The sequence below is a fragment of the Streptomyces sp. NPDC111802 genome (assembly GCF_055634335.1).
Genome location: NZ_JBVKCZ010000001.1, coordinates 325,521 through 383,191, shown reverse-complemented (window position 1 = coordinate 383,191; position 57,671 = coordinate 325,521). Strand labels below are relative to the sequence as shown.

The window sequence follows — 57,671 nt, the reverse complement described above, 5'->3', positions numbered from 1 at the left end:
CGTGCTCGCGAACGCGGGCCACGCGCGCGTGGTGGCCGACCGGGTACTGGGGCAGGCCGTCGGTCCAGCGGGTGACGCGGGTCTCCAGGGGGGTGGCGTCGAGGCCGGTGGCCTCCTTGAGGTCCCGCCGGGAGGCCTCGACCAGGTGGTCGTCGTCCCGCCCCAGGATCTCCGTCTCGCCGTACCGCCCGACGGAGGTGCGCAGGACGAGCGTGTCCGGGTCCTCGTCGGCGATCCAGCCCCACTTCTGGGAGGCGAACGTCGACGCCTTGATGGTGCGCCCGTCGACCGGCGGCACGAGGAAGCCGCTGCCCGCCGGGAGGTCGGTGTCGGCGCGGCGGTAGGCGAGGGTGATCAGGGCCATGGAGGCGTACTCGATGCCGTCCAGCTCGGCCGCGGCCTCGGGGGTCTCGGCGCGCAGCAGGGCGGCGGCGGCCGGGGCGGGTACGGCGACGACGACCGCGTCGGCGCGCAGCACCCGGTCACCGGCGACCACGCGCCAGCCGCCGGACGTCTCGCGGCGCAGCTCCGTCACCGGCGCCCCGGTCACGATCTCGCCGCCCCGCGCGCGCACCGACTCCGCGACGGCGAGCGGGAGCCCGCCCACGCCGCCCTCGATGCCCATGAACACCGGCCCGGTCTGCTGGTTGGCCGCGGCCTTGGCCTGGATCTCGCGGACCGCCTCGGTGAGGGAGTCGTGGGTCTTCGCCGCCTGGTAGACCTGCGGGACGGCCGAGCGCATCGAGATGCGGTACGCGTCGCCCGCGTAGACACCGCCCAGCAGGGGCTCGACCAGGCGGTCGACGACCTCGCGGCCGAGGCGTGCCGCCACGTACTCGCCGACCGCCACGTCGTCGCCGACCTCGGTGCGGGGCAGGTCGGCGTCGCGCTCGATGCGGGCCAGGCCCTCGTCGGACAGGACGCCGGACAGGGCGGCGGCGGTGCCGGGTACGCCCATGACGTGGCCCTTGGGCATGGGGCGCAGGGCACCGCGGGTCCAGATCGACGCGGTCGCGGTGGCGGGCGGCTGGAGGCGCTCGCCGAGGCCCACCTCGCGGGCGAGGGCGACCGCCTCGGGGCGGCGGGCCAGCATCGACTCGGCGCCGAGGTCCACGCGCACGCCCGCGATCTCGCCGGGCAGCAGCTTGCCGCCGACCCGGTCCGAGGCCTCCAGGACGGTCACCTGCCGGCCGGCGTCCAGCAGGCGATGGGCCGCGGCGAGCCCCGCGATACCGCCCCCGATGACGACGACCTGGCCCGTTTCCGTACGAGTCTCCACTTCGCGCATGTCCACAGCCTCTCAGACCCCACTGACAACCGTCCGCGCCCCGGTGTCCTTCACGAGTCCCGACCGTGACCGCATCGGGACCGTTTCCCGCCAACGTTCCGCGGGACCCCGGCGTCGAAGAAGCGTCAGTCGTCACGACGACCCTCGGGGGGTACGCCCACATGCGCGCACAACGATCCGCACGATCCGTACGACCGGTCCGGGCCCTGGCCGGCATGCTGCTGGCCGCGGCCCTCGCGCTCACCGGCTGCGGCGGCGCCGACGACTCGGCGGCGGACAGCAGCGCCGCCGGGGGCGGGGCCGCCCTGGCGGACTCCAAGGCGGGCACCCAGGAGGGCGCCCCCGGCAGCGACTCCGCCAGCGACTCCGGCGCCAGGGCGACCGCGCCACCCAAGGCCACGGCGAGCCACATCATCCGCACCGCCTCGCTGACCGTGCAGGTCAAGGACGTACCGAAGGCCCTCGACGAGGCCCGCACCACCACCGAGAACGTGGGCGGCTATGTCGGGAACGAGACCACGACCCGCGACGAGGAGGGCCACGAGCACACCCGTGTCGTCCTGCGCGTGCCCGTCGACCGGTACGCCGAAGTTCTCACGGAGCTGGAGGGCGCGGGCAAGCTGATCGAGCGCAGCGCCAAGGCGCAGGACGTCACCGACCAGGTCGTGGACGTGGAGAGCCGGATCAGGACGCAGCGGGCCAGCGTGGCCCGCATCCGCGAACTGATGGACCAGGCGACCAGGCTCAGCGATGTGGTGACCCTGGAGGGCGAGTTGAGCAGCCGGCAGGCGGACCTGGAGGCACTGCTGGCCCAGCAGGCGTCCCTGAAGGACCGCACCAGCCTGGCCACCATCACCCTCGCCCTGTCGGAGACGCCGGCGAAGAAGAAGGCCGCCGAGGATGACGATCCCGGCTTTGTGGACGCGCTCGCGGGTGGCTGGAACGCGTTCGTGACGATGCTGCGCTGGCTCGCCGTGGCGTTCGGCGCCGTGCTGCCCTTCGCCGCGGTGGCGGCGCTCATCCTGCTGCTGTGGCTGAAGGTCCTGCGCCCCCGGCTGCCGCGCCGCCCGGCGACCCCGCCCGCGATCGGCGCACCGGGTCCGCTGCCGACGGCCCGCCCCGCACCGCGTCCCACGCGCGCGGGGGACGACGCGGGGGACGAGCAGGGCGGCGAGCAGGACTGACAGGACTGAAATGCCCTGCCCCCGTAGCGTGTTCACATGAACATGAGTGCTGCGAGCGGTGTGTCGGGTGAGCGAGAGCGGCTGGTCGTGATCGGCGGCGACGCCGCGGGGATGTCCGCGGCGTCGCAGGCACGGCGTCTGAAGGGCGCCGAGGAGCTGGAGATCGTGGCGTTCGAACGCGGCCACTTCACCTCCTTCTCGGCGTGCGGCATCCCGTACTGGGTGGGCGGCGACGTCCCCGACCGCGACCAGCTGATCGCCCGGACGGCCGAGGAGCACCGCGCGCGGGACATCGATCTGCGCATGCGGACGGAGGTCACGGAGATCGACGTGGCCGGCGGCCGGGTACGCGCGCGTGACGTCGATTCCGGAGCCGAGTCCTGGACGTCGTACGACAAGCTCGTGATCGCGACCGGTGCCCGTCCGATCCGACCCGACATGCCGGGCGTCGACGCCTCCGGTGTCCACGGCGTGCAGACCCTCGACGACGGCCAGGCCCTCATCGACACGCTCGAACGCACGCGTGGCCGCCGGGCGGTGGTCGTAGGCGCCGGCTACATCGGCGTCGAGATGGCCGAGGCCCTCATCAACCGCGGCTACGAGGTGACCGTCGTCAACCGCGGCAGCGAGCCCATGTCGACCCTCGACCCCGACATGGGGCGCCTGGTGCACAAGGCCATGGAGGGCCTGGGCATCACCATGGTCGACGACGCCGAGGTCACCAAGATCCTCACGGGCGAGGACGGCCGGGTCCGCGCGGTGGCCACTCAGGACGCGGAGTACCCGGCGGACGTGGTGATCCTGGGCATCGGAGTCCGCCCGGAGACCACGCTCGCGCGAGCCGCCGGCCTCCCTCTCGGCGACCACGGCGGCCTGCTGACCGACCTCGCCATGCGCGTGCGCGGCCACGAGAACATCTGGGCCGGCGGCGACTGCGTCGAGGTCCTCGACCTCGTCTCCGGCCAGGAACGCCACGTCCCGCTCGGCACCCACGCCAACAAGCACGGCCAGGTCATCGGCACGAACGCCGCCGGCGGCTACGCCACGTTCCCCGGCGTCGTCGGGACGGCCGTCAGCAAGGTCTGCGACCTGGAGATCGCCCGCACCGGTCTGCGCGAGAAGGACGCGCGCAGGGCGGGCCTGAAGTACGTGACGGCGACGATCGAGTCGACAAGCCGCGCGGGCTACTACCCCAACGCCTCCCTCATGACGGTCAAGATGCTCGCGGAACGCCGCACGGGCCGCCTGTTGGGCGTGCAGATCGTGGGCAGGGAGGGCGCGGGAAAGAGGGTGGACATCGCGGCGGTGGCACTGACGGCGGGGATGACGGTGGAACAGATGGTGTCCCTGGACCTGGGATACGCCCCACCGTTCTCGCCGGTGTGGGACCCGGTACTGGTGGCGGCCCGCAAGGCGGCAAAGGCGGTGGGGCAGCCGACCTGAAAGGGGCGCGACCAGCCACGACGATCCACCGCGCCCCTACGTCGCCTACGCGCTGCCGTTGATCCTCTCGATCGCCTGCCGGGCCTGCTCAGCGGGCGGCCGAGAAGGCAACGAGGACACGGACGCGCTCACACTCGGCGGCATGGCGGCGGCCGGCTGCTCCCCCGCCGGCTTCGCATGCGCCGCAGCCGGCCGAGCCGACCGCAACCGATGACTGACGGCCTCGTCCAGCGTCACCGGCCGCTGCATCTGCGAAGCCAGCCGCCCCGCCTCCTGGCCCAGCCGGGCCACGTCCTCCCACGGCAGCCGCACCACCAAGGCGATCTCGGCCTCACCGTCGGCCAACGCGTGAATCGGGGGAGTAACTCGGTCGTTCATCGCCTGTTCCTCACGTAGACCCCGCGACCGCCTTCCCCGTGCCGCGAGCGGTTGCCGAGTCATACGCACGCGGCGAGGGCCGCGTTCACCGATTCGCCGCACGGATCCGGGGCACATACTTGTCGTGGTCATCCCCGTCCATGACGTGAACCCCGTGCGCCGCACCCCCTGGGTGACATACGCGCTGATCGCGGCGAACGTGCTCGTCTTCCTGTACACGCCCGGCATAGCCGGCTCCGTGGCCGGTGAGAGCAGCCTGTCCCAGCTGTGCCATCTGCACGCCTTCCTGGACCACTACGCGGCGGTGCCAAGGGAGTTGATCCACGATCAGCTGCCCGGAGTGGTCCCCACGGGCGATGTCGCCGTGGGCCCGAACGGCCCCGGCTGTGTGATCGGCCCGCCGGGCTACGACAAGTCCCCGGCGCTGTCGGTCCTCACCGCGATGTTCCTGCACGGCGGCTGGCTGCACCTGCTGGGCAACATGCTCTTCCTGCTGATCTTCGGCAACAACATCGAGGACCGCATGGGACATGTGCGGTACTTGCTCTTCTACGTCGTCTGCGGCTACGCGGCGTCGTACGGCTTCGCGTTCCTCAACGACGACTCGGCCGAGCCGCTGATCGGGGCGTCCGGGGCCATCGCGGGCGTGCTGGGCGCCTATCTCGTGCTGTATCCGAAGGCCAGGGTCTGGGTCCTGGTGCCGTTCCTGATCTTCCTGCCGCTGCGGCTGCCGGCCTGGCTGGTGCTCGGATTCTGGTTCGTGCTCCAGGCGGTGTACTCGTCCGGCGAGGGCGTCTCCGAGGCGGGCACGGTGGCGTACGCGGCGCACATCGTGGGCTTCCTCGCGGGCATGCTGCTCGCCTGGCCGCTCAAGCCGGGGACACCGCCGCCACCGGAGCCGCGGGGTCTGCTGTTCGGCAGGCGGGCGCGGCCCCGGGAGACGTGGTGAGCGGCCTTATCGAGCCGTCCGCGTGTGGACGTACTCGACGAGCCGGGTCAGCGCGTCCGGGTCGGTGGACGGCATGACGCCGTGGCCGAGGTTGAAGACATGGCCCTCCAGGCCGGCCGCCGCGTCGAGCACCTCGCGGGTCTTGGTCTCGACCGCGTCGGTGGTGGCGAACAGGACGGTCGGGTCGAGGTTGCCCTGGAGCGCCTTGCCGGGGCCGACGCGGCGGGCGGCCTCGTCGAGCGGGACGCGCCAGTCGACGCCGACGACGTCCGCGCCCGCCTCGCCCATGAGCTGCAGCAGTTCGCCGGTGCCGACGCCGAAGTGGATGCGCGGGATTCCGTACCCGGCGACGGCGTCGAAGACCTTCGCCGAGGCGGGCATCACCGAGCGGCGGTAGTCGGCGGGGGCGAGGGCGCCGGCCCAGGAGTCGAAGAGCTGGACCGCGGAGGCGCCGGCCTCGATCTGCACCTTCAGGAAGGCGGCGGTGATGTCGGCGAGACGGTCGAGCAGGTCGGCCCAGAGCTCCGGGTCGCCGTACATCATCGCCTTGGCGTTCTCGTACGTGCGCGACGGACCGCCCTCGACGAGGTAACTCGCGAGGGTGAAAGGCGCTCCGGCGAAACCGATGAGCGGGGTCGAGCCGAGCTCACGGGTGAGCAGGCCGATCGCCTCGGTGACGTAGGAGATGTCCTCGGGGGTGAGGTCGCGCAGCTGGGCCAGGTCGGCTCGGGTGCGGATCGGCCGCTCGACGACCGGGCCGACGCCGGGCTTGATGTCGAGGTCGATGCCGATGGCCTTGAGCGGGACGACGATGTCGCTGAAGTAGATCGCCGCGTCCACGTTGTGCCTGCGCACGGGCTGGAGGGTGATCTCGGTGACCAACTCGGGCCGCATGCAGGACTCGAGCATTCCGATGCCCTCGCGCACCTTGCGGTACTCCGGCAGTGAGCGCCCGGCCTGCCGCATGAACCACACCGGAGTGTGCGGCACGGGCTCGCGCCTGCACGCCTTGAGGAAGGCTGAATTCTTGACTGCGTCGGGCGTGGCCGGCGGCGGCGTCTGGTTGGCACTCACGGGGGCAAGTCTCGCACGGCCGCACAGGGCCCCGTGCCGGGGCCGCCGTGTTGTCCGGGTGTCTCTCCCTGCACGAAGCCCCCGTTCCCCTTAATCTTCCCGGCATGGCTGCGGCTCAGGGAAGACTGTCGGACGGCACTGGCGGAATGGATGACGCGAAGGAGGCCGGGGAGGGGGACCGGCATGCGCACAGTACGGCTCCAGCGGCTTTCCGGGCCGCTGTCGAGGCGCTGCGCGCCGCCCGTCTGCGGCCGCAGATCGAGGTCGAGCAGACCAAGGCGCCCCAGCGGCTGGCTCCGTACGCGTACGCGCTGGAGGCGACGGTCGTCGACGGGGAACAGGATCTGGCCGACGGCCGCCTGGTGCTGCTGCACGACCCGGCGGGCCACGACGCCTGGCGGGGCACCTTCCGGCTGGTGACCCTGGTCCGCGCGGAGCTGGAGCCGGAGATGGCCGCCGATCCGCTGCTGCCCGAGGTGTGCTGGTCCTGGCTGACCGGCGCGTTCCAGGCGCGCGGGCTGTCGTACGGCGAGGTGAGCGGCACCGTCACGCGCGCGAGCTCCCACTACTTCGGCGGCCTGTCCGAGCGCCCGGCGGCCTCGCAGATCGAGATCCGCGCCTCCTGGACCCCGCGTGAGGGGCTGGGCGACGTCCCGGACACCGCGGCCCATCTGGCGTCCTGGTGCGATCTGCTGGCCCAGATCGGGGGGCTGCCCCCGGCGGGCCCGGGGGACGCGTCGGTGGTGACACTGCCGCAGCGCCGGGACCCGCAGTCCCGTTGATCACCACTGACCCCGGACGGCCACCCGCTTGACCGTCACTTTGTCGATACGGCCACTTTCGGTCAGGAACGGCTCTCGATCGAAGCGATTTATTCACCGAACGATCGACCGTGTGTCTGAATTGCCCCGATTGTTACTCACTAAATCGTGATCTTTCCCTAAAGCGCCACGGGTTTGGTGCCGAAGACGACTGTGACCTTGAAGTCCGTCCCCGCACCCCAGGAGGCCCGGTGTCCGTTCTCCTCGAGCAGCCCGCAAGCCTGGTCGCCTACCGCCCGAACAAGCCGACCGCAATGGTGGTCGTGGCCGATCCCCGCGTCCGCTCCACCGTCACCCGCCACTTGTGGGCGCTCGGTGTGCGCGATGTCATCGAGGCCTCGTCCATCGCGGAGGCTCGTCCCCGCATCGGCAACCCCCGCGACATCTGTGTCGCAGACGTCCACCTGCCCGACGGCTCCGGCCTCACCCTTCTGTCGGAGACCCGCGCCGCGGGCTGGCCCAACGGCCTCGCCCTGTCCGCGGCCGACGACATCGGCGCCGTGCGCAACGCCCTCGCCGGCGGCGTGAAGGGCTACGTCGTCACCGGCACCCGCACCAACGTCGGGCTCCCCACCCGGCCCGGTGCCGCCCCCATCGGCGCCGCCGCCGCCCGTATGCACCGTCGCCACCCGGGTGCCCCGAGCCACCCGGGCGGCTACCGCGAACTGTCCGGTCGCGAGGTCGAGGTGCTCCGGCTGGTGGCGGAGGGCCAGTCGAACAAGGCCATCGGCGTCTCGATGGGCCTGTCCGCGCTGACCGTCAAGAGCCACCTCGCCCGCATCGCCCGCAAGCTCGGCACCGGTGACCGCGCCGGTATGGTCGCCGTGGCCCTGCGGACCGGCATCATCCACTGAGTCCCGCCCCTACCGATTTTCACAACTTGATCATTCACTGACGTGAACGGGATCGGCCGCTGGTCCCGCCCTCGTCCCGCACCCGCCGTGAGCCGGATCCTTCCCTTGACTGACTGGTTTACGACCCTCTGGCGCCCGCCGACGGAACGTTCCATCGGCGGGCGCTGTCCATACACAGATACCCTTGACAGGTGACCGACGCCCAAGAAACCGCAGCAGACAGTTCACTGCGAACCACCGGAGGCGCCCCTCCGGAAGACGACGGATCTTCTGTTACGGAGGCGCCGATCCCCTTGCTTGAGCCCCGCGAGGGCATTCCGCCCGTGATCGCCGACGATGCCGCCCTCGCCGACGTGATCGCCGCGTTCGCCGCGGGCTCCGGCCCCGTCGCCGTCGACGCCGAACGCGCATCCGGCTACCGCTACGGCCAGCGTGCCTATCTGGTGCAGCTGCGCCGCGTCGGCGCGGGCTCCGCGCTGATCGACCCCGTGGCCTGCCCCGACCTGACCGGCCTCGGCGAGGCGCTGTCCGGCGTGGAGTGGGTGCTGCACGCGGCCACTCAGGATCTGCCCTGTCTGCGTGAGATAGGCATGGTGCCGACCCGGCTCTTCGACACCGAGCTGGCCGGGCGGCTCGCCGGGTTCCCCAGGGTCGGCCTCGGCGCGATGGTCGAGAACGTCCTCGGGTACGTCCTGGAGAAGGGCCACTCGGCCGTGGACTGGTCGACCCGGCCGCTGCCCGAGCCCTGGCTGCGGTACGCCGCGCTGGACGTCGAGCTGCTCGTGGATCTGCGCGACGCGCTGGAGAAGGAGCTGGACCGGCAGGGGAAGCTCGAGTGGGCGCGGCAGGAGTTCGACGCGATCGCGGCCGCGCCGCCGGCCGAGCCGCGCAAGGACCCCTGGCGGCGGACGTCCGGGATGCACAAGGTGCGCAGACGCCGGCAGCTCGGTGTCGTTCGGGAGCTGTGGCAGGCACGGGACCGGATCGCCCAGAAGCGGGATGTGTCGCCGGGCAAGGTGCTGAGTGACGCGGCCATCGTGGAGGCGGCGCTCGCCGTGCCGGGCAATGTGCACGCCCTGGCCGCGCTGAACGGTTTCGGACACCGGATGGGGCGGCGGCAGCTGGAGCAGTGGCAGGCCGCCGTGGATCGTGCGAAGGCCCTGACCGAATCGCAGTTGCCGGCGCCGGGGCAGCCGGTCGCGGGACCGCCGCCGCCGCGGGCCTGGGCCGACAAGGACCCTGCTGCCGCGGCTCGGCTGGCCGCGGCTCGGGCTGCGGTGTCGGCGCTGGCCGAGCAGCTCAATATGCCGCAGGAGAACCTGATCACGCCGGACACCGTGCGGCGGGTCTGCTGGGAGCCGCCGCAGGTCGTGAGCGCTGAGTCGGTCGCGGAGGCGCTGGCTGGTTACGGGGCTCGGCCCTGGCAGGTGGAGCAGGTCACGCCGGTGCTGGTCGCCGCCTTGTCCGCCTAGTCGGCCGCGCCAAGCGGAACAGCAACGTCGAGATCACGCCAAGATCCTCTGGCGGCATGTAGGGGGATGGGATGTAGAGGTCGTGGCGCGCCCCAGAAGGGGCGCTCGCCGCCGCCCGGTTTGTATGTGACCTTCGCCGCTCCACCCGCCAGGACTGTGCAGCTACGTTACTCATAAGTAGCATGGCCATGAGCAAGCGCTCAGCGTCCCGCACCTCTGGAGGAGAGCCATCGTGCCTCGTACCCTCAGGGACGTCGTCTTCGTCGACGGCGTCCGCACCCCGTTCGGCAAGGCGGGCCCGAAGGGCATCTACCACGAGACCCGCGCCGACGACCTCGTCGTCAAGGCCATCCGGGAGCTGCTGCGCCGCAACCCCGGTCTCGACCCGAAGCAGATCGACGAGGTCGCCATCGCCGCGACCACGCAGATCGGTGACCAGGGCCTCACCATCGGCCGTACGGCGGGCATCCTCGCCGGTCTCCCCCAGTCGGTGCCCGGCTACTCCGTCGACCGTATGTGCGCCGGCGCCCTGACCGCCGTCACCTCGGTCGCCGGCTCCATCGCCTTCGGTGCCTACGACGCCGTCATCGCCGGTGGTGTCGAGCACATGGGCCGCCACCCGATGGGCGAGGGCGTGGACCCGAACCCGCGGTTCGTCAGCGAGAAGCTGGTCGACGAGTCCGCCCTGTTCATGGGCATGACCGCCGAGAACCTGCACGACCGCTACCCGCACATCACCAAGCAGCGCGCCGACGAGTACGCGGTGCGCTCGCAGGAGAAGGCCGCCAAGGCGTACGCCAACGGCAAGATCCAGGCCGACCTGGTCCCGGTCTCCGTGCGCCGTACGAACCCCGAGGCCGGCGAGACGGGCTGGGGCCTGGTCACCGCCGACGAGCCGATGCGCCCGGGCACGACCCTGGAGAACCTCTCCGGCCTGAAGACGCCGTTCCGTGTCCACGGCCGGGTCACCGCCGGTAACGCGGCCGGTCTGAACGACGGCGCCACCGCCTCGATCATCGCGTCCGAGGACTTCGCCCGCGAGCACGACCTCCCGGTGAAGATGCGCCTGGTCTCCTACGCCTTCGCGGGCGTGGAGCCGGAGGTCATGGGCTACGGCCCGATCCCGGCCACGGAGAAGGCCCTCGCCAAGGCGGGCCTGTCGATCGAGGACATCAACCTCTTCGAGATCAACGAGGCCTTCGCCGTCCAGGTCCTGGCCTTCCTCGACCACTACGGCATCGCCGACGACGACGAGCGCGTCAACCAGTACGGCGGCGCCATCGCCTTCGGCCACCCGCTCGCCTCCTCCGGCGTCCGTCTGATGACGCAGCTGGCCCGCCAGTTCGAGGAGCAGCCGAACGTCCGCTACGGCCTGACCACCATGTGCGTCGGCTTCGGCATGGGCGCGACGGTCATCTGGGAGAACCCGCACTTCGAAAACGCCGGAGGCAGCAAGTGAGCACCACCGCTGAGCTTTTGAAGGGTGCGGCCGAGCTGTTCCCCGACGAGGTCGTGACGTCCGCACACGTACGCCACCTCGACCTGCCGTTCGGCGCCGGGCGCTTCGCGCTCATCACGCTGGACAACGGCTTCGACCACACCAAGCCGACCACCTTCGGCCCGGCCTCGCTGGCGAACCTCAACACCGCCATCGACCAGGTCGAGAAGGAGGCCGCGGACGGCGACATCGTCGGCGTCGGCATCACCGGCAAGCCGTTCATCTTCGCCGTCGGCGCCGACCTCAAGGGCGTCGAGCTGCTGAAGGAGCACAAGGACGCGCTCGCCATCGGCAAGGGCGGCCACGAGGTCTTCAAGCGTCTGTCGGGCCTCGCGGTCCCGACCTTCGCGTACTACAACGGCGCCGCCATGGGCGGTGGCGTCGAGGTCGGTCTGCACTGCAAGTACCGGACCGTCTCGAAGGCGCTGCCGGCCTTCTCGCTGCCCGAGGTGTTCCTCGGTCTGGTCCCCGGCTGGGGCGGCTGCACGATCCTGCCGAACCTGATCGGTGCCGACAAGGCCGTCTCGGTGATCATCGAGAACAGCCTCAACCAGAACAAGCAGCTCAAGGGCCAGCAGGTCTTCGACCTCGGTATCGCCGACGCCATCTTCGAGGGCGCCGACTTCCTTGAGCAGTCGCTGATCTGGACCGCCCAGGTCCTGAAGGGCGACGTCGAGGTCGAGCGTCCGGTGATCGACCGCGGTGAGGCCTGGGACCAGGCCGTCGCCAAGGGCCGCTTCATCGCGGACTCCAAGGTGCACGGCGCCGCTCCGGCCGCCTACCGCGCGCTGGACATCATCGCCGCCGCCAAGAACGGCGACCTGCAGCAGGGCTACGACGCCGAGGACAAGGCGCTCGCCGACCTGATCATGGGTGGCGAACTTCGCTCCGGCATCTACGCCTTCAACCTGGTGCAGAAGCGCGGCAAGCGCCCGGCCGGTGCGCCGGACAAGAACCTGGCGCGTCCGGTCACCAAGGTGGGCGTGGTCGGCGCCGGTCTGATGGCCTCGCAGCTGGCTCTGCTCTTCCTGCGCCGCCTGGAGGTGCCGGTCGTCCTGACCGACATCGACCAGGAGCGCGTCGACAAGGGTGTGGGCTACGTCCACGCCGAGATCGAGAAGCTGCTCGGCAAGGGCCGTATCAACCAGGACAAGGCCAACCGCCTCAAGGCCCTGGTGACCGGTGTCCTGGACAAGGCCGAGGGCTTCGCGGACGCGGACTTCATCATCGAGGCCGTGTTCGAGGAGATCGGCGTCAAGCAGCAGGTGTTCGCGGAGGTCGAGGCGGTCGCCCCGGCGCACGCGATCTTCGCGACGAACACCTCCTCCCTCTCCGTCTCGGAGATGGCGTCGAAGCTGAAGAACCCCGAGCGGGTCGTGGGCTTCCACTTCTTCAACCCGGTTGCCGTCCTCCCGCTCCTTGAGATCGTCCGCGGCGAGAAGACGGACGACGCCTCGCTGGCCACGGCCTTCGCCGTCGCCAAGAAGCTGAAGAAGACCGCGGTCCTCACCAAGGACGCCCCGGCGTTCGTCGTGAACCGCATCCTCACCCGCTTCATGGGCGAGATCCAGAACGTCATCGACGAGGGCACCCCGGTCGAGGTCGCCGAGAAGGCCGTCGAGCCGCTCGGTCTGCCGATGTCCCCGCTGGTGCTCCTGGAGCTGGTCGGTCCCGCGATCGGTCTGCACGTCTCGGAGACCCTCAACCGGGCCTTCCCGGACCGCTTCACGGTCTCCCCGAACCTCGCGGCCGTCGTCAAGGCGGGCAAGCGCGGCTTCTACGTGTACGACTCCGGCAAGCCGGAGCTGGACCCGGAGGTCGCCGCGCTGCTGAAGCAGGGCGACTCCGTCCTGACCGAGGAGCAGGTCCGCGACCGCGTCCTGGACGCGGTGGCCCAGGAGATCGGCCTGATGCTCGACGAGGGCGTCGTCGCCGAGGCCCAGGACATCGACCTCTGCCTGATCACGGGCGCCGGCTGGCCCTTCCACCTGGGCGGCATCACGCCGTACCTGGACCGCGAGGGTGTCTCGGAGCGCGTGAACGGCAAGAAGTTCCTGGCGCCGGGCGTGGCGAGCGTCCCCGCGTAGGCGCTCCGCTGTGAACGCCGGTGCCCCGCACGCCGAGTTGGTGTGCGGGGCACCGGCGTTGTCGGTAGGTACGTGGGGGCTCCGCCCCCAGACCCCGCATCGGCCCGAACGGCCTTGTCCTCAAACGCCGGACGGGCTGACATTGCCCGGTCCGGCGTTCAGGTGGTGACGGTGGGTCAGACCTCGCGCCAGGCCTCCAGCGCCAGCCCGGGCTCGTTCTTGCGCCGGGTGACCAGCAGTTGCCCGGTCGATGGCGAGGCCGTGGCCGCGACCACCCGTTCGTCCTCGTCCAGGGCCATCGCCACCACCGCGTCCGCCGGCAGCTGTGGCCCCGACTCGGTCCACCACGCGCCCGCCGACTCCTGTTCCGTCGGATATGCGGCGAAGGCGACGCGGCCGCTCGTCGAGCGCTGGGCGAGCAACGTGCAGTCGTGGCCGTCGAGTTCGCAGCGCAGCACGGACACCGGGCCGGGGCCGGCGGACGTCAGTAGGGTCACCGGCTTGGTGCCGGGGCGCCAGGCGCACAGGTCGCCCGAGTCGTCGGCGTAGAAGACGGTGGTGTGGTCCGCCGAGGTGGCCAGGGCGGAGAGGGTGCCCGGCCGCACCGGCGTCTCCATCGCCTCCTCCAGGACCGGGACGCTGCCCGGCTTCTCCTGCTGCCAGTGCAGCAGGGCTCCGGGGACGGCCGCGTACAGCTCGACGAGCCCCGACTCCCCCGTCACGGCGGCCAGCCGGTCGTCGACCTCGCGCCCCTTGAGGTCGCGCCACGGCCCCCAGCCGCCCACCTCCTTCTGGCCGCGCATGCTCACGCCGCCCTCCTTGTTGCGGACGAAGACATGGGCCCGGCCCTGCGCGTCCACCGTGACGGCGGGCGTGCCGGTGCGGTCGCCGGCCTTGTCCGGGTGGCCGATGGACATCCAGTCCAGCGGGGCCAGCCGAGGCCGGAAGTGCGTGGAGTGCACCAGGCCCGCCTCGCCCGCCCTGGTGGGGCGCCAGGCGGCCAGATGGGCATACTCGTCGGCGCCCTGGCCGACCGCGGGGCCGGGGCGCAGCTTCTGGTCGCCGCCGACCTTGCGCGGGGGTTCCCAGGGGCCGCCGGGTCCGAGTTCCGCCCGGCACAGGACGGCGTCGTCGGTCGGCAGATAGACGCTGAGGCGGCCGTCGCGGCCGCGGATGAGCCAGTCGCCGTTCACCGGATCACCATATGCGGGGCGAGCCTGTGCTCGTGTCCCGCCCCCGCTTCTCGGCGCACGGCATCCGACCGCTCGGGACCGGACACGGGTCGGCCCCCGCTCCTGGTGACATGGAGCGGGGGCCGAGTGACGATGACGGAAACGGGTCAGACGGTGTCCGGTGGGAACCCGTGGTGCGCTCCCCCACGGACCAGCACCCGCCAGGCCTCGATCTGCCCGGAGCAGTCGGGGAACGCCACGAGCCGGAACGCGGGCTCCCAGCTGACGGTGAGCTCACCCGCCTCGCCGACGCTCACACCGACGACGGAGGGCTTCAGCTCACCGAGAATCGCGTTGAGCTTGGCGGCCCGGGCGTCGTAGATCATGCGGAACTCGTCGAAGGCCTGTGCTCCCGCCCCCTTCTGCGCGTAGCGCATGTCCGCGGACCCCAGGAGGATCGTCCCGTCCTGCACGATGCGGAACGGGCACTGCAGATGGGCCATGACGGTCTCGCCCCGAGGGTCGTCGAACTCCACGACCCCCATGTCCGCGGCCCTGCCGACGGAACGGACGACCGCGCCCGTCAGGATCCCGGCGATCTCGTCCGCCCGGGTCTCAGCAGCCACCGAACAACCCCCTGCCTTCCTCGACGATGCGATGGTAGCCGTAGCCACGGCCGGTGATCCGGTCGTGCAGCATGCGGCGCTCGGCGGGAGTGACGTCGCGTCCGAGTTCACCCTCGATCTTCTTCAGCGCGTCCCTGAACTCCTTGTTCTCGGCCTGGTTGCCGCGCGGCGAGTGCTTGCCGTCGTCGTCGAGGTCGCCGTTGTCCCAGGTCTCCTTCATCTCCGCCAGACCCTTTTCCCAGTCGAACCCGCCGTCGTCGTTGTGGACGAGGAGCGGGGTCGTACCGGCGACGACGTAATAGGTGTGGATGTCGTCGATGGTGAGGTCGTGCGTGCGCTGGAGCCTGTGGAACTCGCGGGTCTTCTCGACCCGGACCGTGGCGCCGTCGACCGTGCGCAGCGTCATGCCGGGCGCGAGGTGGCCGGCGTCGATCCAGGTGCCCTCGGAGGGGGACCAGAACGGGTGCGTCGTCGTGGACGTCAGGGACTGGCTGCCACGGGCGCCCTCGCGGGAGACCGTGAGGTCGACGAAGTGCTTGTCGTCCTCGGTGATGATGGTGGCGACCACGGTCCGCGTGGTGGTCAGACCGCTCCGCGGGTCGGTGACCACGATCTCGTCGCCGAGCCGGACGTCCTCGATGGGCTTGGTGGACCCGTCGGACATCAGCACGTGCGTGCCCGGCGTGAAGCTGTGCCGGCCGCCTCCCACGAGGCACTGGACGGGGATGGAGTCCGCCTTCTTCAGGGCCGCCTTGAAGCCCTTGAAGACGACCTTGGCGCCCTTGCCGAGCAGACCGGTGCCCACCGCGATGCCCGCGTCGATCGCCGCGGCCTTGCAGGCGCTGCCGGAGCCCGTGGCGCAACCGACGTAGTCGTCGATGCCCAGGACCTCCAGGATCCCGGGCCCGTTCTGGTCGCCGAACCAGCCGAGCTTGCCCACCGCGGAGCAGAACTCCGAGCCCCCCGAGTTCAGGAGCGTGCACCGGGCTCGCGCCCAGTTCTGGAGGTTGTGCTGGTAGTCCAGGCGCTCGTGGTAGTAGGGGAAGTGCTCGGCGAGTTCGGCCTGGGTCGGGATGTAGACGCCCTGGATGGTGATCGAGTCACCCTTGGGCTGGATGACGATCGGCTTCTTGCCGTAGGTGCCGTTGCGCCTGGCCTCCTGCGACATTTTTACGGCGGTGCCGTAACAGGACTGCGTTCGCTGGCAGTTGTTGGAGTTGCCGTCGATGACGCCGTCGGTGTCACCGGGAACACCGGCGCAGATGCCGTCCGCGCCGCCGCCGGGCGCCCCGTGGATGCAGCCGAGGCCGTCGGGGTCGGCGAAGGTGAGCGGGCTGTTGTTGCTGTAGGCGTAGCCGTTCAGCGCCTGCGGGTCGTCCGGGGTGAGCAGCGGGTCGACCGACAGGAACCGGCCGGTCGCCGGGTCGTACTCACGGGCGCCCAGGTGCTGCAGCCCCGTGGACTCGCTGTCGTCGACGCCGCCGACGAAGCCCTGCACACCGGGCCAGCTGCTCGGCTCGGCGCCGCGGATTCCGCCGAAGGGCAGGGTGCGGCGCTGCGTCAGCTGCTGGTTCGCCGCCTCGACCGCGAGCTGTCCCGACCCCTGGTGGTCGGCGACGGTGAACGAGACCGAGCCGTCGTTGTCGATCACGGCCTGGTGCCCGCTGCCGAGGTCCAGGGTGCGGGTGGCCTCGGCGGTGGTGGTGCCCTTGGCCACGGTGATCCGGGTGGCGCCGAGGTAGAGCGTGTTCTCCTTCGAGGTGCGGGCGATGAGCCGGTTGCCGGCCGCGTCGTAGACGTACTCGGTGATGTCGTCCGGCTTGCCCTCGACCGGCTTGGTGACCTTGACCAGGTGGCCCTCGGCGTCCCAGTCGAGGTCCTGGGTGGTGCCGGCGAGGGTGCGGGTGTCGGTGTTGCCGACCACGTCGTAGCCGTAGGAGTCCTGCGCGGTACCGCCGGGCCCGGTCTGGGTCACCGTGTTCACGGCGTGCGGACGCGGCAGGCCCGGGTCCGGGTAGTCGTAGGTGCGCACGGTGTTCTTCGCCGTGTCACCGGTGACGTCGTGCAGGGTCTCGGACTCCCGGTTGCCCACCTTGTCGTAGGTGTAGGAGTGCCAGTACGGCGCGGGGCCGCCGACGGTCTGTCCGCTGGGGGCCGTGGCACAGGTGCTCGTGGCCTGGGACCAGGCCGTCGTCATCCGGCGCAGGTGGTCGTACGTGAAGCACTGGGTGTCCGTGCCGGAACGGGAGACGTCCGAGACGGACAGGATGTTGCCCATCTGGTCGTAGCCGTAGGTGTTGTTCCGGTCGACGCCCGGCACGTCCTGACGGTCCACCCGGGAGGTGGCAAGGCGCTGGGTGCCCCACTCGTAGGTGTTGGTCACCCAGGTCTTCTTGCCGCCGTTGTTGGACAGTTCGAACTGGAGCGGCTTGCCGGTGAGGCTGTAGCTGGTGGCGACGTCGATTCCCTGGCTGCCGCTGAGCGCGATCGGCCGCTGGGTCTGGTCCTCGTAGGTGAACGCCACGGTGGTGGCGGGCAGGGCGCCGGCGGCCGGGGAGCCGGTCGAGCGCACCGAACCGTCCACGTTGAACGCGGTGGCCGACAGATAGGTGCCGGCGAGCGCTCCCTCGCTCGCGGGGATCGTCACGGTGGAGCGCAGCACGCGGTACAGGCGGTCGTAGGCGACGACCTTGTTGGTGTACGCGTCGGAGCCGACGTAGCGGGTGGACTCGGCCAGGTGGCCCTTCGCGCCGCTGATGGTGTCGTACACCCACTTGGCACGCAGCTTGCCCGTGGCGCTGTTCTCCCGCAGCTCGGTCTGCCGGCCGAGGCCGTCGTGGACGTAGTAGAGGTCGGTGGACCGGTCGTCGGAGATGGACAGGACCTGGCCACGGTCGTCGTACTCGGTGGAGCTGGGGCCCTTGTCCGGGTCGACGGTCGTCTTGAGGTTGCCGAGCAGGTCGTAGGTGTAGCTCCAGACGTTGCCGGCCGGGTCGGTCAGCTTCTGCAGCTCGCCGCGCGGGGTGTAGGCGTAGCGGGTGGTGTCGAACGCGGCCTGCGCGGACCGGGTGTGATGCTGGCGCAGCTCGGTGGTCCGGCCGCGGCCGTCGGTGACGGTCGTGGTGGCGGTGCCGCCCTCCGGCGGGATGACCGTGGTGCGGTCGCCGCCGTAGATCGTGCGGGTGGTGCCGAGCACCGGACCGCCGTCGCCGTTGCCGGCGATCTGCTCGCTCACCGTCGGGCGGCCCATGCCGTCGAACGTGGTCCGCGTCTGGGTCTCGACCGAGAGCGCGTCCGTCGGCTTGAACAGGGTGCGCGCGGGCGCGCCCGTGGCGTAGTAGGTCTCGAAGGTCTTGCCGACCAGGCCGCGCTCGTCGTAGAAGACGTCGGAGAGCAGCCGCCCGCCGTCGGGGCCCGGCTTCTGCGTCTGCCGCTGGCGCAGGAACCCGTCGTACAGGCTGTACGCGGTGACCTGGCTGCCGCCGGAACCGAGCGCCTTGGTGGCGACCGCGACCGGCTGGCCGTCGGTGACGAGGTAGTCGAACTCGTAGCTGGGAGTCAGCGTGGTCTGGCGGTCGGCCAGCCACACCTTGGTGGTGCGGCCGAGGGCGTCGTAGGCGAAGGTGGTCACCTTGCCGTTGGCGTCGGTCTGGGTCAGCGGCAGCCCGCGCGCGCCGTGGCTCGTGGTGTTCGCCAGAGCCGTGGTCGCGTCCCCGGGCTTGGCCGGCGGTGTGGTCGTCACCGTCTTCGTGACGAACCCGGTGGTCGGTGTGCGGTCGGTGGTGGTCGTACGGCCGTCCGTGCGCGGGCTGCGTACCGGAGCGCCGGTGCCCGTGACCGTGACGTTCGCGGTCAGGTCGGTGCTGGTGAGCACCCGGCCGTAGGAGTCGAACGTCGCACCGGACTCCAGGTAGGTGGCCGTGGTGCCGTCGTGCTTCTTCAGCAGGGCCGTCGCCGTGACGTCGCCCTTGGTCGGGGCCGCGCCGTAGGCGCCGCCGTCGTAGGCCGAGCGGACGTCGGAGATGACGTCCTTGGCACGGTCGACGGGGTCGTCGCAGGCCTTGGCGACCGTCTCCACCCGCGCGGGCAGGTTGAGGATGTTGTCGGTGGTGTTGGTGGCGTACGTGGTGCGGGTGCAGCGGTTGTCCGCCGCGGTGGAGTTGTCGCCGAAGTCGTCGACCTGGGTGACCCGTCCGGCCACGGTGTCGTACGAGGTGGAGGTGGAGGTGGTCCGCCAGGACGCGCCCGCCCCGTCGTCCAGGGAGGTCCACGCCTTGGTGGTGCCGATGCCGGTGAAGTTGGCGGTGACCGTGCCCCAGTCGCGGGTCTTCTTCGCGGTCTGGTGGTACCAGGGACGGTTCACGGTCTTGGTGAGGACCCGGCCGCCGTTGCCGGAGTATCCGACGGTCTTGTAGGCGGTGCCGGCGAACGCCTCGTGGTCGGTGATCGGGTCGCCCTCGCCCTCGCCGAGGCTGACGCTCACGCTCTTGGTGCCGCCGGTCGGGGACTCGCGGTCGCCGTCCATACCGCGCAGGAAGTACGAGTCGGTCTGCGACTTCATCGCCGCGTCGCCGCCCTGTCCGCCGGTCTTGACGCGGACCTGGCCGTAGCCGCGCCACTGGGACCAGGTCTTGGACTTCTCCTTGGTCAGTCCGTCGTCATCGTCGTAGTGCCAGGCCGCCGGGCCCAGGTACTCGTACCGGGTGAGCTGGTCGGGCGCCCCGCCGGTGCGGTCGGTCGCGGTGACCGAGGTGACGACGTACTTGTTGAACCAGTGCCGGTCGGGGTCGTCCGTGGCGCTGCCGCCGATGTACTGCGGGAAACAGCGCGTGGTGTTGGTCTGCGGGGTGGGCAGCGCGGCCCAGTCACAGGCCGGCGCCGAGTAGCTGACGTCGGTCTGTCCGCCGTACTCGTCGGCGATCGTGGCCAGCCGGGACTTGATGAACGGGGCGAAGCCGTCGCCGGTCCGGTCGAGCCGGTTCGCCAGCTGGACGTAGTCGAAGGTGGTCTTCGGCAGCGTGATAGCGGGCGTGGCGGTGTGGCCGGTGTGCTGGATCGAGTCGAGCAGCAGCTGGTAGTCGATGTCCGCCATGCCCCAGCGGTGGGTCAGCTTCCAGGAGTCGACCTTCTGGTAGGCGCCGGCGGCGTCGATGACCTGCGTGGTCACCTCGCTGAGGCGCTTGCGCGTCCAGAACGTGGGCGAGAGGCGGCCGTTGTCGCAGTCCTTGCCCTCGTCGCAGTTGAGGTCCCACGGGGTGTCGTACCAGTACGCCGAGTCCGTGGAGATGGACGAGCAGGTGGTCCGGGAGTCGGGCAGGCAGCGTTCGGCGTTGGTGAAGGTGACCTTCGCGAGCGCCGGAGTACCGTACATCGCCGAGGACTTCAGCCCGTACTGGATCTCGTCGAGGTAGCCGCCGCGGGTGTAGCGGGTGTCGTCGGCGGCCTTCAGATTGCGGCCGTAGGAGTTCTTCTCCTGTGTGTAGTAGTAGGCGATCGCGTTGCCGCGCGGGTCGACGACGTAGTCGAGGTTCCAGCGCCAGGCCTGCTGGCACCAGGAGTCGGCGAAGGCGGACTCGTGACACGGCTCGTTCGCGTCGTCGCCGAAGACGGGGGTGGTCCAGGCGGAGTTGGTGGTCTTCTTGCCGTCGGCCCAGCCGGGCAGCCGGTGGTAGCCGAAGTAGTAGCGCACACCGTCGGGATCGGTCAGCCGCCAGTACTCGCCGTTGTCGTCACCGTTGCCCCGGTCGGTGGACGTCAGCCGCGCGATGCGGGTGCCGTCGTCCTGGCGGAGCTTGAACTCGCCGCCGGTGCCGGTGGGGACGAGCTCGCCGCCCTTGCCGTTGAAGCTGATGAAGGCATTGTCGTAACCCCAGCACAGATCGCCGGGCTTCATGCCGTCACTGTTCTCGACCCCGTCCTCGGCGCACGGCTTGTAGCGGCGCTCGATATAGCCCGGCCACATGTCGAAGCCGCTGCCGATCCAGGAGGACTGGTTGTTGGTCTCGCTGGTCCGCCCGTCGACCGAGCCGGAGGAGTAGCCGAGCCCGATGCTCGGCTTCAGACCTCCCGGCACCTCGGGGACGCCCATGTCGTAGGACCAGGCGAAGTCACCGGTGTTGAGATTGGTCTGCCAGGTCGCGGACGGAGCGAGGGTGGTCGCCTTGTAGTCACCGGTGGCCGCGCTGTCGTCCGCCACGGCGGCGAGCACGGTCGGCTGCGCCGAGCTGAGCCGCACGGACGGAGCGGTGAGCGCACCGCCCTCGGTGTCGTTCACAGCCTCGACCGGCTTCTGGATACGGCACTTGGCCTGCTCCGGCGTCTTCAGGACGCAGGCGGGCAGCTCGACCAGGGTGAGCCGGGCGCCGTAGCCGCCGCCGTACGCCTGGGTGAGGGCGCGGTAGTCGACGCGCACCCGAGCAGCGCCGGCGGTGAAGCCCGTGCGCTCGGGGGCGAGCGTCACGAGCAGCCCGTCGACCGCGGCCCGCTCGGTCCGCCCCCGCCCCGCCAGCTCGACCCGCACCGCACCGGCGGCACCGCGAGCCTTGGCCGCGCCGACGGAGACCGGCAGCTTCCCGGCCTTCACCGGAGCCGGCGCCGCGCCCTTCGCTCCCGCCGGGGTCGCGCCGAGCGTCACCCGACCCGAACCCGCCTTCGGCCATGCGGCCTTCGGAGCGGTGCGCGGGGTGCGCGGTCCGCGCGCGACGTCACGGGGCTTCCCCTTCGTCACCGCGGCACCGGCCACCGGCCGCTCCGCCGTCGACAACCCCGGCCGGCCCCGCCCGTCGTCCGCCACGGCACCCGCGTTCGCGGGGGCGGTGACTCCCTGCAGCACGGTCGCGACCATGACGATTCCGGCAGCCAGCGCGGTCTTCCGTCTCCACCGAGCCGCCCGGCCCGGTCGTGCCGTATCCCTCATCGTTCCCCTCGTCTTCGCTCACGTACCGGCCGCGCGGGATCGGCCCGGGCTGCCTTGGGGTGCGCAGCTCTCGTGTGAGAGCTCGCGCGGAAGGTCTTCTGAAAGGTGCGAATGCCGTCGCGGCCCGGCCGGAACCGGACCGCGAGGCGGCGCTGCCCGGTCAGTCCGAGCCGGGGACCTCGGTGGCGACACCCGGCATGCCCAGCGACAGATGGGCGATCTGCGAGTCGCTGAGGGCGCCCTGGAACGTCCACACGTCCGAGAGGGAGCCCGGGAAGTAGGCGCCGGCCCGGTCGCGGCCGAGGCGCAGGGACTGGACGGCCTTGAAGGTCAGCACGTTCTCGGAGTACGAGACCTGCTCGGTGCAGCCGCTGACGTCGGGTTCGCCGTCGTCGTCGGCGTCCTGGCAGGCGACCTCCTCCAGCTCGCCGTTGACGTACAGCCGCATCTCGCGGGCGAAGCCGTCGTAGACCAGGGCCAGATGGGTCCAGTCCTCGGGGCCGTAGAACTGCCCGTTCTCCACCTCGACGGACCCGGCGTCGGTCTTGTCCGCGTCGGCGGTGGTGATCCGCCAGCGGCCGCCGTTGGTGCCCGGGGTGCTGCTCGGGATGTACCGGACCGAGAAGGCGTCCTTGTTCGTGCCCGGCGCGCTCAGCAGCGCGACCTCGCCGGTGGGCCGGGCCGAGGCCTGGACGAACGCGCTGACCGTGAAGCTGGCCGCGGTGTCGAGGGGCACGGTGCCGCTCGCGGTGGCGGCGTAGTCGTTGACGCCGTCGAGCGTGAGGCCGCCGTCGACCCAGCCGGAGCCGATCGCGGCGCCGTTGTACAGGCTCAGGCCCGCGGCCGTGGGGCCGGCGTCCGGGGTGACCGGCGGGGTGGCCGTGGACGCGGTCTCGAACTTCCAGCGGCTCTTGACCAGCGGCCGCTGCCGGAACAGCTGACGCACCTCGTCGTCGGAGACCGCCCGGTCGTACAGGCGTACGTCGTCCATGGCGCCCTTGAGCGGGCTGCCCAGGGTGCCGTCCGCACGGTACGTGGCGCCGAGGGTGACCCGGCCGACGGCGAGCCACGGGGTGGTGAAGGCGGCCGTGCCCTCCAGGACGCCGTTGACGTACAACAGGATCTTGCCCGCGTCGACGTCCTGGACGGCGACGACGTGGTTCCACTCGCCGAGTCGTGCCGCGGCGCAGTTGGTGTTGGCCGGGCAGGCGGACTGGGTGACGCGTACGACCGTGGAGTCGGCCGTGTCGCTCTGTTCCCGGATGAAGACCCAGCCGCCGAGCGCGGTGGAGTGGTACAGCTCGAAGCCGGGGTTGACGGTGCCCGCCTGGGCGACGGCCGTCATCGCCTTGGCCTCCTTGTCCTTGGGCAGTTTCACCCAGGCGGAGACCGCGAAGCTCTGGGCCGTGTCCATGATCGGGCGGCCGGTGGTGGCGTAGTCGTCGACGCCGTCGAACTGCACCGCACGGCCGTTGACCCCGGTGACCCCGCTGGTGGCGCCGCCCATGAGCTGGGCGGGGGCCTGCTGCGCACGGCCGGTCAGGGCGACGTCGGTCACGGTCTCGTCCATCGGGAAGACCAGCTTGGCCGGGCGGGCGGTGCTCACCGGCTGCCGGTTGTGCAGCTGGGCCACCTGGGAGTCGGTGAGCTGGTAGTCGAAGAACTGCGCCTCGTCGAGGGAGCCCTTGAAGAAGCCCTCCACGGTCCCGTAGTGGGAGGCGGCGCCGAGGATCGTGCGGCCGCGGGCGTCCCAGGGGGTGGTGGTGTAGGGGGCGGTGGCGACGAGGGCGCCGTTCACATACAGCTTCAGCTGCTGGCTGGGGTAGTTGAAGGCACCGACCAGGTGCGTCCACGTACCCGTGCGGGCCGTCTGGCAGGCGGTGTCACCGCTCGCGCAGGCCGGCTGCACGGCCCGCGCCACCGAGGTTCCGGAGGCGTCGGCGGTGTGCCGCAGGAAGACCCAGCCGCCGAGCGCGGTGGAGTAGTAGAGCTCGTAGCCGCTGGTGTTGGAGCCCGCCTGGGCGACGGCGACCGGCGCGCCGGTCGGGCTGGAGGGCAGCTTCGCCCATACCGACACCGTGAAGCTCTTGGCGGTGTTCAGCACCGGGGAGTCGCTGGCCGCGTAGTCGTCGGTTCCGTCCAGCTCCAGGCCGTTGCCGGTGACGCCCTCGGCGCCCGGCTTGGCGCCCGCGTAGAGCTGGGCGGGCCATTCGCCGCCGGCGCCGTTGACCTGGGTGGCGCCGGCGCTCTCGTCCATCTGCCAGGCGAGCCGGTCGGGCTGCCCGGAGCGGACCCGGAAGTAGTAGGTGCGGGGCTCGGAGCCGTTGCCGGCGGCGTCGAAGGCCTGGGCGGTGATGAAGTTGACGCCGGGCTTGGTCGGCATGAACTTCATCGTCTTGGCGCCGCCGCCTGAGGTGGTCAGCGTGTGGGCGCTGGTGGGCGAGCCGTTGATGCCGAACCAGTACTTGGTGACGTCACCGGAGGAGGTGTCGATGGAGAAGGTGCCGTACCGGCCGACGCCGTCCCACCAGGGGTCGTTCGGGTCGGCGGGGTCGGAGCTCGGGTACTGGGACGAGGTGATGGAGGGGCCCACGGGCACGGTCGTGTCGTAGACGAAGTGGCAGCTGTGGGCGTTCTGGGAACTCCACGCGGACCACTGGCCCCCGTCCCAGGCGCGCGCCTGCCAGCCGACGATCTTGTTCTGCGGGATGGTGGTGGGCAGCTGGATGGAGAAGTCCGAACCGGACGCCTTGTCCGTGCTCTTCGCCGAGATCCAGTGCTGCTTCCAGCCGTCGCCCGCGTCCCACACCCCGCGGAACTGCACCTGGACGCGGTCCTTGTCGGGGTCGGTGACGTTGTTGGCGCGGACGGTGGCCCGGGAGCGCACACGTACCCGGGTGTCGTTCGGCTCGCAGGTGCCGCCCGGGTCCATCGTGAGCTGCGAGGTGGAGATCCGCGGCGGCGGACGGTTGTAGCGCACCCGCAGGAACGCGTCGTCGGAGAACCGCTTCCAGCTGTAGCGGTCGCTCTCGCCGGAGGCGCTGGCGCGCATGCCGAACGTGATCTGCGGCCACTTCTTCGACGCGGCCATCGCCACGGCGTCCTTCACGTCGAACTCCGCGTCGGCGGCGGCGCAGCCGTCGTAGCCGTAGGCGAAGCTGCGGCTGCGGAGGTGGTCGATCCAGAAGCCGGAGTCGTCCTGGGTGTTCCAGGTGGTGGAGGAGTTGATCGCCTTGGTGCGCCAGAGCTGCACCTCGCGTGCCTCACAGGAGGACGACCAGGTGTTCCGCACGACGAACTCGGCGGACAGGATGCTGCGGCCCGCGAACTTGGTGGTCGGGATCTGGTAGAAGAGCCGTTTCACGTCCTGCGGGTTGCAGTAGTTCCAGCCGCAGTAGCCGAGCCCGGCGTCCGGGTCGCCGTTGAACTTCCACTGCGGCGAACTCGCCCAGTACCGCGAGGCCATGGTCCACGAGGTGGCCTTCGGCGAGTACCACTGCGGGTCGATGAAGATGGGGTAGACGGTGTCGGATCCGGTGAGCAGGTCCTTGTCCGGGGTGAGGACGAGTTCGTCGCCGCCGGCGGGGATGTCGACACCGATGGGCTCGACGCGACCGGAGTCGGCGGCGGCGGGCTCGGACTCACCGGAGGCGCCTTCGGCCCCGGCGACACCGTCAGTCTCGGCGGCCGCGAAGGACGCCGGCTGTACGGCCGAAGCGGCCGACGCCCCCGACGGCTCCTGGGGTTCCGCGGCGCTGGAGTCCCACATCACGGGCCGGGGTGCCTCGAAGACAACCCCGCCCGACCCCTCGTCGACCGCCGCGAGGCCACCGTTCGCCGTCTCCCGGGTCACCAGCCCTTCGGTCCCCAACTTGAGCCGCAGCTCGGCGAGTTCGTCGCTCGCGGCGGCCTCGGCCGATTTGACCACGAGTAGCTGGGTGAAGCCCTCGGGCCGGGCGGCGAGCCGGAGGTCGACGTCCGGGAGGATGTCGGGGTAGGTGGCGGTGTCGCCGTCGAGACGAGGTTGCGGCACGGAGCCGGGCCAGGACAGCTCAAGGGTCCGGCCCGCCCGTTCCAGCCGCACCAGCGGCCCCTCGCCGCCACCGGAGAACGCGAGCCCGACCGCGGCCGCCTTCGGGACGACCATGTCCTGGTCGGCACCCTCGCCGGCCACGGCGAGGGTGGTGTCGATCGACCGCCACTCGCCGTCGATCCGGGTCCGCACCGGACGCAGATACTCGCGGGACTCCAGGTCCCCCTCGGGCGTGGCGTACACGTCGGCGCTCTCGCCGCGCAGAGAGAGGATCTCGACGCTCCTGCCCGACTGTTCGGCTCGGGCGAACGCCTCCTCCTCGGTGGCCGCGACGGCGGCTCCCCCCGCCTCGGACGACTGCGTACTCCCTGCCTGCGCGGCCACGGCCGCCGGCCGCCCGGCGGCAGCCGCCGGAAGCACTCCCGTCGGCAGCAGGCCGACGGTCACGGCGATGCCCATCCCCACCGCGACGGACGCGACGGATCTACCCGCCCCCCTGTGTCCACGCACACGACGAACCACCCTCACGGCCCCTCCCCGCCCCGGTCGTAATTCGACCAAGATCCGCTATGGACACGTCAAATTAAGGGGGTATGGGAAAGGAACGGTGAATTCCGAATGCCTGAACTCTGAACTACCTCACGTCCCGTCAGCCAACTCGAACCCCACGGACTCGAAAGGCAAGCTGGACCACAGCAGCAACCTCCGCACGAGAACAGGAAGTCGACGTCATGACCGACAAGCTCACCGTGAGCGTCCTGGGCACCGGCATCATGGGCGCCGCGATGGCCCGCAACCTGCTCAAGGCCGGGCACACCGTCCGCGCCTGGAACCGCACCCGCACCAAGGCCGAGTCCCTGGCCGCGGACGGCGCGTCCGTCGCCGACACCCCCGCCGAGGCGGTCCGGGGCGCCGACGTGGTCCTGACCATGCTGTACGACGGTCCCGCGACACTGGACGTCATGCGGGAGGCGGCGCCCGCACTGAGCCCCGGTGCCGTCTGGGCGCAGTCGACGACCGCGGGCATCGACTCCCTCGCCGACCTGGCCGCCTTCGCCGACGAGCACGGACTGGTCTTCTACGACGCCCCGGTGCTGGGCACCCGTCAGCCGGCCGAGGCCGGTCAGCTGACCGTGCTGGCCGCGGGGCCGATCGAGGGCCGTGGGACGGTGACGCCGGTGTTCGACGCCGTCGGCGCCCGTACGGTGTGGACCGGCGAGGACGGTGGTGAGGGCAGCGCCACCCGGCTGAAGCTGGTCGCCAACAGCTGGGTGCTGGCCGTGACGAACGCCGCGGGTGAGGTGCTGGCGCTCTCCAAGGCCCTCGACGTGGACCCGCAGCGGTTCTTCGAGGTGATCGACGGCGGGCCGCTCGACATGGGGTATCTGCGGGCCAAGGCGGGACTGGTGCTCAACGACGGGCTGTCCCCGGCCGCGTTCGCGGTGAGCACGGCGGCGAAGGACGCACGGCTCATCGTGGCGGCGGGCGCGCGGCACGGCGTACGTCTGGACGGGGCCGAGGCGAGTGCCGAGCGCCTCGAGCGGGCGGCCCGGCTCGGGCACGGGGACGAGGACATGGCGGCGGCGTATTTCGCGAGCTTCGAGGAGGGGGAGGCGGAATGAGCCGTGCGACCCTTGCCCCATGAACGATGACGTCCCCCTGCTCGTGATCGTCGACGCCGCGAACGTCGTCGGGTCGGTGCCCGACGGGTGGTGGCGGGACCGGCGCGGGGCCGCGGAACGGCTGCGGGACCGGCTGGCGGCGGACGGGGTGCCGGGGCACACCGGGGCCGTGGAGCTTGTGCTCGTCGTGGAGGGCGCCGCTCGGGGCGTTCAGAGCGTGCCGGGGGTGCGGGTGGAGTCCGCTGCCGGGAGCGGGGACGATCACATGGTCGAGCTGGTCGCGCGGGCGGGCGGCCGGCCCTGCCTGGTGGTGACCGCGGACCGGGAACTGCGGGGCCGCGTGACGGAGTTGGGGGCGGACGTGGCGGGGCCGCGTACGGTCCGGCCGTAGCCGGCTGCCGTACACGGCCCCGTGTCGTCGGGTCCGGCTACGGCGTGTCCGGGTGGTTCCCCTTCTCGACCTCGGCCACGGTCGTCTCCTCGTGCAGGCCGAGGCGGCTGTGGGAACGGCCGTAGAGGAAGTACACGCCGAAGCCCGCCACCATCCAGATGGCGAAGCGGACCCAGGTCTCGGCGGGCAGGTTGATCATCAGCCACAGCGAGGCGCACACCGACAGGATCGGGATGAACGGCACCCAGGGGGTGCGGAAGGACCGGTGCAGGTCGGGGCGGGTCTTGCGGAGGATGATCACGCCGATGGCCACGACCACGAAGGCGAACAGGGTGCCGATGTTCACCAGGGCCGCGAGTTCGGTCAGCGGGGTGAAGCCGGAGAGGATCGCGATGATCACGCCGAGCAGGATGGTCGGCCGGTGCGGGGTCCTGAAGCGCGGGTGGACGTGGGAGAAGAAGCGCGGCAGCAGTCCGTCCCGGCTCATCGCGAAGAAGACGCGGGTCTGGCCGAGCAGCAGGATCATGCAGACCGTCGTCAGGCCGACCGCGGCGCCGAAGCTGATGAAGCCCGCGAACCAGGGATGCCCGGTCTCCTTGAACGCGTCGGCGAGCGGGGCGTCCACGGACAGTCGGGTGTAGTGCTGCATGCCCGTGACGACGATCGACACGGCGACGTACAGCGTGGTGCAGATGATGAGGGAACCGATGATGCCGCGCGGCATGTCGCGCTGCGGGTTCTTGGTCTCCTCGGCGGCGGTCGCCACGATGTCGAAGCCGATGAAGGCGAAGAAGACGACCGAGGCGGCGGTGAAGATGCCCATCACTCCGAAGTTGGAGGGGGCCCAGCCGAACATGAGCTGGATCAGCGGGGCGTCGAGACTGCTGGCGGCGTCCACCGTCTGGGTCTTGGGGATGAACGGGTCGTAGTTGTCACCGTCGATCAGGAACGCGCCCGCGATGATCACGACGAGGACGACGGTCACCTTGATGGCGACGACCAGGGACGTGATGCGCGCGGACAGCTTCATGCCGACCACGAGGATGCAGGTGAGGACGAGGACGAGCGCGGCGGCGAGGATGTCGAAGCCGAAGACGTCCGAGCCCTCTCTGCTGCCCAGTGACGCGGGCATCTCCCAGCCCGCGTTGTCCATGAGCGACTGGATGTAGCCGGACCAGCCGACGGCCACCACCGCCGTCCCGAGCGCGAACTCCAGCACCAGGTCCCAGCCGATGATCCAGGCGGGCAGCTCGCCGAGCGAGGCGTACGAGAAGGTGTACGCCGACCCGGCGACCGGGACGGTGGAGGCGAACTCCGCATAGCAGAGGGCGGCCAGCGCGCAGGCGACACCGGCCGCGACGAACGCCAGGGCCACCGCGGGTCCGGCGTTGTTCTTCGCGACGGTGCCGGTGAGCACGAAGATGCCGGTGCCGATGATGACACCGACGCCGAAGACGGTCAGATCCAGCGCGGACAAGGACTTCTTGAGCGCGTGCTCCGGCTCCTCGGTATCGAGGATGGACTGCTCGACTCTCTTCGTCCGGAAGAGTGTGCTGCTCACGGTCGTACCTCCCACTTGACGTCCTCGACATGATCGAGAGGGGGCGTGGTACGCCTGCCCCGGCGGGGGCGGATTCACACAGATGGGCCGGTTCCACCACTCTTCACGGTGGTGAAACCGGCCCGTCCGGCGCTATGGCTCGCTCAGTCGCGCGCGGGCTCCACCGAGTCGACCTCGGCCGCCGTACGGTCGAACCGGCCGTCCAGCTTGGAGACGAGACCGGTGACCTGGCGGGCGATGTCCGGGGCGGTCAGGCCGATCTCGACCAGGACCTCGGCGCGGGAGGCGTGGTCCAGGAAGCGCGGCGGGATGCCGAAGTCACGCAGCGGGACGTCCACGCCCGCGTCGCGCAGGGCCTGGGCGACGGCCGAGCCGACGCCGCCGACGCGGGAGTTGTCCTCGACGGTGACGACCACGCGGTGCCGCTCGGCGAGCGGGGCCATGGCCTCGTCGACGGGCTTGACCCAGCGCGGGTCGACGACGGTGGTGGTGATGCCCTGCTTGTCGAGCAGGCCGGCGATCTCCAGGCACATCGGCGCCAGGGCGCCCACGGAGACCAGCAGCACGTCCGGGGTGTCGGTGCCGGGCTCGCGCAGCACGTCCATACCGCCGACACGCCCCACGGCGGGTACGGCGGGGCCGACGGCGCCCTTGGAGAAGCGGACCACGGTCGGCGCGTCCTTGACCTCGACGGCCTCGCGCAGCTGCGCCCGCACCTGGTCGGCGTCGCGCGGGGCGGCGAGCCTGAGGCCGGGGACGACCTGGAGGATCGACATGTCCCACATGCCGTTGTGGGAGGCGCCGTCGGTGCCGGTGACGCCGGCCCGGTCGAGCACGAAGGTGACACCGCACTTGTGCAGGGCCACGTCCATGAGGACCTGGTCGAAGGCGCGGTTGAGGAAGGTGGCGTAGACGGCGAACACCGGGTGCACGCCGCCCGTCGCCAGGCCCGCCGCGGACACGGCGCCGTGCTGCTCGGCGATGCCGACGTCGTAGACCCGCTCGGGGAACCGCTTGGCGAACTTGTCGAGGCCCACCGGCTGGAGCATGGCGGCGGTGATGGCGACGATGTCCTCGCGCTCCTGGCCCAGCTTGACCATCTCGTCGCCGAAGACGGAGGTCCAGTCGGCGCCGCTGGTGGCGATCGGCAGTCCGGTGTCGGGGTGGATCTTGCCGACGGCGTGGAAGCGGTCCGCCTCGTCCTGGAGGGCGGGCTGGTAGCCGCGGCCCTTCTCGGTGAGGCAGTGCACGATGACCGGGCCGCCGAAGCGCTTGGCGCGGGCGAGCGCCGACTCCAGTGCCTCGATGTCGTGTCCGTCGATCGGGCCGACGTACTTCAGCCCGAGGTCCTCGAACATGCCCTGCGGCGCGATGAAGTCCTTCAGGCCCTTCTTTGCCCCGTGCAGGGTCTCGTAGAGGGGCCTGCCGACGACCGGTGTGCGGTCGAGGATCTCCTTGGTGCGGGTGAGGAAGCGCTCGTATCCGTCGGTGGTGCGCAGCGTGGCCAGGTGGTTCGCGAGGCCGCCGATGGTGGGCGCGTACGACCGCTCGTTGTCGTTGACAACGATGACGAGGGGGCGGTCCTTGGCCTCGGCGATGTTGTTCAGCGCCTCCCAGGCCATGCCGCCGGTCAGCGCGCCGTCACCGATGACGGCGACGACATGGTCGTCGCGTTTGCGCAGCTGGTTGGCTTTCGCGAGGCCGTCGGCCCAGCCGAGGACGGTCGACGCGTGCGAGTTCTCGATGACGTCGTGCTCGGACTCGGCCTGCGAGGGGTAGCCGGACAGGCCGCCCTTCATCTTCAGCCTGCTGAAGTCCTGACGGCCCGTGAGCAGCTTGTGGACGTAGGACTGGTGGCCGGTGTCCCAGAGCACCTTGTCCTTCGGCGAGTCGAAGACCCGGTGCAGGGCGATGGTCAGCTCCACCACACCGAGGTTGGGGCCGAGGTGGCCGCCGGTCTTGGAAACCGCCTCGACGAGGAAGGTCCGGATCTCCCCTGCCAGCTGGTCCAGCTGCTCAGGGCTGAGCCGGTCCAGATCGCGCGGTCCCGTGATGCGGGTCAGCAGCGGCACCCGTGCCTCCTTGCAGTAGAGCTGTTCGAGCTGTTGCCGGGCTTGTCGAGTCTAATGTTCCGCCTCAGCGGAAGGTTCCCGGCCCACCCGTCGTACGTCACGCATTCGGCTCTACCCAACAACGCCCTGTAGTACAACGCCGAAAAAGGGGCGCGGGGAACTGCGCGACCGGCCACAACGGACCGGCACGCGGCAGTCCACCCGCGCCCCTACGGCGAGATACCTACGCTCGACCAGCTGTCTTCTGCGTCCGACGGGTGATCGAGTCGATGACCACCGTGGTCAGCAGAACACCAGCGGTGATCATGTACTTGACCGGCTCGGCGATGGACTCGAGCTGCAGCCCGTACTGGATCGAGACGATCACCAGCACACCGAGCAGCGCGTTCCACGTACGCCCACGCCCACCGAACAGCGACGTACCACCGATGACGGCCGCCGCGATGGCGTTCATCAGCAGGTCACCGGTACCGGCGCTCTGGTTGGCGGACGCGATCTTCGAGGCCAGGAACAGACCACCGATCGCCGCGAAGCCACCCGAGATCGCGAACACGGAGATGCGCACCGCGGTCACGTTTATGCCCGCACGACGCGAGGCCTCGACGCTGCCACCGAGGGCGAAGATCTTGCGTCCGTACGAGGTACGCCGGAGCAGGAAGTCCGTGGTGACCAGGAACACCAGGAAGATCACCGTGGCCAGCGGCAGGCCCTTGTACTGGTTGTACATGACCGCCGCGGCGAAGGAGACGGCACCCAGCAGCACCGTCCGCATGATCGTGTCGCTCAGCGGCCGGAACGGAATCCCGGCGGCCTCGCGGCGGCGGTTGCCCAGGAACGAGGTGATGAAGAACACCGCGGTCACCACGGCCGCCAGGCCGTACGCGGCCGCCACGTCCGTGAAGAAGTACGTCGTCAGCTTGCCGATCAGACCGTCGCTGTCGAGGTTGATCGTGCCGTTCTCGCCCAGCGTCTGGAGCATGAAGCCGAGCCAGAACAGCAGACCGGCCAGCGTGACGGCGAACGCCGGAGCGCCGAGCACCGCGAAGAAGAAGCCGTGCGCCGCGCCGATGACGGCACCCGCCGCCACGGCGATGAGCACGGCCGCCCACTCGGGCCAGCCCTGGTTCACCGCGAGGACGGCCGCGATGGCGCTGGACGCGCCACTGACCGAGCCGACGGACAGGTCGATCTCGCCGAGCAGCAGCACGAAGACGATACCGACGGAGATCATGCCCGTGCCGACCATCGTGACCGTGATGTCGCTGATGTTCTGCGCGGACAGGAAGGCGGAGTTCAGGCTCTGGAAGATCACGCAGATGGCGACCAGGCCGAGGATGACCGGCAGGGAGCCCAGCTCACCGGCCTTCAGCTTGCGCCGGAACTCGGTGAGGTAGCCGGCCAGGCCCTGCTCCTGCACCAGCAGGCGCGGGTCGACGGCGGTCACCGCGGCCGAGGCGGCCTCGGTGTTCAGTACCTCGTGGTCCTGCGTCGTCGCGGAGGTCTTGTCGATGCTCACTTGGAAACCTCCCCGTTCGCGCGCGCCGCACGGCGGGTCACGGCGTTCTCGGTGGCGCCGGTGATGGCGGAGATGATCTCCTCCTGCGAGGTCGTCTTGACCTCGAAGACGCCGTTGTTGCGGCCGAGGCGCAGCACGGCGACCTTGTCCGCGACGGCCTTCACGTCGGCCATGTTGTGGCTGATGAGGATCACGGCGTGCCCGCGCTCGCGCAGCCGCTCGACGAGGTCGAGGACCTGGGCGGTCTGCTCGACGCCGAGGGCGGCGGTGGGCTCGTCGAGGATGACCAGCTTGGGCTCGCCGAGCATGGAGCGGGCGATGGCCACGGTCTGGCGCTGACCGCCGGAGAGCGAGGCGATCGGGATGCGCACGCTGGGAATGCGGATCGACAGGGTCTGGAGCAGCTCGCGCGAGCGGCGCTCCATCTCGACCTCGTCGAGGATGCCGCGCTTCTTCAGCTCGCGGCCCAGGAAGAGGTTGCCGACGACGTCGATGTTGTCGCACAGCGCGAGGTCCTGGTAGACCGTCGCGATGCCCAGGTGCTGGGCGTCGTGCGGCCGGTTGATCGAGACGGGCTTGCCGTCCCATTCGATGACGCCCTCATCGATGGGGTGCACGCCGGCGATCGTCTTGACCAGCGTGGACTTTCCGGCGCCGTTGTCGCCCACCAGGGCGACCACTTCACCGGCATGGACCTCAAGCTCTACGTCGGTGAGCGCCTGAACGGCACCGAACCGCTTGGAGACCCCGCGCAACGCCATCACGGGCGTAGCGGACACGTGAACCATCTCCTTCGCCGCCTGACCCGGCGGAAGGTTGTGCAGAAAGTTGGGGGGTTCCGTCCGGCGCCCCGCGCCGAGCTTGCGGGGCTGACGTATGCGCGGGGCGCCGGAGGAGACTTGTGCAGTCATGTCCCGTGCGGGAATTCAAGGACGAATTCCCGCACCTGGATAGGACCGGAGGCTGCTTACTTGAGGCCGACCTTGTCGCAGGCGCTCTTGTACTTGGCCGTGCAGATCTCGTCGACCGTGTAGAAGCCTTCCTTGATGACCGTGTCGTTGATGTTGTCCGTGGTCAGCGACACGACCGGGATCAGCGCGGCCGGGATGTCCTTCGCGCTGCCGCTGGCGACCTTGTCCTTGGCGATGGAGTCCAGCTTCTCGCCCTTGGCCAGCGCGACGGCCATCTCGGCGACGACGTTGGCTTCCTGCGGGTACGACTTGAACACGCTCATGTACTGGTCGCCGGCGACGATGCGCTGTACGGCGGCGAGCTCGGCGTCCTGGCCGGTGACCGGGACCTTGATGCCGGCGGCCTGGAGGGCGGTGATGATACCGCCGGCCATGCCGTCGTTGGCGGAGTAGACGCCGGCGATGTTGTTCTTGCCGACCGCCGAGATCGCAGCCTCCATCTCGGAGTTTGCGTTCTCCGGCTTCCACTCCTTGGTGTCGTACGACTTGGCGATGTCGACCTTGCCCTCGAGGACCGAGAGGGCGCCCTTCTTGAACTGGGCGGCGTTCGGGTCGGTGACCGAGCCGTTGATCATCACGATCTTGGAGGACTTCGTGGCCTTGTCGCCCATGCCCTTCAGCAGAGCCTCACCCTGGGTGCGGCCGACCTCCTCGTTGTCGAACGAGGTGTAGCCGCTGATCGGGCCCTCGGCCAGGCGGTCGTAGGCGACGACCTTGATGCCGGCGTCCACGGCCTTCTGGACGGAGTTCTTGATCGCCTTGGCGTCGACGGCGTCCAGGATCAGGACGTCCACCTTGTTGGTGATCATGGTGTCGACCTGCTGCGCCTGCAGGTTGGCGTCCTGCTTGGCGTTGTTGTAGTCGATCGTCGCCTTGCCGTCCGTCAGCTCCTTGATCTTCTTCTCGATCAGCGGCCGGTCGAACTTCTCGTAGCGAGCGGTCTGGTTCTCCGGGAGCAGGAGACCGACCTTGATGTTGTCGCCCTTGGCGGCAGAAGCAGTGGAGTCGCCGCCGCCCGATTCCTCGGCGCTGCCACAGGCAGCCAGCGAGACGGCCATCGCACCAGCGGCAACGGCAACGGCGGCACGACGCATACGCGTGTTCACTTCAGAAACCTCCCTGACGAGGCCGCGACGTTGCGGCCGAGGTGGCTGGAAGTCAACTCGGCCGCACGTGCGACGTCAAGAAGTAAATCCTTAACGGGTTGGCAACGGTGCCATCCGTTCTCTAAGTGAAGGCAGGCGCGGCGGCGTGCAGCGTGCTGTCCAAAAGGGTTGAATCACCCATCTCGCTGAGCGCGAGTGCGAGTGCTCCGAGCACCTCGGCACGGCCGCCAAGTGCCCCGGGAAGAACGGACAGTTGCCGCGCCGCACTGGGGATGGCGTAGCGGCCGACGGACTCCCGGATCGGCCCGAGTACCAGCTCACCGGCCTCGGCGAGATCACCGCCCAGGACCACGCGGCTCGGGTTCAGGAGATTGCAGAGATTGGCGACTCCACTGCCGATGTGGCGGCCGACGTCGGCGATCACCCGACGACAGCCCGGGTCTCCGTCCCTGGCCAGCCGTACGACGCCCTCCATGGTCAGATCGGTGCCATGGCTGGACTGGAGCAGCGGCAGCACATAGCGCGCGGCCGCGAAGGTCTCCAGGCAGCCGCGGTTTCCACAGCGGCAGACCGGGCCGGACTCATCAAGAGTAATATGACCGATTTCTCCCGCAGTACCACCCGGGCCGCGGTAGATCTTGCCGTTGATGACCAGACCGGCGCCGACACCGCTCGCGACCTTGATGTACGCCAGGTCCCGAACCCCCCGCCCGCTGCCCCAGACCAGCTCGCCCAGGGCGCCCAGGTTGGCGTCGTTGTCCACGTGGACGGGCACGCCGAGCCGGTCGCGCAGCTCCTCGGCGGGCTTGGTGCCGGTCCAGCCCGGCAGGATCGCGGTCGAGCCGAGGGTGCCGGACTCGACGTCGATCGGGCCGGGGACGCCGAGGCCCACCCCGGCGATCTTGGAACGGTCGACGCCGGTCGCCGCGATCAGCCGGTTGACCAGCTGTTCGGCCCGGTCGAACCCTTGCGTCGAGGAGGCGTCCACATCCAGCGGCTCGGACTCCTCGGCCAGCACTTGGTGGGCCAGATTCCCGACCGCGACACGCAAATGCGTATGGCCGAAGTCGACCCCTATGACGATGCCGGCGTCCCCGCTCAGCGAGACGCTGCGGGCCCGGCGGCCGCCCGCCGAGGTGGGCGTGACCTCGACCGTTCCGCCGTCCTTGAGCTCGCGGACGATATTGGAGACCGTCGCCGCGGACAGCCCGGTGGTCCTCGCGATCTCCGCCTGGGTGAGGGATCCGGCCAGTCGTACGGCCCGCACGACCCGCTCCAGGTTGGCTCGGTGCAGCGACGACTGCGACCCCGGAGTCTCCACGACGACCTCCTGCGCGCGGGACCGCTTCGACGAGGCCCCGTTCGTGTCCAACTAGTGAACTCTAAGCTGAGCCGTTCGGGTTGCCTCCCGTCAAGAGGTTGAACCGGATCCGGGTACGTGCACACCTGAGTGCACGCCGTCCCCAGGGTCGGGAACGGCGTGCACGCGGTCGGTTTCGGAGCGCTACCTCCGGCTCACTTTCACGGCGCTGCCCCGGTCTACTTCAGAGCCCCGGCCGTCAGCCCCGCCACCACCTGGCGCTGGAAGATGATGTAGGCCGCGAGCACCGGCAGCATGGCCATCACCAGACCGGCGAAGAGGCCGGACCAGTCGCCCTTGTAGCCCTGGCTGACGGCCAATTGCACCAGTCCCTGGGTGAGGACCCGCTTGTCGGGGTCGGTGTTGAGGACCGTGGGCAGCATGTACTGGTTCCACTGGCCCAGGAAGTTGAAAATGCCGACGCTGATCAGACCCGGCTTGGCCATCGGGAGCATGATCTGGAAGAACGTACGGGTGTGCGAGGCGCCGTCGACGAAGGCCGCCTCGGCCACCGATGTCGGCAGTGTGCGGAAGAACGCCGTGAGGAAGAACACGGTGAACGGCAGCGAGTACGCGATGTAGACGAGGATCAGGCCGTGGATCGTGTTCAGCAGACCCATGTTGTTCACGACGTAGAAGAGCGGGACCAGCGCGAGCATGATCGGGAAGCTCATGCCGCCGATGAACAGGAAGTAGATGAAGCGGTTGCCCGGGAAGTCGAAGCGGGCGAGGACGTACGCCGCCATCGAGCCGAGCACCAGCGTGCCGATCAGCGACCCTCCCACCACCAGGATGGTGTTGAGGAAGTAGTCGCTCATGTTGGCCTCGGTCCAGGCCCGCGACCAGTTCGAGAAGTGCAGTTTGTCCGGCAGTGACCAGGGCGAGCCGAAGATGGAGGCGTCGTCCTTGAAGGACGTCATCACCGCCCAGAGCAGCGGCATGGCGACCATGAAGGCCCAGATGACGAGAACGCCGTGGGAGAAGACGTTGAGGACGGTGCCCTCTTTCTTCTTCCTGGACGGCGCGTCGGCCGGGAGGCCGATCTTGGTCACGGGCATACCGGACTCGGCCGGTACGGGAGCGGTGGTCTCGGTCGTCTTCATCTCTCAGAACTCCAGCCGCTCGCGCCGTCCCAGCCGCATGACGACCGCGGCGAAGGCCAGCGTCACGATGAGCAGGGCCACGCCGATCGTGGTGGCGTAGGCGGCCTGCCCGTCACGGAACGCTTTCTGGTACACGTACAGGACCATGACCGTGGTCGAGTAGTCGGGACCGCCCGGCCCGGTCGTCATGATCTGTACGACCGCGAACGACTCGGCGCCGAGGGCGAGGATGCCCATGTAGACCCACCCGGACTGCACGGTGTCCCACAGCAGCGGCAGGGTGATCTTGAAGAACGTGGCCGCCCGGCCGGCACCGTCGAGCAGCGCGGCCTCGTACAGATCGGCCGGGATGGAGGCCATACCGGCCGAGAACAGAACCACGAAGAAGCCCACCGTGGACCAGACCAGCACCGCCATCACGGCCCACAGGGCGACGTTCGGGTCGCCCAGCCAGAGCGGCTGGACGCTGTCGAGCCCGACCCCGCGCAGGATCGAGTTGATCGCGCCGCTGTCCGGGTTGTACGCGAAGGCGAACAGCAGCGCGACGATCGCGATCGACAGCACCTGTGGGAAGAAATAGACGATCTTGTAGAACGAGGAACCGCGGACACCGGTGATCGCCGGGCCGCCCTTTCTGCGCCGCCCGCCCACATTGATCATGAAGGCGAGGAAAAGCGCGAACCCGATTGTCACCAGCGGCAGCAGCAACGCGAACAACAAGCTGTGCTGCAACGACTTCCAGAAGATGTCGTCGTCGAGCATCCTCTCGTAGTTGTCGAAGCCGACCATCTTGAATTCGGGGCTCAGCCCGGTCCAGTCCGTGAACGAGTAGTAGATGGACTGGATGAACGGCCAGACGACGAAGAGCGCGTACAGCCCCAGGGGCACCGCGAGGAACCCCACGATGAACCGGTACTTGCCGTGCTGCATTGCTATCGACCCCGATCTGCGCGCGCGTGCAGCCGCTGGTGACGGATCCGCACCTGAGCTACTGGTGCTTGTAGTGCTTGATCGACGAGTCCTTGGCGGCCTCGTCGGCGAAGCCCTGGATCTTCTTGATGGCCTCGGCCGGGGTGAGGCGTCCGGCCATCATCTCGCCGAGACCGGAGACCCCGATCTTCTCCTTCTGGAGCTGCACGTACCAGTCCTGCAGCCGCGGGTTCACCACGTTCTGGCCGGCCTTCTCCAGCGCCGCGACACCGGACTTGAGACCGGGGGTGAGGCTGATGCCGTCGGTACCGCCGTTGTACGCGGTCAGCGACTTGACCTTGCTGGTGAAGTTCTTGGAGCTCGCCTCGCTCAGCATGATGCGCAGCTGCTCCATGCCGCCCGCGGTGTTCTTCGCCTTGGCCGGGACGATGAACGGCTCACCACCGGACGCCCAGATCGTGCCGAAGGGCAGCTTGTCGGAGCTGTCGATACCGGTCGGCGCGGAGACGGCGAGGTCGAAGTCCTTCGGGATGACGTTCGCCGACTCGTTCTCCACCCAGGAGCCGTTCGGGATGAACAGCGCCTTGCCCTGGGCCCACGCGGTCTGCGACTGGATGTGGTCCAGTCCCGGGGTGCCCTTGAGGACGTAGCCCTTCTTGTAGAGCTCGTAGTAGGCCTCGAAGCAGGCCTTGACCGCCGGGTTCTTCCAGGCGTTCGGCTCCAGGTTGTCGATGGCGTCGAGGACCTCGACACCGCCGACCTTGCCGATCATCGGGTAGAGCGAGAAGGGAAGGTAGTACGGGTACTTGCCCGCGTACGTCCAGCCCGCCATGCCCTTCTTCTTGGCCTTCTCGCAGACCGCGAGCATCTGGTCCCAGGTCTCGGGGTACTGCTCGTCGAGCGAGTCCAGGGCCTTCTGCGAGTACCAGACGCCGTACACCGTGTAGGCGTAGTACATGATCCAGACCGGGTCGCCGTCGAACTGGCCCATCTCCACGATGCCGGGGCGCAGCGTGTCGCGGACCTTCTTGTTCGGGTCGTCGTACGACGGGGCGTCCAGCAGCGGTGTGAGGTCGGCGAGCTGCTCCTTGCCGACCAGGACGCCCATGTCCATCTGTTCGGCACCGGAGTTGTCGATGAGGTCCGGCGGGGTGCCCTGGTTGAAGCGGGGCTGGAGCGTGGACTGGATCTTCTGGGTGGCGGAGAACTTCACCGTCACCTCGGGGAAGTTCTTCTCGTAGATCTTCACGGCGTCCTCGGCGTACTCCTTGCCGAAGCCGCCGTCGAACAGCACGAACTCCATCTGCGCGGTGTCATTGACGCCGAGCGGGTTCTTCGCGGTCTTCTTGCCTTCCTTGGCCTTGTCCCCGTTGTCGCTTCCCCCGCTGCTCGCACACGCGGACAGGAAACTCATCGTGGGCACGGAGATCAGGCCGAGCGCGGCGGACCGCTTGATCAGATCGCGACGTCCGACGCGTGCGGAGCCGTTGTTCTCCGGATTCTGGGCAGAAGTGGATCCCATGCTCAAGTCCTCGCCTTCTCCAGGACTCAGGCGGTGAACCGGATCCTCCCCGGCACCGCGATCGGGTCAAGCTGGGGTCGTGCAGGAAGTGCGGAATCATGTGAAGTGCCGACAGGTATAGTCCACTTCCCGCCAGCGGAGCAAGATCGAATGCAAGGTTGGCCAATGGTCTTTTCCGAGTTGAGACCTCACGGAAATATGAGCGGCCTGTGCGCGGCTTGCCCTAAAAATCCGCGACATAAGCCCCGAATGCCACAGCCAACACCCTTGACAATACCCGGCACTTGAGCCACAACTGATCCTTGCGCAGCGAAGTTGACAACGTTGTCCCGTGCGCAGGGAGGGTACCGGCTTATGCAGCAGAGAGCTCGGCACAGATGGGGTGGAAGGGCGGTCGTGTCGGCGGCCGCCTTTGCTTTGGCAGTGGGCTCGCAGGGGGTGGCCGTCGCCCTGCCGGAGGCACCCGCGGCGGCCGACCGGGAGTTCTCGACCTCGTTCGAGGCGGGCGACCCGGCACCCGACTGGCTCAACACCGTCGACACCGCCCCCGACGGCGGCAAACGCGCCTCGGGCGTGGACGGCGGCTACAGCAGCGGCATCCCGGGCAATGTCACCGACCATGTCACGGACGTCCGGGCGAGCGGGGAGAACACCGGCGGCGGCGAGGTGAAGGAGAACCTCGTCGACGGGGAGCCCAGCAGCAAATGGCTGGTCTTCGCCCCCACCGGGTGGGCGGAGTTCGACCTGGACAAACCGGTGAAAATAGCTAAATACGCGCTCACTTCGGCCAATGACTACGCCGAGCGCGACCCGCAGGACTGGACCCTGCGGGGCTCCACGGACGGCAAGGACTGGAAGACCCTCGACACCCGCTCGGGTGAGAGCTTCGCCGAACGGTTCCAGACAAAGACGTACGACCTCGCGGAACCGGCCGAGTACCAGCACTTCAGGCTGGAGGTGACCAAGAACCACGGCGCCTCCGACATCCTCCAGCTCGCCGATGTCCAGTTCTCCACGGGCGGCAGTGAGGGCCCGGTCCCGCAGGACATGCTCTCCCTCGTCGACCGCGGCCCGAGCGGCTCGCCGACCGCCAAGGCGGGCGCCGGCTTCACCGGCAAGCGGGCCCTCAGGTACGCCGGCCGGCACACCGCGGACGGGCGGGCGTACTCGTACAACAAGGTCTACGACGTGAACGTGGCCGTCGGCCGCGACACCCGGCTGTCCTACCGCGTCTTCCCGTCGATGGCGGACGGCGACCGCGACTACGACGCCACCAACGTCTCCGTCGACCTCGCCTTCACCGACGGCACCCAGCTGAGCGACCTCGGCGCCACCGACCAGCACGGCTTCCCGCTGTCGCCGCGCGGACAGGGCGCCGCCAAGGTGCTCTACGTCAACCAGTGGAACGCCGTCGCCTCGCGGATCGGGTCGGTGGCGGCCGGCAAGACCGTCGACCGGATACTGGTGGCGTACGACTCCCCCAAGGGCCCGGCGAAGTTCCGGGGCTGGCTGGACGACATCACGCTGAAGACCGTCGCGCCCGAGAAGCCCAAGGCGCACCTGTCCGACTACGCGCTCACCACCCGCGGCACCCTCTCCAGCGGCGGGTTCTCGCGCGGCAACAACTTCCCGGCGACGGCCGTGCCGCACGGCTTCAACTTCTGGACGCCGGTGACGAACGCGGGGTCGCTGAGCTGGCTGTACGACTACGCCCGCGCCAACAACGACGACAACCTGCCGACGATCCAGGCGTTCAGCGCCAGCCATGAGCCCAGCCCCTGGATGGGCGACCGGCAGACCTTCCAGGTGATGCCGTCGGCGGCGTCCGGCACCCCGGACACCGGGCGTGAGGCACGCGAGCTCGCCTTCCGGCACGAGAACGAGACCGCGCGGCCGTACTACTACGGGGTGCGGTTCGAGAACGGGCTGAAGGCGGAGATGGCGCCGACCGACCACGCGGCGGTGCTGCGCTTCACCTATCCGGGCGACGACGCGAGCGTCCTCTTCGACAATGTGACGGACCAGGCCGGGCTCACCCTCGACCAGGACAACGGGATCGTCACGGGCTACTCGGACGTGAAGTCCGGACTGTCGACGGGAGCGACCCGGCTGTTCGTGTACGGCGAGTTCGACAAGCCGGTGACCGAGGGATCCGCCGAGGGGGTGAAGGGACACCTGCGCTTCGACGCCGGTGACGACCGGACCGTCACGCTCCGCCTGGCCACCTCCCTCATCGGCATCGACCAGGCGAAGGACAATCTGCGCCAGGAGGTCGACGGCGCCTCCTTCGAGACGGTGAAGTCGCGTGCCCAGCGCCAGTGGGACCGGCTGCTCGGCAAGGTCGAGGTGGAGGGTGCGACGCCGGACCAGCTGACCACGCTGTACTCCAGCCTGTACCGGCTGTACCTGTACCCCAACTCCGGCTTCGAGAAGGTCGGTTCGACGTACCGGTACGCGTCGCCGTTCTCGCCGATGCCGGGTCCGGACACCCCGACGCACACCGGAGCGAAGATCGTCGACGGCAAGGTGTACGTCAACAACGGCTTCTGGGACACCTACCGGACGACCTGGCCGGCGTACTCGCTGCTCACGCCGAGCCAGGCGGGCGAGATGGTCGACGGCTTCGTGCAGCAGTACAAGGACGGCGGCTGGACCTCCCGCTGGTCCTCCCCCGGCTACGCGGACCTGATGACCGGCACCTCCTCGGACGTCGCCTTCGCGGACGCCTACGTCAAGGGCGTCGACTTCGACGCGAAGTCGGCGTACGACGCGGCCGTGAAGAACGCGACCGTGGTGCCTCCGTCGTCCGGCGTGGGCCGCAAGGGCATGGCGACCTCGCCGTTCCTCGGCTACACCAGCACCGAGACGCACGAGGGCCTGTCGTGGGCGCTGGAGGGCTACCTCAACGACTACGGCATCGCGAGGATGGGCCAGGAGCTGTACAAGAAGACCGGCGACAAGCGCTACAAGGAGGAGTCGGAGTACTTCCTCAACCGCGCCCAGGACTATGTGAACCTCTTCGACTCCAAGGCCGGCTTCTTCCAGGGCCGGGACGCGAAGGGCGACTGGCGCGTCGAGTCCTCGAAGTACGACCCGCGGGTGTGGGGCTACGACTACACCGAGACGAACGGCTGGGGGTACGCCTTCACCGCGCCCCAGGACAGCCGGGGCCTGGCCAACCTCTACGGCGGTCGCGGCGGCCTCGCGGACAAGCTCGACGAGTACTTCGCCACCCCGGAGACGGCCTCGCCCGACTTCGTCGGCTCCTACGGCGGTGTCATCCACGAGATGACGGAGGCGCGGGACGTCCGGATGGGCATGTACGGCCACTCCAACCAGGTCGCCCACCACGCCGTCTACATGTACGACGCGGCCGGGCAGCCCTGGAAGGCGCAGCACAACGTCCGTGAGGTGCTGTCGCGGCTGTACGTCGGCAGCGAGATCGGGCAGGGCTACCACGGCGACGAGGACAACGGCGAGCAGTCGGCCTGGTTCCTGTTCTCCTCGCTGGGCTTCTACCCGCTGGTGATGGGCAGTGGCGAGTACGCCATCGGCTCGCCCCTGTTCACCAAGGCGACGGTCCATCTGGAGAACGGCCGGACGCTGGTCGTCAAGGCGCCGAAGAACAGCGCCCGCAATGTGTATGTGCAAGGCCTGAAGGTCAACGGCGTTCCGTGGAAGTCGACTTCGCTCCCGCACTCGCTGATCGCGAAGGGCGGGGTCCTGGAGTTCGACATGGGTCCGCGGCCCTCGTCCTGGGGCACCGGCAAGAACGCGGCGCCCGTGTCGATCACCAAGGACGGCGAGGTGCCGACGCCCCGGACGGACGTGCTGAAGGGTGCTGGGGCGCTGTTCGACAACACCTCGGCGACCCAGGAGAGCGTCACATCGGTGGAGCTGCCGGTGTCCGAGGGCACCAAGGCCGTGCAGTACACCCTGACGTCGCCTTCGGACCGCACGAAGGCGCCGACCGGCTGGAAGCTCCAGGGGTCGGACGACGGCACCACCTGGCGCACCCTCGACGAGCGCTCCGGGCAGTCCTTCGCCTGGGACCGGCAGACCCGGGCGTTCTCCGTGGGGTCACCGGGTACGTACGGGAAGTACCGCCTGGTGCTCGACGGCGAGGCGGTGGTGTCGGAGGTCGAACTGCTCGCCTGAGCGGGAGCGTTGGGAGCTCACGCAGGGTGCCGATCAGGCCTGGCCGCCGGACTGGGCGTTCCGGCCGATCGGCACCCGTTGGGACTCAGCCCACGGCCAGCGTGAACACGTGCAGGTCGGTGTCGTCCGGCAGTTTCACACGCGCGATCGTCCTGCCGGCCGGCGCGGTGAACGGCCTGGTGGCGAATACGTAGGTGTCGACAGGATCCCGGTCCGCACCCGCGACGTTCCGGTACGCGGCCCGGGCGACGACCTCATTGCCGTACCGCACGGTGCCGGCGCCCCCGCCGACGGTCCAGTCGGTGAAGGCGAGGTCGATCGTGTCGGTGCCGCCGTCGGTGTAGGTGACGGTGGCCTTGGCCTGCTGGTCGCCGTTGACGCCGCTGCCGAGGAACGACAACTGACCTGCGGGACGGGCGAGTTCGATCGTCTGCCCCGCCGCCGAGACGTTGTCCGGGCGCCCGCTGGGCGAGTTGGGCCAGGTGAAGGTCAGGCCGCCCACCGTGCCCTGCTCGCCCGGTGTCAGACCGGCGTCGGCGAGGGCCTGGCGGGAGTAGCTCCAGCCGCCGCCGTCGTAGTCGGCCTCGTCGTGGTCCCCGGTGTCGTCGGAGATGCCGGTGTTGTCGTAGGCGGCCAGGAGCGTGTCCGGCGCCGCGACGGTCAGGGACAGGGGCTGTGCGTACGACGTGTCGCCCGAGGTCACGGTGACCTCGACGGCGTAGAAGCCCTGGGTGGTGCCCTCGGCGGAGGTCAGCGTGATCTCCTGCGAGCCGTCGGTCACCGTGCCCTCGGCGGGTGTCGCGGTGATCCCGTCGGGCGCGTCGACCCGGAAGCGCACCTCGGGTCCCGCTCCCCCGCTCATCGACAGGGCACGGATGCCGACCTTGGCACTCCCGCCGGGCGGCACGGTCGCCGTGGTCGGGCCGACGCCGATCTGGTACGGCTGCTCGCCCTCGCGGAAGGAGGGCGGCGCCTCGGACGCTCCCCAGGCGGGGGCGGGCGCACCGGAGAGGGTGTAGTCCAGCCGGCCGCCGTCCCGCACGAAGGACGCCGGGAGCCAAGGCCGGTCGCTGGTACGGCCGTTGACCTTCAGGGAGTGGATGTACGGCGCGTCGGCGGCCGCTCCTTCCGCGCGTACGGAGATGTCGCCGCCGTCCGGGCGGTCGATCTCGATGCGCGGGAAGAGCGGTGAGGCGAGGACCAGTTCGGCGCGGGACGGCACCTGGGGGTACATGCCGAGCGCGGAGAAGACGTACCACGACGACATGGCACCGAGGTCGTCGTTGCCGGGGATGCCGCCGGGCTCGGTGGACCACAGCTCGCGCATCGCCGCCCGGACGGTCTCCTGCGTCTTGTACGGGGCGCCCGCGTACGCGTACAGATAGGGCACGTTGAGGGACGGCTCGTTGTCCAGCTCCGACTTGTCGCCGCCGCTGCCGGTGAAGGCCCAGCTGCCGTCCGCGTCGTGGAAGAAGGCGTCGAGGCGCTTCACAGCCGGGGCGCGCCCGCCCATGGCGGCGAAGAGTCCCGCCGGGTTGTGCTGGACCATCCAGGTGTACTGGGCCGCCGTACCCTCCACGAACCCGTTGCCGGTGGCCGGGGTGAAGCCGGTGACCCAGCTGCCGTCGGCCTTGCGGTTGGCGATGTAGCCGCCGTCCTGTGTGGCGGCGATGTTGAAGTTGTTCTGCCACCACTGGGCGCGGTCGGCGAAGGTGGCCGCGGTGTCCTTCCGCCCCGCCTCGGTGGCGAGTTGGGAGAGGGCGAAGTCGGCGCCGGACATCTCCAGCGTCTCGGCGGCGCCGCCCCAGGCGTTGGACACGGACGGCATGTAGTGGTGCCTCAGGTACTTGTCCAGGGAGGGGCGCTGCCCGACGGACAGCACAGGCTTGCCCGCCGAGGACAGGTCCTTGTCGGTGGGTACGGTCGCCGCCTTCACCAGCGACGCCAGCGCGCCACGCAGATCGAAGTCCGTTCCCCCGAAGGCCCGGATGCCGGCCAGGGCGATGGGTGAGGGGTCGCCGTTCATGACATGGGTGCCGCTCGCTCCGTGCAGCCAGCGGTCCCAGATGCCGCCGTTCTGCTCCGCCAGCTCGTACAGGGACTGGGCGATGTCCGAGCCGACGCGGGGGTTGAGGAGGGTGAGCAGCTGGACCTGGTCGCGGTAGACGTCCCAGCCGGAGAAGGTGCCGTACTGGGCCTGGTGGCCACGGCTGACGGTGTGGATCTCGCCGTCGGGGCCGCGGTATCTGCGGTCGGCGTCGCTGATGACGTTCGGGTGCAGGAGGGCGTGGTAGAGCGCGGTGTAGAAGGTGGTGCGCTCGGTGTCGGTGCCGCCGCCGACCCGGATCGCGGAGAGACGCTCGCGCCAGGCGCGGCGGGCGGCGTCCCGTACGGCGTCGAAGGAGCGGTCCGGCGGGTTCTCCGCCGCGAGGTTGGCCTCGGCGCCGGCCTGGCTGACGTACGAGATCCCGACCTTGACGTTCACCGGTCCGGTGCCCGGCGCGAACTCGACGTAGCCGCCGGCGCCCTTGCCGGCGACGGGGCGGCCGCCGTTCGCGAACCCCCCGGTGCCGCCGGACGCGGAGGTCGAGCCGGGGCTCAGCTTGTCGTCCTGCCAGGTGCCGGTCGCCTTGAAGGCGCGGTCGAAGCGGGCGGTGAAGTGGACGGTGTAGTAGGCGCGTTGACCCTCCGGATCGAGATACCCGCAGAAGTTCCCGGATGTGACGGACCCGGAGACAGTCCGCTTCACCGGATCGATCCGTACCGCCGAATCGGTCGAACCCACCTCGGAGTTGGCGGTCCGCACCAGCAGCGAGGCGGGCTTGTCGGCCGGGAAGGTGAAGCGGGCCGAGCCGGTGCGGGCGGTGGCGGTGAGGTCCGCGGTGACGCCGGAGGCGAGACGGACCTGGTAGCGGCCCGGTTCGGCGGTCTCGTCGGCGTGGCTGAAGTCGGAGGCGTAGACGGCGTCCTTGGTGTCGCTCGCGGGCGACGAGGTGACCTCGCCGGCGTACGGGAAGAACGGGATGTCACCGCTGCCGCCCGCGCACCCGGTGCCCGACATATGGGTGAGGCTGAAGCCGCGCATGCGGGTGGCGTCGTAGTGGTAACCACCGGGTGCGGCCGTGCGGGTGGCGTCGCCGCGGGTGTTCTCGGGGCTGAAGGAAAGCATGCCGAACGGGGTGACGGCGCCCGGGAAGACATTGCCGCCGTTCTTGGTGCCGATCAGTGGATCGACGTACGACGTCGGGTCCCTGACCAGGTCCGGGGGTTCTGTCGTCGCCGCGAGGGCGGGGGTGGCGCCGCCCGCCGCGAGCACGGCGGCCAGCAACAAGGACACGGGACGGAAGCGCATGACGCGGCCCCTCCTCCTTCGGACGGGTCGCGCACCACGGGTCGCACAAGCCGCAGGGACAGTAGCGTGTGTCAGCGGTACCACGGAAGAGCGCGTTCCGGGGCGGGGCACGCGGGGTGATCACCTGGATGGGGCAGCGGCGGGGCGGCCGCGTCTGCGGATGCGGTGGGACTCACTTGGCACCCAACCGTCCAACTGGCTTGACATCGTTGTCCGTTGAAGCGGTAGAGTCATCCGGCAGACCATTCGACAACGTTGTCGCACCACGGTCTCGCACAAGCCACTCACCAACCGGACAGACCCACTTCCCCCCCCTCGGGCCCGTCCGGCTCGCGGACCCGGTGGATGCGACTCACGCCCACCGGGTCCGCCCCGAGCGACGGTTCAGCCCACTCGGCAGGGCAGGGCCGTCGTACTGTCGCCGCCGGGGCCGGAGACGACGTACCCGAATGTCGTGCTCTCCCCCGGATCGAGGGAGCCGTTCCAGTCGGCGTTGTGGACCATCACGTCCTGGCCGCCGTAGGTCGCGTTGCCGCTCCAGAGACTCTCGACCTTCTGCCCGGACGGGAGCGTCCAGTCGACCATCCAGCCGAGCATCGGGACGTCGCCGGTGTTGGTGACGGTCACCTCGGACTGGTAGCCGCCGGACCAACTGCCGGTCGTGCGACGGGCGGCGGAGCACTCGCCGGGCACCGGGTCGGTCGGGTTGCCCGGCTCCTTTATGCCGGTCACCTCGCCGTGACCGCCGTCGAAGACGATGTCGGAGCAGGAGTAGAAGGTCTCGGCACTGTCCGAGCGCTGCCAGACCATGTAGATGAGGTGGCGGCCCGACTTGTTCGCCGGAAGCTGCCCGGTCCAGGAGTAGTTGGCCTCGACCGTGCCCGGGGAGCCGTTGAGGGGCGGGTGGTCGACGCTGAGGAAGGGGCGCTCCTCCATGTCGTCCCACGTGAGGGTCCGGGTCGGGTCGAAGCCGTCCTTGGTGAGGTAGACGTGGAACCAACCCGGGTGCGCGGCCCAGGCGTTGTAGGAGAAGTCGACGGTCGCGCCCGAGGTGAGGTGGGTGAGCGGCCAGTCCTTGCTGGGTGTGTTGAAGCCGGTGAAGTTGGTGTTGCCGCCGCTGCACAGCTCACCGTCGGGCACGAAGCCGCGGGTGCGGCCGGCGCCGTCGGAGCGCAGCACCGAGAACCAGTTGTAGAACGGTGTTGTGCCGCTGACCTGCTGGGCCGCCTTGCAGGCCGGGTTGACGGGCTTGATCTCACCGGTGTCGGTCAGACCGTCCTGCCAGCACAGGAAGGTACGGCTGCCGGGCTTCATGGGGGTGCCGTGGGCCTCGGCCGGGGCGCCGGCGGTCATGACGAGGGTGAGGGCGGGGATGGTGGCGAGGAGGGAGATCAGGATGAGGAAGAGGGACTTGGTGCGGGTGGGGTGGGTTAATCGGCGGGGTGGGTCTGAGGCGGTCGCCGATGTGGTCGTTGTCAGGATCATGACAGAACCAGTCCGTTCCTTGAGGTACGGGCCGTGCGGATGCGGGCGTGGGGGTGCGTGCGAACGCCGGGATGGGAGCGGTCCGGGCGGCGGGTTCCGGTCCACCGGCTATGGGAGCGCTCCCATCCCGTCTGTTGCGGAAGGTAGCGCCGGGAGACGCGGTTGTAAACGCCTCACGCACGAGGGCGGCGCCGTGACGGCTCTTCGACTTGTGCGCCCGGCGCGACATGACGCGCCGCCCGTACGTTTCGTGCGCCCGTTGAGCCCCTCTTGCTTCCACGACTCGGCACCGGAGAGCGTTTTCCCGGAGCACAGACGCCCGCCCCGACGTTCCTGTGATGCATGAGAGTCGTGACAGCGGTCCAGCTCACCCCGCCTCGGTAGCCCTGCCGCGCACCGCGGAACCCTGTCCACCGTCGGCCAGCGGCCATCAGCTCTATCCTTTTGGCGCTATGCATAATGAACCGTGCCAAGTGCTAGGAGCTTTCTGTGCATGGCCGACCGAAACCAGGGTAGGCGCGCACAGACGAAGGAGCGGCGATGACACCTCCCGTGGACCCCAGCCTCAACCGGCGCAAGCTGCGTCTCGCCTTGCGGCAGGCGCGTGAGCGCACGGGTCTGACCCAGCGTGAGGCTGCCGAGCGGGTGGAGTGGTCGCAGTCCAAGCTCATCCGGGTGGAGACCGGTACCGTCAGCGTGTCCGTGAGCGACCTGCGGGCGCTGCTGGCCCTGTACGAGGTCAGTGACCGGGACGTGGTGAACCAACTGGAGGAGGCGGCCCGGGGCAGCAAAGGGCCCAGCTGGTGGTCCCGGTATCACGACGTGATGACGCCCCAGTTCGCCCAGTACCTGGGCTACGAGAGCGCGGCGACGTCCCTTCAGACGTATCACCCCATCGTCATTCCCGGACATCTGCAGACCCGCGGATACGCCGAGGCGCTACTCGCCCCTCGCGGCCTGACCGCCGAACGAACCGACCGGGTCGTGGACTTGAGGATGGAGCGGCAGAGCAGGATGTTCGACGGTTCCGCCGGCCCCGACGCGACCTTCATCCTGGACGAGGCGGCGGTTCGGCGGCAGATCGGCGGAAAGGCGGTGCTGAACGAGCAGTTGCAGCAGCTGCTCGACTTCGGTGCGCGGGACGGACTCACCGTGCGCGTACTGCCCTTCGAGGCCGGGGCCCACTACAGCACACTGGGCAGCTTCGTCCTCTTGGGCTTCTCCGACGACGACGATCTGCTGTATCTGGAGCACGCCGCGGGCAGTATGACCGGCGGCGAGGACCTGGAGCTGCTGGCCCGCTACCAGGAGTGCTTCCAGACGCTCATGGATCTGGCGCTCGGTGGCACCGAGTCACTCGACCTCATCGGTCGCATCAAGCAAGACCTCGCGGCCCGCTAGATCTGCGGCGCCTTTTCTGGTCGTGGAACCAGGGGGAGGACCAACGTGGTCTTCAGGTCGATATGGCAGGGCCTGCAGAGCGTACTCGGGGCATCCAGTCTGAACGACGATGACGTCAAGGCGCAGGCCATACAGGACCCCGCGCAGACGAAGCACCTCATAGAGATAGAGAACGCCCGCGGCGCCATGAAGCTCAAGCTCGTGACCCGCATCGGAGTGCTGGGCCTGATCGGGCTGGTCGTGCTGGCCGCGGCAGTACTCCTCATCGCCCAGGCGGCCGGTGAGCTGAGGTTCCCCTGGTCGCGGATCGGCACGGTCGCCGCCACGCTCCTGGGAGCATCCGGCATCACCGGCCTGGTGTCCCGGTGGTGGAGGAAGCGGCTGTCGGCGCGCCGCCCGTCCGCGGGCGCTAGCTCGGGGAACTCGTCCGCGAATCCTGCGGAAGGCGATCAGAATCAGGTGGGGACGTCATAGCGGCGTATCCGGCCCGCCACACTCCCGCTCCCACGGCCACGGCGAGGGCCACGACCACCCAGAGAATCCGCTTGGCGAGAACGCTGTCGACGAGCAGGGACGCGAGAGCGGCGCTCACCGTCGCCAGCGCACCTGCGCCGAGCGAGAAGGTGACGGCTCCGCTCAAGATCACGGAACGCTTTCCCTCACCCTTCCCCGAGTGCTGAACTGCAGATGCCTCGGCACCCATAGAGGCCCCCTACCTACCGCCGATGGCTTGTCACAAACGTCATGGGCCGTCCAGCTCCCCCTGCGTCAACGCATGGAGGAACTCCGTCCAGGCAGGGTTGGTGAAACACAGAGGCGCGCGCTGCGGCTTCTTGGAGTCACGCGTGAGCACTCTGCCCTCCCCCACGGCGACCTCCACGCATTCGTTCTCGTTGCCGCACAGGCTGCTCTTGCGCCACAAGGGTTTCCCCTTATGCACCACCTCAGCCCCCCTGCTCCCCCGATGCGCCTGGACGGTGCCCATCCATGTTAGTGGACGGTTGTGCACCACCGCAGGCGAATACCCCTACGTCAGGGCTGGGAACCGCGCACGGCACCCGAGCGATGACACGGTTTCCGCAAGCCAGTTGGCCCAACAACTGCTTTCCCAAGTTAGTCCTCGGGGAACCGGGTTATGCCTCGGTTGGCTCAAGTTCCTTGGTTTCACGGCGAGTTCATGGTCATGAGATCCACGTGCCGATCAGGTGACCGATCTCCGACGGCCGACGGCAGGACGACGGTGAACTCGGTCCGGCCCGGCTCGCTCCGCACCTCGGCGCGGCCCCCGTGCGCCGACACGATCGCCTCCACGACGGCGAGCCCGAGGCCGGATCCACCGCCGTGCGGGCCGCCGCGCGCCCGGGAGGTGTCGGCCCGGGTGAAGCGGTCGAAGACGGTCGGGAGGAGGGTGGGCGGGATGCCGGGGCCGTCGTCGCGGATGCGTACGACGCACTGGTCGTCCCCGGCCTCCACGACCGCGACGACCCGCGTGCCCGGGGGTGTGTGCAAGCGCGCGTTGGCCAGGAGGTTGGCCATCACCTGGTGGAGGCGGGCCTCGTCGCCGAGGACCAGCGGGGCCTCGTCCAGGCGGAGTTCGAGCTGCCAGTCGTGTCCGCCCCCGGCGGCCCGCGCGTCCCACACCGCCTCCGCGACCAGCGCCGCGAGGTCGACCTCGGCGGTGTGCAGGGGCCTGCCCTCGTCCAGCCGGGCCAGCAGCAACAGATCCTCCACCAGGCCAGTCATGCGTGCCGACTCCGCCGAGACGCGGCGCCAGGCCAGCAGCGGCTCGATCCGGTCGGTACCGCGGTTCATGAGCTCGGCGTAGCCCGCTATCGACGCGAGCGGGGTGCGCAGTTCGTGGCCGGCGTCGGCGAGGAAGCGGCGCATGCGCTCCTCCGTGTGCCGGCGGGCGGTGAGGGAGGACTCGACATGGTCGATCATGCGGTTGAGGGCGGCGCCGACCTGGCCGGCCTCGCTGGCGGGGTCGGTGTCCCGGACCGGGACCCGGGTGATGACGGTGACCTCGCCCCGGTCGAGCGGTGCGCGCGAGACCTCGGCGGCGGTGGCGGCGAGCCGGTCGAGGGGGCGCAGCTGCCGTCGTACGACCACGGCGCAGATGCCGCCCGCCACGGCGAGCCCGGCCACCGCGACGGCCGCCTCGACCACGACCATGCCGCTGATCATGTGCCGTACGTCGTCCATCGGGAGCCCTGTCAGAACGCGCGCCCCGTCGCTCTCGGCGACGGTGACACGGTAGGTGCCGATGCCGGGGACGGTCGTGGTGTGCGCGGCGCCGTCGGGCCGTACGCCCGCCAGGGCGGCCCGCTGACCGTCGGTGAGGGCGCGCGGTGGGGCGTCCTGGCGCACGACCTCGGCGGCGAGAGTGTCGCCGTCGCCGTCGAGCCGGGCGGCGAGCATGCCGGTCGGATGGCCGCTCTCCATCAGGAAGCTCAGGTCGTCCGGTAGCTCGGGGTGCAGACTCGCGCCGCCCAGGCTGCGCTCGGCGGCGTTCTCGACCCGGTCGTCCAGGTTGCCGAGCAGATAGGCCCGTTGGACGAACACCATGGTGAGCAGCGTCGTGGCGCACACGGCGACGAGCGTGACGCCGAGGAAGACGAGCAGGCGTGTGCGCAGGGAGCGGAGGCGCCGTCGGGCCCTCATCTGCCGTCCTCCGCCGGCCTGATGGGGTGTCCGAGGCCGCGCACGGTGTGGATCATCGGCGCCCGGCCCTGGTCGGTCTTCCGGCGTCCGGTTCGGAACCCAGCGGTGGCGGTCATGTCTCGATCCTGTCCCCGCCGGCTGAGGGAATCCTGTGTTCCGACTGAGGTCTGCCGATGTCACGGGACGAGAACGCCGAGGTCATCGCCTCACACGGGGGCCGGCACGGCGAAGGGCCGCACCCCCGTCGCCGGGGATGCGGCCCTCAACCGCCGTGCCGTACCGCTTACTTGCGGATCAGGCTGCGCAGCACGTACTGCATGATGCCGCCGTTGCGGTAGTAGTCGGCCTCACCGGGGGTGTCGATGCGGACGACCGCGTCGAACTCGACACCCGTGTCGGTGGTGACCTTCACCGTGCGCGGCGTGGTGCCGTTGTTGAGCTCCTCGACGCCCGCGAAGGAGAAGGTCTCCTCGCCGGTCAGACCGAGGGACTCGGCGGAGGCGCCCTCCGGGAACTGGAGCGGCAGGACGCCCATGCCGATGAGGTTCGAGCGGTGGATGCGCTCGTACGACTCGGCGATGACGGCCTTGACGCCGAGGAGGGCCGTGCCCTTGGCCGCCCAGTCACGGGACGAGCCGGAGCCGTACTCCTTGCCGGCCAGGACGACCAGCGGGATGCCCTGCTCGATGTAGTTGCGGGAGGCGTCGTAGATGAACGACACCGGGCCGTCGGCCTGGGTGAAGTCGCGGGTGTAGCCGCCCTCGGTGCCCGGCGCGATCTGGTTGCGCAGGCGGATGTTGGCGAACGTACCGCGGATCATGACCTCGTGGTTGCCTCGGCGCGAGCCGTAGCTGTTGAAGTCGCGGCGCTCGACGCCGTGCTCCGTGAGGTACTTGCCGGCCGGGGTGTCGGCCTTGATGGCACCGGCGGGCGAGATGTGGTCCGTCGTCACCGAGTCGCCCAGCTTGGCGAGCACGCGGGCGCCGGTGATGTCGGAGACCGGGGTGGTCTCCATCGTCATGCCCTCGAAGTACGGGGGCTTGCGGACGTAGGTCGACTCGGCGTCCCACTCGAAGGTGTTGCCGGTCGGGATCGGCAGCGCCTGCCACTGGGCGTCGCCCGCGAAGACGTCCTGGTAGGACTTGTTGAACATGTCCTCGCCGATGGCGTTCGCCACGACGTCGTTGACCTCGGCCTCGGACGGCCAGATGTCGGCCAGGTGGACCGGCTTGCCTTCCTGGTCGATACCGAGGGCGTCCTTGGTGATGTCCACCTTCATGGAGCCGGCCAGGGCGTACGCGACGACCAGCGGCGGGGAAGCCAGGTAGTTCATCTTGACGTCGGGGTTGATACGGCCCTCGAAGTTCCGGTTGCCGGAGAGGACCGAGGTGACCGCGAGGTCGTGGTCGTTGACGGCCTTGGAGACCTCCTCCGGCAGCGGGCCGGAGTTGCCGATGCAGGTGGTGCAGCCGTAGCCGACGAGGTTGAAGCCGACCTTGTCGAGGTACGGGGTCAGGCCCGCCTTGTCGAAGTAGTCGGTGACGACCTTCGAACCCGGGGCGAGGGTGGTCTTGACCCAGGGCTTGCGGGTCAGGCCCTTCTCGACCGCCTTCTTGGCCACCAGCGCGGCGGCGACCATGACGTACGGGTTGGAGGTGTTGGTGCAGGAGGTGATGGCCGCGACGGTGACCGCGCCGTGGTCGATCTCGTACGTCGAGCCGTCGGGGGCGGTGACGGTGACCGGGTTGGACGGGGCGCCGTTCGGGGCGACGGCCGGGGCGTCGGAGGCCGGGAAGGACTCCTGGCCCGCCTCGTCCACGGAGTCGACGTAGTTGCGTACGTCGACCTTGAACTGCTCGGCGGCGTTCGCGAGGACGATGCGGTCCTGCGGGCGCTTCGGGCCGGCGATGGAGGGGACGACCGTCGAGAGGTCGAGCTCCAGCTTCTCCGAGAAGTCGGGCTCGGCCTGCGGGTCCAGCCAGAGGCCCTGCTCCTTGGCGTACGACTCGACGAGCGCGAGCTGCTGCTCGGAACGGCCGGTGAGCTTGAGGTACTTGATCGTCTCGTCGTCGATCGGGAAGATCGCGGCGGTGGAGCCGAACTCCGGCGACATGTTGCCGATGGTGGCGCGGTTCGCGAGGGAGGTGGCGGCCACGCCCTCGCCGTAGAACTCGACGAACTTGCCGACGACGCCGTGCTTGCGGAGCATCTCGGTGATGGTCAGCACGAGGTCGGTGGCGGTGGTGCCGGGGGTGAGCTCACCGGTCAGCTTGAAGCCGACGACGCGCGGGATGAGCATGGAGACCGGCTGGCCGAGCATCGCGGCCTCGGCCTCGATGCCGCCGACGCCCCAGCCGAGGACGCCGAGGCCGTTGACCATGGTGGTGTGCGAGTCGGTGCCGACCAGGGTGTCGGGGTAGGCCTGGCCGTTACGGACCATGACCGTGCGGGCGAGGTGCTCGATGTTCACCTGGTGGACGATGCCGGTGCCCGGCGGGACGACCTTGAAGTCGTCGAAGGCGGTCTGGCCCCAGCGCAGGAACTGGTAGCGCTCGCGGTTGCGGCCGTACTCCAGCTCGACGTTCTGCGCGAAGGCCTCGTTGGTGCCGAACTTGTCGGCGATGACGGAGTGGTCGATGACCAGCTCGGCCGGGGAGAGCGGGTTGACCTTCGCCGGGTCACCGCCGAGCTCCTTGACGGCCTCACGCATGGTGGCGAGGTCCACGACACAGGGCACGCCGGTGAAGTCCTGCATGATCACGCGGGCCGGCGTGAACTGGATCTCCTGCGACGGCTGGGCCTGGGAGTCCCAGCTGCCGAGGGCGCGGATGTGGTCGGCGGTGATGTTCGCGCCGTCCTCGGTGCGGAGGAGGTTCTCCAGCAGCACCTTCAGGCTGTAGGGGAGGCGCGCGGAGCCCTCGACCTTGTCCAGCCGGAAGATCTCGTACGACTCGTCGCCCACCTGCAGCGTGCTGCGGGCGTCGAAGCTGTTCGCCGACACGACAGTCTCCTTCATTGATGTGCGCGTACCACCACGATCCTGCCGCCCCGGCATCTTGGCCGATCCGCTAAGGTAAGGCTAAGTTAGGTAGCCCTTACTGTCGGACTCGATGACGGTGTGCGGCTGCGGTGCACCTCGGCAGATATCTCGATGTCGAGATAACTCTAGTACATGGGGCCGGGATGGTCATGCCCGGGGCCTCGACATGCGCCCTTTGCATGACCATGCGTCTTGATGCATACTCTTCCTATGTCCAAGGTCCTCACCTCCCTGCCCATCGGCGAACGCGTCGGCATCGCCTTCTCGGGCGGTCTCGACACCTCGGTCGCGGTCGCCTGGATGCGCGACAAGGGCGCCGTCCCGTGCACCTACACGGCCGACATCGGCCAGTACGACGAGCCCGACATCGCCTCGGTGCCCGGCCGCGCCAAGGCCTACGGCGCCGAGGTCGCACGTCTGGTCGACTGCCGTGCCGCCCTGGTCGAGGAGGGACTGGCCGCGCTGACCTGCGGCGCGTTCCACATCCGCTCCGGCGGGCGCGCCTACTTCAACACCACGCCGCTGGGCCGTGCCGTCACCGGCACACTGCTGGTGCGGGCCATGCTCGAGGACAACGTCCAGATCTGGGGCGACGGCTCGACCTTCAAGGGCAACGACATCGAGCGGTTCTACCGCTACGGCCTGCTCGCCAACCCGAACCTGCGGATCTACAAGCCCTGGCTGGACGCGGACTTCGTGACCGAGCTCGGCGGCCGCAAGGAGATGTCGGAGTGGCTGGTCGCCCACGGCCTGCCCTACCGGGACAGCACGGAGAAGGCGTACTCCACGGACGCCAACATCTGGGGCGCCACGCACGAGGCCAAGACCCTGGAGCACCTGGACACCGGTGTCGAGACCGTCGAGCCCATCATGGGCGTGCGGTTCTGGGACCCGTCCATCGAGATCGCCGCCGAGGACGTGACGATCGGCTTCGAGCAGGGCCGCCCGGTCACCGTCAACGGCAAGGAGTTCGCCTCCGCCGTCGACCTGGTGATGGAGGCCAACGCCATCGGCGGCCGGCATGGCCTCGGCATGTCGGACCAGATCGAGAACCGGATCATCGAGGCCAAGAGCCGCGGTATCTACGAGGCGCCCGGCATGGCCCTGCTGCACGCCGCGTACGAGCGCCTGGTCAACGCGATCCACAACGAGGACACCCTGGCCCAGTACCACAACGAGGGCCGGCGCCTCGGCCGCCTCATGTACGAGGGCCGCTGGCTGGACCCGCAGGCGCTGATGATCCGTGAGTCGCTGCAGCGCTGGGTCGGCGCCGCCATCACCGGCGAGGTCACGCTCCGTCTGCGGCGCGGCGAGGACTACTCGGTCCTCGACACCACGGGCCCGTCGTTCAGCTACCACCCGGACAAGCTGTCCATGGAGCGCACCGAGGACTCGGCCTTCGGCCCCGTCGACCGGATCGGCCAGCTCACCATGCGCAACCTCGACATCGCCGACTCGCGCGCCAAGCTGGAGCAATACGTCGGCCTCGGCCTGATCGGCACCGGCAGCCCCACCGTCGGCGCCTCCCAGGCCGCCGCCACCGGGCTGATCGGCACCATGCCGGAGCTGCCGGAGGGCGGCGCCGAGGCCATCGCCTCCCGCGGCGAGGTCTCGGAGGAGGACGC

General features: G+C 69.7%; 35 protein-coding genes (2 of these 35 cut by a window edge). 14 read left to right on the top strand and 21 right to left on the bottom strand.

Features of this window, described 5'->3' with window-relative positions; translation table 11 throughout:
• Positions 1 to 1,288: the 5' portion of a protoporphyrinogen oxidase gene (hemG, locus tag ACZ7NC_RS01660; protein WP_471483938.1), read on the bottom strand. The gene continues 173 nt to the left of window position 1, outside the view; 1,288 of the gene's 1,461 nt are visible here — the first part of the coding sequence; it begins with the start codon at positions 1,286 to 1,288; the stop codon falls past the left edge of the window.
• Between the two features lie 161 nt (positions 1,289 to 1,449).
• On the opposite strand from hemG, the gene ACZ7NC_RS01655 reads away from it, so the two are divergent.
• Positions 1,450 to 2,472: a DUF4349 domain-containing protein gene (locus ACZ7NC_RS01655; RefSeq protein WP_471483937.1), complete on the top strand. Its 1,023-nt coding sequence runs from the start codon at positions 1,450 to 1,452 to the stop codon at positions 2,470 to 2,472.
• Between the two features lie 36 nt (positions 2,473 to 2,508).
• Complete coding sequence (locus ACZ7NC_RS01650) at positions 2,509 to 3,915, top strand: FAD-dependent oxidoreductase (protein WP_471483936.1); 1,407 nt, start codon at positions 2,509 to 2,511, stop codon at positions 3,913 to 3,915.
• A gap of 45 nt (positions 3,916 to 3,960) precedes the next feature.
• Here ACZ7NC_RS01650 and ACZ7NC_RS01645 read toward each other — a convergent pair whose 3' ends face one another.
• Positions 3,961 to 4,293 carry a hypothetical protein gene (locus ACZ7NC_RS01645; RefSeq protein WP_471483935.1) on the bottom strand — a complete coding sequence of 111 codons (333 nt, stop codon included), beginning with the start codon at positions 4,291 to 4,293 and terminating at the stop codon, positions 3,961 to 3,963.
• Between the two features lie 124 nt (positions 4,294 to 4,417).
• On the opposite strand from ACZ7NC_RS01645, the gene ACZ7NC_RS01640 reads away from it, so the two are divergent.
• Positions 4,418 to 5,242, top strand: coding sequence for a rhomboid family intramembrane serine protease (locus tag ACZ7NC_RS01640; RefSeq protein ID WP_471483933.1), 825 nt, complete (start codon positions 4,418 to 4,420; stop codon positions 5,240 to 5,242).
• Positions 5,243 to 5,248: 6 nt separating this feature from the next.
• Here ACZ7NC_RS01640 and hemE read toward each other — a convergent pair whose 3' ends face one another.
• Positions 5,249 to 6,316, bottom strand: coding sequence for a uroporphyrinogen decarboxylase (hemE, locus tag ACZ7NC_RS01635; protein ID WP_471483932.1), 1,068 nt, complete (start codon positions 6,314 to 6,316; stop codon positions 5,249 to 5,251).
• A 104-nt stretch (positions 6,317 to 6,420) separates the two neighbouring features.
• Here hemE and ACZ7NC_RS01630 point away from each other — a divergent pair, with 104 nt between their 5' ends.
• The 5 genes from ACZ7NC_RS01630 to ACZ7NC_RS01610 all read left to right on the top strand — a co-directional run bounded on the left by ACZ7NC_RS01630 (position 6,421) and on the right by ACZ7NC_RS01610 (position 13,048).
• Entirely contained in the window at positions 6,421 to 7,098 is a 678-nt protein-coding gene (locus tag ACZ7NC_RS01630; RefSeq protein WP_471483930.1) for a DUF3000 domain-containing protein, read from the top strand.
• A gap of 230 nt (positions 7,099 to 7,328) precedes the next feature.
• Positions 7,329 to 7,991 (top strand): response regulator transcription factor, encoded by a 663-nt coding sequence (locus ACZ7NC_RS01625; protein WP_003997051.1) that lies wholly within the window; start codon positions 7,329 to 7,331, stop codon positions 7,989 to 7,991.
• 191 nt (positions 7,992 to 8,182) lie between these two features.
• Positions 8,183 to 9,463: an HRDC domain-containing protein gene (locus tag ACZ7NC_RS01620; RefSeq protein ID WP_471483928.1), complete on the top strand. Its 1,281-nt coding sequence runs from the start codon at positions 8,183 to 8,185 to the stop codon at positions 9,461 to 9,463.
• A 232-nt stretch (positions 9,464 to 9,695) separates the two neighbouring features.
• Positions 9,696 to 10,922, top strand: coding sequence for a thiolase family protein (locus ACZ7NC_RS01615; protein ID WP_471483926.1), 1,227 nt, complete (start codon positions 9,696 to 9,698; stop codon positions 10,920 to 10,922).
• On the top strand, positions 10,919 to 13,048 hold the full coding sequence (locus ACZ7NC_RS01610) for a 3-hydroxyacyl-CoA dehydrogenase NAD-binding domain-containing protein (RefSeq protein ID WP_471483925.1): 2,130 nt from the start codon (positions 10,919 to 10,921) through the stop codon (positions 13,046 to 13,048). Before ACZ7NC_RS01615 ends, ACZ7NC_RS01610 begins: the two co-directional genes overlap by 4 nt.
• Positions 13,049 to 13,224: 176 nt before the next feature.
• Here ACZ7NC_RS01610 and ACZ7NC_RS01605 read toward each other — a convergent pair whose 3' ends face one another.
• From ACZ7NC_RS01605 to ACZ7NC_RS01590, 4 genes are all read right to left on the bottom strand, one after another.
• Entirely contained in the window at positions 13,225 to 14,241 is a 1,017-nt protein-coding gene (locus ACZ7NC_RS01605) for a hypothetical protein (RefSeq protein WP_471483923.1), read from the bottom strand.
• Between the two features lie 146 nt (positions 14,242 to 14,387).
• Positions 14,388 to 14,846 (bottom strand): hypothetical protein, encoded by a 459-nt coding sequence (locus ACZ7NC_RS01600; RefSeq protein ID WP_471483921.1) that lies wholly within the window; start codon positions 14,844 to 14,846, stop codon positions 14,388 to 14,390.
• Entirely contained in the window at positions 14,836 to 21,690 is a 6,855-nt protein-coding gene (locus ACZ7NC_RS01595) for a polymorphic toxin-type HINT domain-containing protein (protein WP_471483920.1), read from the bottom strand. The genes ACZ7NC_RS01600 and ACZ7NC_RS01595 overlap by 11 nt, the downstream gene beginning before the upstream one ends.
• A gap of 232 nt (positions 21,691 to 21,922) precedes the next feature.
• A complete protein-coding gene (locus ACZ7NC_RS01590) occupies positions 21,923 to 26,305 on the bottom strand; it encodes a LamG domain-containing protein (protein WP_471483919.1) in 4,383 nt (1,460 codons plus the stop codon).
• 119 nt (positions 26,306 to 26,424) lie between these two features.
• On the opposite strand from ACZ7NC_RS01590, the gene ACZ7NC_RS01585 reads away from it, so the two are divergent.
• Together ACZ7NC_RS01585 and ACZ7NC_RS01580 are read left to right on the top strand one after the other, a co-directional pair.
• Positions 26,425 to 27,417, top strand: coding sequence for an NAD(P)-dependent oxidoreductase (locus tag ACZ7NC_RS01585; RefSeq protein ID WP_471483984.1), 993 nt, complete (start codon positions 26,425 to 26,427; stop codon positions 27,415 to 27,417).
• A gap of 19 nt (positions 27,418 to 27,436) precedes the next feature.
• Positions 27,437 to 27,808: an NTP pyrophosphohydrolase gene (locus tag ACZ7NC_RS01580; protein ID WP_471483917.1), complete on the top strand. Its 372-nt coding sequence runs from the start codon at positions 27,437 to 27,439 to the stop codon at positions 27,806 to 27,808.
• Positions 27,809 to 27,845: 37 nt separating this feature from the next.
• On the opposite strand, the gene ACZ7NC_RS01575 is transcribed toward ACZ7NC_RS01580, so the two are convergent.
• From ACZ7NC_RS01575 to ngcE, 9 genes are all read right to left on the bottom strand, one after another.
• The gene (locus tag ACZ7NC_RS01575) at positions 27,846 to 29,369 is read right to left on the bottom strand and encodes an amino acid permease (protein ID WP_471483916.1); all 1,524 of its coding nucleotides are present in this window, start codon (positions 29,367 to 29,369) and stop codon (positions 27,846 to 27,848) included.
• 143 nt (positions 29,370 to 29,512) lie between these two features.
• Positions 29,513 to 31,441 carry a 1-deoxy-D-xylulose-5-phosphate synthase gene (gene dxs / locus ACZ7NC_RS01570; RefSeq protein WP_471483914.1) on the bottom strand — a complete coding sequence of 643 codons (1,929 nt, stop codon included), beginning with the start codon at positions 31,439 to 31,441 and terminating at the stop codon, positions 29,513 to 29,515.
• Positions 31,442 to 31,664: 223 nt separating this feature from the next.
• On the bottom strand, positions 31,665 to 32,957 hold the full coding sequence (locus tag ACZ7NC_RS01565) for a sugar ABC transporter permease (protein ID WP_471483911.1): 1,293 nt from the start codon (positions 32,955 to 32,957) through the stop codon (positions 31,665 to 31,667).
• Positions 32,954 to 33,745, bottom strand: a complete 792-nt coding sequence (locus tag ACZ7NC_RS01560) for an ATP-binding cassette domain-containing protein (RefSeq protein ID WP_471483982.1) — start codon at positions 33,743 to 33,745, stop codon at positions 32,954 to 32,956. The genes ACZ7NC_RS01565 and ACZ7NC_RS01560 overlap by 4 nt, the downstream gene beginning before the upstream one ends.
• A gap of 179 nt (positions 33,746 to 33,924) precedes the next feature.
• Positions 33,925 to 35,034 carry a sugar ABC transporter substrate-binding protein gene (locus ACZ7NC_RS01555; RefSeq protein ID WP_471483908.1) on the bottom strand — a complete coding sequence of 370 codons (1,110 nt, stop codon included), beginning with the start codon at positions 35,032 to 35,034 and terminating at the stop codon, positions 33,925 to 33,927.
• 121 nt (positions 35,035 to 35,155) lie between these two features.
• Positions 35,156 to 36,355, bottom strand: coding sequence for an ROK family transcriptional regulator (locus ACZ7NC_RS01550; RefSeq protein WP_471483980.1), 1,200 nt, complete (start codon positions 36,353 to 36,355; stop codon positions 35,156 to 35,158).
• A gap of 218 nt (positions 36,356 to 36,573) precedes the next feature.
• Entirely contained in the window at positions 36,574 to 37,497 is a 924-nt protein-coding gene (locus tag ACZ7NC_RS01545; RefSeq protein ID WP_471483906.1) for a carbohydrate ABC transporter permease, read from the bottom strand.
• Between the two features lie 3 nt (positions 37,498 to 37,500).
• Positions 37,501 to 38,427, bottom strand: coding sequence for a carbohydrate ABC transporter permease (locus ACZ7NC_RS01540; protein ID WP_471483905.1), 927 nt, complete (start codon positions 38,425 to 38,427; stop codon positions 37,501 to 37,503).
• 58 nt (positions 38,428 to 38,485) lie between these two features.
• Positions 38,486 to 39,949, bottom strand: a complete 1,464-nt coding sequence (gene ngcE / locus ACZ7NC_RS01535) for an N-acetylglucosamine/diacetylchitobiose ABC transporter substrate-binding protein (RefSeq protein ID WP_471483904.1) — start codon at positions 39,947 to 39,949, stop codon at positions 38,486 to 38,488.
• A gap of 354 nt (positions 39,950 to 40,303) precedes the next feature.
• Here ngcE and ACZ7NC_RS01530 point away from each other — a divergent pair, with 354 nt between their 5' ends.
• Positions 40,304 to 44,107: a GH92 family glycosyl hydrolase gene (locus tag ACZ7NC_RS01530; protein ID WP_471483902.1), complete on the top strand. Its 3,804-nt coding sequence runs from the start codon at positions 40,304 to 40,306 to the stop codon at positions 44,105 to 44,107.
• A gap of 85 nt (positions 44,108 to 44,192) precedes the next feature.
• On the opposite strand, the gene ACZ7NC_RS01525 is transcribed toward ACZ7NC_RS01530, so the two are convergent.
• Positions 44,193 to 47,459 carry a GH92 family glycosyl hydrolase gene (locus ACZ7NC_RS01525; protein WP_471483900.1) on the bottom strand — a complete coding sequence of 1,089 codons (3,267 nt, stop codon included), beginning with the start codon at positions 47,457 to 47,459 and terminating at the stop codon, positions 44,193 to 44,195.
• Between the two features lie 384 nt (positions 47,460 to 47,843).
• Positions 47,844 to 48,944 (bottom strand): lytic polysaccharide monooxygenase auxiliary activity family 9 protein, encoded by a 1,101-nt coding sequence (locus ACZ7NC_RS01520; RefSeq protein ID WP_471483899.1) that lies wholly within the window; start codon positions 48,942 to 48,944, stop codon positions 47,844 to 47,846.
• Positions 48,945 to 49,484: 540 nt separating this feature from the next.
• Here ACZ7NC_RS01520 and ACZ7NC_RS01515 point away from each other — a divergent pair.
• Both ACZ7NC_RS01515 and ACZ7NC_RS01510 read left to right on the top strand, forming a co-directional pair.
• Positions 49,485 to 50,345 carry a helix-turn-helix domain-containing protein gene (locus tag ACZ7NC_RS01515; RefSeq protein WP_471483897.1) on the top strand — a complete coding sequence of 287 codons (861 nt, stop codon included), beginning with the start codon at positions 49,485 to 49,487 and terminating at the stop codon, positions 50,343 to 50,345.
• Positions 50,346 to 50,390: 45 nt separating this feature from the next.
• Complete coding sequence (locus ACZ7NC_RS01510; RefSeq protein WP_471483895.1) at positions 50,391 to 50,819, top strand: hypothetical protein; 429 nt, start codon at positions 50,391 to 50,393, stop codon at positions 50,817 to 50,819.
• 268 nt (positions 50,820 to 51,087) lie between these two features.
• Here ACZ7NC_RS01510 and ACZ7NC_RS01505 read toward each other — a convergent pair whose 3' ends face one another.
• The 3 genes from ACZ7NC_RS01505 to acnA all read right to left on the bottom strand — a co-directional run bounded on the left by ACZ7NC_RS01505 (position 51,088) and on the right by acnA (position 56,007).
• On the bottom strand, positions 51,088 to 51,330 hold the full coding sequence (locus ACZ7NC_RS01505; RefSeq protein ID WP_471483893.1) for a DUF397 domain-containing protein: 243 nt from the start codon (positions 51,328 to 51,330) through the stop codon (positions 51,088 to 51,090).
• 179 nt (positions 51,331 to 51,509) lie between these two features.
• Complete coding sequence (locus ACZ7NC_RS01500) at positions 51,510 to 53,006, bottom strand: sensor histidine kinase (protein WP_471483891.1); 1,497 nt, start codon at positions 53,004 to 53,006, stop codon at positions 51,510 to 51,512.
• A gap of 283 nt (positions 53,007 to 53,289) precedes the next feature.
• On the bottom strand, positions 53,290 to 56,007 hold the full coding sequence (gene acnA, locus ACZ7NC_RS01495; RefSeq protein ID WP_471483889.1) for an aconitate hydratase AcnA: 2,718 nt from the start codon (positions 56,005 to 56,007) through the stop codon (positions 53,290 to 53,292).
• 249 nt (positions 56,008 to 56,256) lie between these two features.
• On the opposite strand from acnA, the gene argG reads away from it, so the two are divergent.
• Positions 56,257 to 57,671, top strand: the 5' portion of a protein-coding gene (gene argG, locus ACZ7NC_RS01490) for an argininosuccinate synthase (protein ID WP_471483887.1). 40 nt of this gene lie beyond the right edge of the window; only the first 1,415 of its 1,455 coding nucleotides appear in the window; it begins with the start codon at positions 56,257 to 56,259; the stop codon falls past the right edge of the window.

Coding starts and splice junctions, on each gene's coding strand:
- ACZ7NC_RS01540 (WP_471483905.1), bottom strand. CDS start 38,427: ATGCAGCACGGCAAGTACCGGTTCATCGTGGGGTTCCTCGCGGTGCCC.
- ACZ7NC_RS01500 (WP_471483891.1), bottom strand. CDS start 53,006: ATGAGGGCCCGACGGCGCCTCCGCTCCCTGCGCACACGCCTGCTCGTC.
- ACZ7NC_RS01655 (WP_471483937.1), top strand. CDS start 1,450: ATGCGCGCACAACGATCCGCACGATCCGTACGACCGGTCCGGGCCCTG.
- ACZ7NC_RS01650 (WP_471483936.1), top strand. CDS start 2,509: ATGAACATGAGTGCTGCGAGCGGTGTGTCGGGTGAGCGAGAGCGGCTG.
- ACZ7NC_RS01645 (WP_471483935.1), bottom strand. CDS start 4,293: ATGAACGACCGAGTTACTCCCCCGATTCACGCGTTGGCCGACGGTGAG.
- ACZ7NC_RS01580 (WP_471483917.1), top strand. CDS start 27,437: ATGAACGATGACGTCCCCCTGCTCGTGATCGTCGACGCCGCGAACGTC.
- ngcE (WP_471483904.1), bottom strand. CDS start 39,949: ATGGGATCCACTTCTGCCCAGAATCCGGAGAACAACGGCTCCGCACGC.
- ACZ7NC_RS01630 (WP_471483930.1), top strand. CDS start 6,421: ATGGCTGCGGCTCAGGGAAGACTGTCGGACGGCACTGGCGGAATGGAT.
- ACZ7NC_RS01525 (WP_471483900.1), bottom strand. CDS start 47,459: ATGCGCTTCCGTCCCGTGTCCTTGTTGCTGGCCGCCGTGCTCGCGGCG.
- ACZ7NC_RS01515 (WP_471483897.1), top strand. CDS start 49,485: ATGACACCTCCCGTGGACCCCAGCCTCAACCGGCGCAAGCTGCGTCTC.
- ACZ7NC_RS01545 (WP_471483906.1), bottom strand. CDS start 37,497: ATGAAGACGACCGAGACCACCGCTCCCGTACCGGCCGAGTCCGGTATG.
- ACZ7NC_RS01530 (WP_471483902.1), top strand. CDS start 40,304: ATGCAGCAGAGAGCTCGGCACAGATGGGGTGGAAGGGCGGTCGTGTCG.
- ACZ7NC_RS01520 (WP_471483899.1), bottom strand. CDS start 48,944: ATGATCCTGACAACGACCACATCGGCGACCGCCTCAGACCCACCCCGC.
- ACZ7NC_RS01560 (WP_471483982.1), bottom strand. CDS start 33,745: ATGGTTCACGTGTCCGCTACGCCCGTGATGGCGTTGCGCGGGGTCTCC.
- ACZ7NC_RS01595 (WP_471483920.1), bottom strand. CDS start 21,690: ATGGTCGCGACCGTGCTGCAGGGAGTCACCGCCCCCGCGAACGCGGGT.
- ACZ7NC_RS01505 (WP_471483893.1), bottom strand. CDS start 51,330: ATGGGCACCGTCCAGGCGCATCGGGGGAGCAGGGGGGCTGAGGTGGTG.